This window comes from Rhodoferax sp. (assembly GCF_028688795.1).
Classification (GTDB): Bacteria; Pseudomonadota; Gammaproteobacteria; order Burkholderiales; family Burkholderiaceae_C; genus Rhodoferax.
The window spans coordinates 1-57,362 of record NZ_JAQTXM010000006.1 but is presented as its reverse complement, the minus strand read 5'-3'; the positions used below and the strand labels follow the sequence as shown (position 1 = coordinate 57,362).

Here is a 57,362-nt window from a genome sequence, read left to right as displayed (position 1 = left end):
CGTCAGCCGAGGTCACCTCATTTGCGAACGCGTAGCCGTGCCGCTGCCTCACGCAAGCCTGTCTCAGTGGTTTCCCAACCCAGGCAGGCATCGGTAATGGACACGCCATAGCGCAAATCCTGCGGGTTGCCAAGTTTCTGGTTGCCTTCAAACAGGTTGGACTCCAGCATGACGCCCTTGATGGACTGGCAGCCGTCCACGATCTGACCCACCACGTCTTTCAGCACCAGGCTTTGCAGCGCGTGGTTTTTACGCGAGTTGCCGTGGCTGCAGTCGACCACGATGTTGACCGGTAACTTCGCCTTGGTCAGCTCGACCTCGGCCTGAGCCACCGCCACCGAGTCGTAATTAGGCTGTGCACCGCCACGCAAAATCAGATGGCCAAAAGAGTTGCCGCGGGTTTGCGTCAGGGCCACTTGGCCCTCGCCGTTGATGCCCAAAAAGGTGTGCGGCTGCGCGGCTGAGAGCATGGCGTTGAGGGCCACTTCCAGGTTGCCGTCGGTGCCGTTCTTGAAACCCACCGGGCTCGACAGGCCACTGGCCATTTCACGGTGCGTTTGGCTTTCGGTGGTGCGCGCGCCAATCGCGCTCCAGGCAATCAGGTCGCCCAGGTATTGCGGTGTGATCGGGTCCAGCGCCTCAGTGCCACAGGGCAGGCCCATGTCGTTGAGATCGACCAGCAACTGGCGGGCAATGTGCAGGCCTTCTTCAATGCGGAACGTGTCGTCCATACGCGGGTCGTTGATCAGGCCCTTCCAGCCCACCGTGGTGCGGGGTTTCTCGAAATAAACCCGCATCACCACGAAGAGTTGGTCATGCAATTCATCGGCCATGGTTTTGAGGCGTTGCGCGTATTCCTTGGCCGCCCCGATGTCGTGAATCGAGCAAGGCCCCACCACCACCAGCAAGCGCTTGTCCTGCCCTTGCAGGATGTTGGCCACAGTGGCGCGGGCGCTGCTTACGGTTTGTGTGGCACGTGCGGTGGCGGGCACGTCGTCGTGCAGCGCGCTGGGTGGCAGCAGGGTTTGTTGTGCCACCACGTTCAGGTTTTCAAAGGCGTTTGGGAAGGTCATGGTGTTATATGAAAAATTGGGCTGTAGCCCTTATTTTATAGGCGTAAGCAGCTATTGTTTTTGAAGTTTTTCGTTAGGACGCAGGCCGCGGTAGTTCAAGCCAGGCTTGCAAACCGCCACCCGGGTTGGCTTTCAAGGCCACTTGCCAGCCATTGGCCCGCGCCAACTCCCGCACAATGGCCAGCCCCAGACCCGAGCCACCGGTCAACGGGCTGCGCGAGGCATCCAGCCGATGAAAGGGCTGGAAAACCGCTGCCATTTGGTCTGCCGGAATGCCGGGGCCGTGGTCTATCACGCCAATGCGGCAGTGCGCATCCTGAAAGCTGGCCACCAGTTCCACCGGCAAATTCGGCGCGTAGCGTTGCGCGTTTTGCAGCAGGTTGCCAATGGCGCGCTGCAAGGCGGTGGTGGCGACAGGCCAGCTGCCGAGTGGGCAGGTCACAGTGACCGGGCTTGTGGGTGTTGAAAAGTCGGCGGCGATCTGGTGCAAGAAATCGGATAACTCGGTGGCAACAGGGGGTTCATGCTCCAGCCCGCGCGCCAGTGCCAGCACATTGCCAATCAAGCGGTTCATTTGCTCAATGTCGCGCTCCATGCGCTCAATCAGCGCCGGGTTGGGGTTGTCTTTGAGCATCTCAAGGGCCAGGCGCATGCGTGCCAGCGGGGTGCGTAAATCATGTGACACACCGGCCAGCAAGGTGGTGCGCGCGCTGAGCAGGTCGCGCACCTGCAGTGCCATGGCATTGAAACGGCGGCTCAAGCTCACCAGCTCGCGCGGGCCGGTCTCGGGCAGCAAGGCCGGGCTGCCACCCTGACCAATCAGCGCGCTGGCGGCTTCCAGTTGGGCCAGTGGCTGGGTCAGGCGGCGCGCCAGCCAAATGGCCACGCCTATGGCAAACAGCAAGCCAGCCAGCAAGGCCATAGCCAAGGCGGCCACCGGCTGGCTGTCAATGCGAGTGGCCGACAAACCCACCACCAAATGGCTATTGCCGGTGGGCACCTCGGCCCAGTACCAGGTGCCGGTGTCGAGGTGCTCACTGCTGAGGTGGCGTTTTAAACCCGTGCGTTGCGACAGTGCATCTTCCAGCAGGTAAAAGAAGGGCGGATGCCATTCGTCGCGGCCCGGCCCGGGCAGCTCCGCGCGCAGCGCCAATGCATGGCTGGTTAAAAGCTCTTTTTCAAACGCAGGTCGGGTTTGCGGGGGTAATTCTGCCCAGGTTTGGGCGGACAGCACCATCAGCCCGGCCAGGTCGTCGGCGGATCGTTGCGCCAGAGGCCGCAGCACCCAGAAGGTGAACAGCGCAACGACCAACAACGCCATCAGGACAAAGGCCAGCGCCAGTCGCACCGTGTTTTGGCGCGCCAGGCTGGGGTGTTGGTTCACGGCTGGCCGCCCCGCGGGTTAAACAGATAGCCCTCGCCACGCACGGTGCGAATGAACACTGGCGAGGCAGGTTCGGGCTCGATCTTGCGGCGCAACCGGGTCACGCGGTTGTCAATGCTGCGGTCAAACGGGTCACGCTCGTAGCCGCGCAACATGTCCACCAGCGTGTCGCGCGACAGCACCCGGTTGGGGTGCGCCACCAGTGCGGCCAGCAGGTCATATTCGGCGCTGGTCAGGGTGATTTCCTGACCGTCACGCAGCAGGCGATGTCCCAACGTGTCGAGCGCAAATGGCCCAAACCGGGTCTGCGCTGTGATCGCTGGCGACTCCGACTCGGGTGTCTGGCCACGGCGAAGCAAGGCTCGCAAGCGCGCCAGCAATTCGCGCGGACCAAACGGCTTGGCCAGGTAATCATCGGCGCCCACCTCAAGGCCAATGACGCGGTCAAGTTCCTCGCCACGCGCTGACAACATCAGAATAGGCACCGATGACTTGGTCCGCAGCGCCCGTGTCAGGGCCAGGCCATCCACGCCGGGCAGCATCAAGTCAAGCACGATGGCATCGGGCATGCCTTCTTCCAGGGCCGCCCACATGGCAGTGCCATCGTTGGCACTTGATACAACAAAGCCATTGCTGCCCAGATAAGTGGCCAGCAGCTCACGCAGGTCGGGGTCGTCGTCAACGACAAGAATTTTGGGGGGAAATGAGGTGGTCATGATGTGTTTTGGTGCAGTTTACGGCACGCCATCCATCATTGGGCTGCTCTGATACCTGCGCGATATGCTTGGCGACACACTGATACACAACCGGCTTTTGCCGACATGCTGCCGCGACGTCCGCGCTGCACCATCTACCTGCCCGGTGAATGAATCAGGGCAGCTCAGGCATGGGGGTATCCATAGTCTTGGCATTTCTATTGACGACCAAAAGGAGTGAATCATGACATCACAAAAAACTATCCTGACCCGGCTGGCACTGGTTGCTGCAGTTTCGCTGTCGGCAGCCTGGGTGGCTACGGGTGCGGTGGCGCAGGACAAGACCCAGGATCAAGCCAAGGATCAAACGCAGGCGCGCGTGCAAGACCGCACGCAGGATCAGATTTATGGCAGCCAGTTGATGACGCAAGTCGAGCGCAACGAATATCGCGCCAAGATGCGCAGTATGAAGACTTCACAAGAGCGTGACGCCCTCCGCTTGGAACATCACAAATTGATGCAGGAGCGCGCACAGGTGAAAGGCATTACCTTGCCCGCTGAACCCCTTGCCCGCGGAGCCGGCGCCGGTATCGGCCCAGGGGCAGGTGTGGGCGCTGGTGCAGGCATGGGTGCCGGCCCTGGTGCCAAAAAGTAATTCAGAACCCAAGGCGTATTGGTCAGCCGCGGAACCTTCCGGGTTCGGCGGCTTTTGGCATTTATGGATAGGCCAATGCCTTGCCCAACCCCCTGGATACCCATTGCAAACGCTTGGCGACACACTGTTACAAAACAAGGCTTTGCCGACATCCTGCCGCGACAGGCGCATCGCACCATACACCTACCCGAAAACAAACACCATGAACACACGACCTTTCCTTTTCTCCTTGCTGCTGGTTGCCATGTCTGGCGCGCAGGCGCAGTCTCTCCTGGCCGATGTGGGCAACTCGTCCACCCGTCCGCTGAATCTGTCGCAGCGCCCTGCCAAGGCATTGACTGATGAGGCGCTGATCGTGCAAGAGCAGGCGGCGCAAGCCACCGGTCAGGCACTTGAGCAGATGCCAACGCAGTTGCCTTATGGCGCTGGTTTTGAAAACCGGCAGTTGGGCAGCACGTCAGGCAACACTGCGGGAAGTAATGCAGGAAGCTCTGGGCGGTCAGGCGGATCAGGCGGATCCGGTGGTTCTGGCAATGGTGGTGGTGGCCGGGGCGGCTCAGGTCGTGGGCGTTAGTTGGTTTTTCAATCTATCAGGAGTCTCATCATGAAATCATCAAAATTCACCTTGGCCACATTGGCCCTCATGCTCGCCTTCGGCACGGCGGCTTATGCCAAAGGTCCCATGAATGGGCAAGCTGGTGGCACAGGTGCTGGTGCACAGAGCAGAGCAGGCGACCCCGGCGTGGGCACGCAAACGCGCACACAAGCTCATGCCCAAACCCATGTACAGGCTGAAGACAGCATCCGTACTCGCCTGCAAACCATGAGCGCTGACGGAGTTGCTGGCACAGGTGTTGCCACTGGCACGGGCACACCGCGCGGCATTCATACCCCTGGTACGGGTTTGACCACCTCCACTGACGGCACGGCGGCGGTTGCCCAGTAAACGCCCATGGCGCACATGGATTGCCAGGTGCTGCGTGAGCCCCTGGCAGTTTCCTTCTCCTATTTCAGAAAGCAAAGCATGAATCAATTCAGTAAAACCTGGGCAGTGGCCTGTATGGTGACCTTGGCCTTGGCGGGTTGTGGTGGCGGTGGCGACGCGGGTATGGGTACGGCAGACAACACCGCAGGACTGGCCACCAACAGCGCGGCACTGACCGCCACGCTGGCGGCTTTGCCCGTCGAGACGCTGAGCGAGGCTGAGCAAGAGTCCCTGGCCTTCATGCGCGAAGAAGAAAAGCTCGCGCATGACGTGTACATCCAGCTCGACGGCCTGTGGCGCGGCTACACCAAGGTGTTTGGCAACATTGCCAACAGCGAATCAACCCACACCGAGTCGGTGCTGCAGCTGTTGGTGCGCTACAACCTGCCAGACCCCACGGCCACCCTGACTGCTGGCGTGTTTCAAAACACCACGCTGCAAAATCTTTATACCCAGTTGTTAACGGCGGGTTCGGTGTCGTTGGTGGAAGGGCTTAAAGTGGGCGCGACCATTGAGGAAGTCGACATGATCGACATCAACAAAGCCTTGCTTGCTGTTGACAACCAGGACATCACGCTGGTCTATCAGAATTTGCTCAAGGGCTCACGCAACCACCTGCGCTCCTTTGTCAGCACCCTTGCCAAGCAAGGCGTGACCTACGTGCCGCAGTACATGGTTGAGGCTGATTACCTAGCCATTGTGACCACTCCGATGGAACGCTGAGTTGGACATCACCTACTGCAAAATAGATGGCGGGAACTTCGGCGACGACCTGAACCTTCTGCTTTGGCCTCGCCTGTTTCCTGGTCTGCATGCCGTGTCAAGTGGGGTTTCGTTTTATGGCATTGGCACCTTGCTCGACGGCTTCCACGACCAGTCTCATCGTAAAGTGGTGTTAGGCACGGGTTTGGGTGAGGTAGGTATGGCGCAAGCAGACGCAAGTTGGGATTTTTACTGGGTTCGCGGTCCGCTGACGGCGCGGGAGTTCGGTTTGCCAGCCAGCATGGGCATTGGCGACCCGGCTCTGCTGTGGCCTGGTCTTGAGCCCATTGGCCAGGTGCAAGAAAATGCCCCGGTTGGGCTTATCCCGCATTACCGGACCTGGGACAGCTTTGATTGGCCAGAGGTGGCGCGCCAAGCCGGAATGGTGGCGATCAACCCGCGCCAGCCACCGCAGCTGGTGATTGACCAAATGCGCAGTTGCTCGCGGATCCTCACGGAGTCCTTGCATGGGGGCATTTGTGCAGATGCCATGGGCATCGACTGGGCCCCGTGTGTGCTGGCTCACCGGTTCAATGACTTCAAGTGGCGTGATTGGCTGGCCACCATTGAGCGTGAGTTTGCACCCTTGGTTTTGCATAAGCCACTGCTTCGGTCGCTCAGTGTTGGCAAGGTTGTTGGGAATTATTTGGCCAGGCTGACCCGGTACAAGGCGGGCACCAGACGACCTGCTCTACGTGCAGTGGGTTGTGCCAGCCGACAAGATGTCGGTGAAGTTTCTGCATCATTGCGTACCTACGCCAGTCAACCCGCCAACTTCCGTTGCAGCGCGCCGACCAAAATTGAATCCCAGCGGCAACGCATGCACGTCTTATGCGAAACATTTGCCGTGCGCAATCAGCTGCAATACAACCCCTGAGTGGTCACACATGCCGATTTATAAATATTCGCTCAGTGTGTTGGCCGTGGTGTTGCCCGCGTTGACATGGGGACAGGGCGCAGGGCCAGTGTCTCTGCCGCCCGCAGCACCTGGTGCCGGGTTTTCCGCATCCGGGCAACTCAAACTGACACTGCCGGAGTTGCGGGATCGCCTGGCCATGACGGCGCAGCAGCAGCCGCTTTGGACCGGATTTGAGGCCCGTGTGGCTGCGTATTTGGGTCTCTATTACCGCGAAAAACCGGTGCAACCCGGCTTGGAGCTTGCGGCCACGCGGCAGTTTACCCAGTGGTTGGGCCAGCAGCAGAACCGGCTTGCTGCGCTTGAGGATGTGGACCTGGCGGCCAAAGCCCTGTATGCCAGCCTTGACCCCACTCAGCAGCAATTAGCCAACCAATTTCTACTGGGAACTCTGCCTGGGTTTGCACCGCAGGCCAGTTGCCCGGGCACTGCGCAGGAGCCAAGGTCCAAGTCGGGAACGGACGCAGGGCGCGGCCGTGGCATGAGAGGTGGGTCATGACGTTTTCTGGTAGGTATCTGGCAAAACCGACATTCATTGAAGGTCGCCAGCTTGGGTCTTTGACACGGAGTTCATGATGAAGAAATTGATACTTTTTACCAGCTTGGCCTTGGCTGGCTGGGCAGGTTTTGCCCAAGAATTGGGCAGGGTGCTGTCATCTACACCGATCACTCAGCAGGTGGGTGTGCCGCGGCAGGTCTGCACCACCCAACAGGTGCAGGTCGCCCAGCCCAAATCAGGGGCCGGTGCTGTTTTAGGTGCCATTGCCGGTGGTGCACTGGCCAATGCGGCCGCCCACGGCCCAGGTCAGACAGCGGCGACCATGATCGGCATCATTGGCGGGGCTGTGATTGGGGACCGCATTGAAGTCCCGGCGGCTGCGCAAGTGCAAAACGTGCAGCGATGTGCCACCCAGACTTTCTATGAAAACCGGACGGTGGCCTACGACGTGGTCTATGACTATGCTGGCAAGCAATACGCCGTGCAAATGCCAAACGATCCCGGGCCTACCTTGCAGCTACAAGTCACACCTGTGGGCTCTTTCGCGGCGGCAGTCCCGGGTAACCACCCGGAGCAGGGCCAGGTTACTTATGCTCAACCTGGGCAGGTGATCGTGGCGCAGCCGACCGATGTGCCTGTTTACCTGGACCTGGGTTGGGGCTATTGGGGTGGTCATCGCGGGCACGGCTATTGGCGCTAGCGCCAGCGGGCCTGGTGTGTATGGAGTAGCGTGTTGTTTTATAAGAAAAATATGGCCTCAGCGATTATGGAATAAGCGCTAGTAGCTATATTTTTAATAGTAATTATTGCAACGCCTCGTCCAGCACCTCAATCCAATGCCTCACCGGGGTTTGGGTGCCGCTTTGCAGGTGGGTGATGCAGCCAATGTTGGCCGACACGATCTGGTCTGGTGCCTCGGCGCCAAAGGTGCTGGCCAGGTTGCCCAGTTTGCGGTCACGCAGCTGGTAAGAAATCTCGGGGTTGAGCACGCTGTAGGTCCCTGCCGAGCCGCAGCACAGGTGCGCTTCGCAACCAGTGGTTTTGATGTTAAAGCCCAGCTCGCTCATGTATTTCTCCACGCCACCGCGCAACTGCATGCCATGCTGCAAGGTGCAGGGCGGGTGAAAGGCGATGCGGCTCGCGCTGTCAGACACCTTGCCCTTGAGCTGGCCCACCAGATTGGGCAGCCATTCGCTCACGTCTTTGGTCAGCTCACTCACACGTTGTGCTTTGGCCGCGTAGATGGGGTCATCTCGCAGAATGTGGCCGTAGTCTTTCACCGTGACGCCGCAGCCCGAGGCGTTGATGACGATGCCTTCCACGCCGCGCTCAATGTCGGGCCACCAGGCGTCGATGTTGGCGCGCATCTCCGCCATGCCGCCATCCTGATCGTTCAGGTGAAACTTGACGGCGCCGCAGCAACCGGCTTTTGGCGCCACCACGCACTGGATGCCCGCTGCGTCAAACACCCGCGCTGTGGCGCTGTTGATGTTGGGGCTCATGGCGGGTTGCACGCAGCCGGCCAGCACCAGCACCTTGCGGGCGTGGGTGCGGGTTGGGGTGAGACCGGCGTTTTGTTTGGCCGGCACCTTGTTTTTCAGGGCAGCGGGAAGCAATGGGCGCACCAGTTGGCCCAGGCCAAAAGCGGGTGCAAACAAGGGCGACGGCAGGCCTTCTTTCAATGCCCAACGCAGCGCTCGTTCGCCGGCAGGGCGGGGCACTTGCGCGTCGACCAGCTTGCGGCCAATGTCGAGCAAATGGCCATATTGCACACCGCTGGGGCAAGTGCTTTCGCAGTTGCGGCAGGTCAGGCAGCGGTCCAGATGCTGTTGCGTTTTGCGCGTGGGGGTGGTGCCTTCAAGCACCTGCTTCATCAGGTAGATGCGACCCCGTGGGCCATCAAGCTCGTCGCCTAGCAACTGGTAAGTGGGACAGGTGGCGGTGCAAAAACCGCAGTGCACGCATTTGCGCAAAATGGCTTCAGCGGCCAGGCCGTCGGGCGTGCCTTGGTATTGGGGTGCGAGTTGGGTTTGCATGGTGTTACAGGCCTGGGTACATCCGGCCAGGGTTAAAAATGCCCGTCGGGTCGAATTCGGCCTTGAGGCATTTGTGAATCTGGTCAATTGATGGATTTAATGGATGAAATTGGCCTCTAGCCCTTTCATTACTTGCGTTAGTAGCTATAAAAATAGATGCAGTTCCGCCAACGCTGACGGCCACTTGGCGTAACTCTGCCAGGGCCGATTCGGGCGCCCAGAGCCAGCGCTGGCCGCCGTGCCATTCCACCAATTGCGCCCACTGCAGGGCCAGCACCGGCGCGGTTTGTGGCACGCTTAAGCGCCACAGGGCCAGGGACTCGGCCGCTTGGGCGGGCGCCGTGAAAAAAGGCAATTTCAGGTCGCGGCAGGCGGTCCAGTCACCCGTGGTTTGATCGTTGTCGGTGAGGCGGCCCGGCAGGTCGGCCAACATCTTGGTGCAGGCCGATGCCACCGCAGCCACGGCACCGCGCAGGCGCACAAACAGCAATTCGGGCGTGTTGGGCGCGGTGTTGTCGCGCACCCAGCAACTTGCATTGAGCGGCAACGGTTGTGCGCCCCAGCGCTGCAACTGGGTTAGGGCACGGGCTTGGTCCAGCTCAAACACCAGCGTGGCTTCAGCGGGCGCTACAGGCAGCACTTTCAGCGAGATTTCAGTCAGCAGCCCGAGTGTGCCCATGGCACCGGCCATCAGGCGCGACACGTCATAACCCGCCACGTTTTTGATCACCTGGCCACCAAAAGTGAGGTGTTCGGCGCGGCCGTTGAGCAGCTTCACACCCAGCACGTAGTCGCGCAAGCTGCCCACGCTGGCGCGCGCCGGGCCACTGAGGCCTGCGGCGACCATGCCGCCACAGGTGCCACCGGTTGGTTCATTGGGCGTTGAAAAACGTGGCGGTTCAAACGCCAGGCACTGGCCTTTTTCAGCCAGCGCGGCCTCCAGCTCCACCAGCGGCGTGCCGGCGCGCACCGTGACGACCAGTTCGCTTGGCTCGTAGCTGGTGATGCCGCTGTAGCCGCGGGTGTCAAGCACCTCACCTTGCAAAGATTGGCCGTAAAAGTCTTTGCTGCCGCTGCCCCGAATGCGTAAAGGCGCGTGGTGTGCAGCAGCGTCGCGGATGCGCTCGGTGAGGGCGGTCAGGGTGTTTTCCATAGGTCGGCTCAGGTCTCCATTTGCCTGCCATGTTAGGGCCAAGCGGCACATCACACGTTGAATTTTTTGAACAACTGATGTTCCAAAAATGATGGCAATGGTGAAGCCAACCAGCCAGCTAGCGCGGTTTTTGGCGGATTAAGCCGCCCTACGACAGTCGGATTTGGGACAGGCGCTGCATCAGCGCGTCACGCAGGCGGCGCAGTTGCTGGGCCGATTTCCATAGCCACCAGGCTTTGCCCGACCAGGATAAGAAGCGCCGCGGCTTGAGAATCACCATCAGCACCAAGCCCGCAGCGGGCCATTCCGGGTGCTGCAAGAGCCAGTGCCAGCCCGCCTTGATCTGATCGCCCCACGCAGCAGGTCGCTGCAAGCGTTGCAGGTCACGGCTCAGAGCCTGGCGCAACTCGGTGCTGCGGATCAGCAGCAGTTGCTGGCGCAAACGCACGTCATCGGGCGTCATGGGATGTCGAGGGTGTCAGCGAGGCACGATCTCGCTCAAGCTCAGCCAGACTGACGCTGAACAGGTTGGACTCAGCGCTCAGCCGGTGTCGGGCCACGCGCAACAACATCACGCCACAACTCAAAAACAACACGGCCAGCGTACCCACGGCGGCTAGTCGGTAGCCGTCCCACAGCAGCAAGATGACAAAGCCGCAAAACAGGACCGCGGCGATGGTCATGCTCATGAAGGCAGCCGCCCCCCAAAATAGCCCGAGGCCAATGCGGTGCTTTTCAAGTGCGAGCTCGGTGCCCAACAGGGCCAGGCGAACCCGCACGAGTTCAATCACTGAACCCAGTGACCCCTGCAATTGGTCAAACAAACCACGCGGGGCGTTGTTGTCCGGCATGTGGTCTAGCGGCGGCTGATCAGCAGGCCCACCACCAAACCCAAGCCTGCGGCGATGCCGATGGATTTCCAGGGGTTTTCGTGCACAAATTCATCGGTGGCATGGCCTGCCGCCTTGGCTTTTTCTACCGTGACTTGTTGCAGGTGAATCAATTCGGCCTTGGCCTTGTTCATGCGTTCACGCACACGCTCGCGCAACTGCATCGCACCCGCACTGACTTCGTCGGCAGTGAGTTTGAGCAATTCTTCTGAATCGGCTATGCCTTGGTTCAGGTCGTTGATGAGTTTTTCTTTGCTGAGTTGAAGGGCTTCTGACATGGTGCTTACTCCTTGAAAATCAAAAATTTGACACTTCAGTTTAGTCCTTATGCGTTGCGGAGACCATTTCTTCGTGTTGCAATGGGTCCAAAAACAATGAGGATTGTCAATATCAATCGACAAAAAAGTTCACCGGCAAGCCCGCCACGTCAACCCGCATGGACAGCACTTGGCCGGACAAGGGGAATGCTGCCAGTTCGGCTGGACTGCGGTGATGCCGGGCGCTGGTGATGTAAAGCGTTTTGAGGTCTTCGCCACCAAAACAGGGCATGGTGGGGCACTGAAGGGGCACGGAAAACTCGGCCAGCAGTGTGCCGTCGGGGGCAAACTGGCACACACGCCGCCCCTCAAACATGGCGACCCAGTAGTTGCCCTGCACATCCACCGCTGCGCCGTCCGGGCGGCCCCGGTAGCCGCCGTTGTTGGCGTCTGCGGGCGTTGGTAGCCAGTCAGCAGGTTTTGGCTTGAAGCTGGCAAATTCACGCTGGGCAGTCATGGTGTTGCTGGTCAGGTCATGGTCCCAGGCCCACACCGTGTGGCTGGGGGTGTTGGCCCAGTACAGGGTGCGGTTGTCGGGGCTGAAAGCCAGGCCGTTGGCGGTGGTCATGCCTGAGGTTGGGCTGATCTTGCAGGTCACGGCGGGCGCGCCCGTCTGGCAACCGGCACGGGCATCAACACAATACAAGCCGGCGTTGTGCAGGGTGCGCGTCTCGTCAATGGTGCCAACCCAAAAGCGGCCCAGGGCATCGCACTTGCCATCGTTGGCGCGCATCACGGCTGGGTCGTAGTCAAGCGTGGCAATACGCGTGAGCGGCCCGCCCCAGCCCGGCGCACGAAACACACCATCGCGCAAGGCCAGCACCAAGCCGCCGCTGGCTGCAGGCGCCATGCAACCGGGCTCGCTGGGCATGTCCCAAGTGTCGACGGTGCCCATGTAAATGTTGGCGCGCAGGATCTGCTTGCCGGAAATATCCACCCAGTAAAGCATTTGTTCATGCGGGTGCCAGAACGGCGATTCCCCCAGGGCGCAGACATGGGGGGTGACGGTTTGCCAGACTTCTGGCGAATAGGCGGTGTTCAGGGTCATGGCGGGTTTTTACTACACTTCAGCCCCAACCATGAGATCCTATGTCGCCCGTGCATGCCAAATCGAACACAACGCCCCTGCTTGACATTCAAGATGTCACGCTTGTGCGTGGCACCTGCAAGGTGTTTGACGCCTTGACATTGCAGCTCAATGAGTCACGCATTGGTCTGATTGGCGACAACGGCGCAGGCAAAAGCAGCCTTTTTCGCATGATTTGTGGCCTGGATGCGCCGCAGTCGGGCACGGTGCGGGTGCGCACCCTAGATGCCCACCAAGTCAACACCAAGCGGCCCGGCCTGGTCGGCATGATGTTTCAGAACCCCGATGACCAGATCATCTTCCCCACCGTTGAGGAAGAACTGGCGCTGGGTTTGAGCCCCAGTGGTATCTCGCGACGCGAGGCTATTGGCAGGGCGCGCGTTTTTCTGACGTCACGGGGTTTGGCTCACTGGTCTGAGCGCACCATTGGCAGCCTGAGCCAGGGGCAGCGTCAACATGTGTGCTGGCTCGCCTTGATGATTGCCTCGCCCGAATTGCTGCTGCTCGATGAGCCCTTTGCCAGCCTCGATTTGCCCGGGCAGGCGCTGCTGGGCATTGACATCGCTCAGGCCAGCCAACAAGTCATTGTGTCGACGCATCTGCTTCAGCATGTTCGCAGCTTCGAGCGCGTTATCTGGCTGGACAAAGGACAGGTGCGCGCCGATGGGCCGGGTCCGGGCGTTTGCGCCGCTTATGAGTCAGATGTGGCCGTACGCCTTGCCGCGCAGGCTTTGTCGTTCAATGACGGCCCAGCGGATGGCGCAAATTCAAGCCACTGAGCGCAGGCAGGGAAACACATCTTGGGAAGCCTTTACAGCGAACAAACCACCTGGTTGCATCGGGTGCCAGCGGCGATCAAGCTGATTTTTTTTGCGCTCTTGGGGGTGTTGCAGTTTCTGTTGACCAGCCCCACTGTGCTCATGGGCAGCGCGCTTGCCTGTTGCATGTTGTTCGCTTCACTCGGGCGGGCCGTGTACCCGGCGCGCAAGCTGGTGATCTCTGTGCTGCTGGCCGGGTTGTTGATCATGGTCTTTCATGCCTGGATGAGCCAGCCCATGCTGGGTGTGGTGAGTGCAATGCGGTTATTCAGTGCTGCACTGCTTGGTATTGCGCTGACCCTGACCACGCGGTCGCGGGATTTGTTGAGCGTGTTTGAGCGCGTTCTTTCGCCGCTGCAGCGCGTTGGCATCCGCACCGAGCGGCTGGCCTTGCAGTTGGCCATGATGCTGCGTTTTGCCGAGCATTTTTTTGTGGTCTGGAAGCGGCTTGATGATGCCTATCGCATTCGCACGGGCAAGGCGGGGGGGCTGAAGCTGCTGGCGCCGCTGACCATCAAGATGCTGATCTCTGCGCGCCATGTCGCGGACACGCTCGAATTACGCTTGGGTGAGTGACGCGGCGCATCGCACACTTGTCGATAAAATTAATAATTACCAAGACAAATTCTTCGCATCATGAAATCATCCCGTTCCCTGGCCCTTGTTTCCCTGTTTGCTGCCCTGCTGGCGGTTTTTGGGCTGATCCCAAAAATTGATTTGCCTCTGGGTGTGCCCATCACGCTGCAGACCTTGGGTGTCATGCTGGCAGGTTGCATGCTCGGGCCCAAGAAAGGCCTTCAAGCCATCCTGCTGTTTTTGGCCGCAGTGGCTTTGGGTTTGCCGTTGTTGTCGGGTGGTCGCGGAGGCTTTGGGGTGTTCATGGCACCGTCCGCTGGCTACCTCATCGGCTTTCCGTTTGGCGCATTTGTGACGGGCTGGATGATGAACCTGCTGCCGGGTTCTACACCCCGGAGCGCCGCCATCAGTGCCTTCATTGCCTCTAGCCTGGGAGGTTTGCTGACTGTGCATGCGTTTGGTGTGGCTGGTTTGGTGATGCTGGCCAAATTGACTTGGACGCAGGCATTTTTTGGCACCTTGGTGTTTGTGCCTGGTGACTTGATCAAGTGCGCAATGTGCGCCATGGTGGTCCACACCGTGGCCCGTGGCGTGCCCGACTGGCACTTTGGGGGCCGCGCGGTGAAATGAACCAGGGGCAGCAGCTAGCCGATCTGGTTCATGCGCCCCTGGCAGGGTGGGCGTATTCGCGCGGGGATGCCGTAGCCATTCGTTGTGGGCTACAGGCAATCACATTTGCTCAGCTTCATGAGGCAGTGCAGCAGCGATCTCTTGACCTCGTGACAGCCCAGGCACCAGCCACCCTGATGGTCAACGATGCGTTGCCGATGATCGATCGGTTGGTGGACTTTTTGGGCATCATTGCCAGTGGCCGCTGTGCTGCCGTGGCCGACCCCGAATGGCCAGCGCCCGTTCGCCAGTCGGTATCGGACGCCATGCCAACCGCAGCCGCCGACTTGCCCGCGCCGCGGCCTGAGTCCGCTTTTTATGTGGGCTACACGTCTGGCAGCAGCGGCACCCCCAAGGGCTATAGGCGTGATCACCGGTCGTGGACCAGCAGTTTTCGAGCCTGCCTGGATGAGTTCGGACCTGATGCAGGTCGCTGCATTTTGGCGCCCGGCAAGGAGTCAAATTCACTCTTTCTGTTTGGCATGTTGTTGGCGCTGTGGAGTGGCGCTGGGGTGGTGGTGCAAGCGCAGTTTTCTGCCGCCCGTGCGCTTGACACGCTGGGTAGCGGGCTCACGCCGTGCCTGGTGGCTGTGCCCAGCCAACTGATGCTGATGGTCGAGGTGGCGAAACGCCGCGGTGCGGGGCCTATTGATGCTGTCAGACTCATTCTGATCAGTGGCTCGCGCTGGATTCGTGCCCGTACCGCAGAGCTCCGCGCCTTGTTTCCCTGCGCCCGGATCATCGAGTTTTATGGTGCCTCCGAGACCAGCTTCATTGCCTGGATGGACACCGACGACACAGCCCCGATGCAGGTGGTTGGCAGGCCTTTTAAAAACGTCGAGGTGCAGATTCGAGACGTTGTGGGTGACGAGCTGAGCGACAGCGGTCAACGCGTGGGCTTAATCTACGTGCGCAGCCCTATGGTGTTCATGGGCTACGTGGGCGGTGCCGCGGACGACACGGCGGCACTTCGGGACGGCGACTGGCTGTGCGTGCGCGATCAGGGTTATCTTGATGCGCTGGGTCGCCTTTGCCTGGCCGGCCGGCAAAGCCGCATGATCGTGACCAAGGGCAAAAACCTGTTTGCAGAAGAGCTGGAAACCGTTCTGGCGATGCATCCGGCGTTTGAAAGCGCCTCGGTGCATGGTGTGAATGATGCGCTTCGTGGTCGCCAAATTGTCGCCATCCTCAAGCCTCGACAAGGCGGGTCTGATGCCCCGTTCAGTGCCTTGCAGCTGGTGGCCTGGTGCCGACAAAGTCTGGAGGCTTACAAGGCACCGAGGCAATTTTTTGTTTGCCATAACTGGTGTCTGACCCCCAGCGGCAAGACCGACCACCGCGCGCTTGCAAAGCTGCTGCACCACCATCTTGAGGCCGCTGTGCCCCCAAGCTCGCCATGTCTGACTCCCTTGCGCTGATCGCAGCCTGGGCGCGCAGCGCGGTGGCACCCCACGGCGGCGCGTTTCGGGCGTTGCAGCCGCATGAGATTGGCGCACCGGTGTTGCGTGCCTTGCTACAGCGTGCCGGCGTGCCCGGGCAGGCCGTTGACGCGGTGGTGCTCGGCAATGCACTGGGCGCCGGCGGCAACCCGGCCCGCATGCTGGCGCTGGCATCGGGCCTGCCGCAGCGTTGCGCCGCGTTCTCCGTGGACACACAGTGCTGCTCTGGCATTGACTCGGTCACGATGGCGGTGGGGCTGCTGGCGTCTGGCCAGGCCTCGGTTGTTATTGCCGGTGGGGTAGAGGCCTGGAGCCGTTCCCCAATTCGCCAGGTGCGCCCCCTGCACGCAGGTGAGCCTGCCGTGGCGTATGAAAAGCCAGCGTTTTCACCTGACCCATCACGCGACCCGGACCTGCTGACCGCCGCCGCCGACTACGCGCAGCAGCACGGATTCAGCCGCGCGCAGCAAGACGCTTACGCGGTGCTCAGCCACCAGCGCGCCATGGCTCATGTGGCCACTTTGGCCGCAGAAATCGTCAATGTCCATGGCGTGCAGCAGGACGCTTACCCTCGGGCAATCGACCTTGTGCGCGCAGCCCGCATGCCGGCTGCGGTGAATGCTTTGACTTTCCCAGGCGATGCCAGGGGTCTTGAGAAGAGCCCGGTGGATTGCACGGTAAGTACCTTGGCCATCTCGTCGAAGGCAGACGGCGCTGCGCTGGTGTTGCTGGCCACCCCTCAGGCTTGCAAGTCGCTTGGCATCAGTGCGCGGGCAGCCTGGGTCACGTCTGCCTCGGTGGGGTGTGATTCGGCCATGCCATTGGTCGCGGCGGAGCAAGCGGCGGCTGCAGCACTGTCGCGGGCCGGGCTGGCGTCAATGGACAGCATGCGCCTGATCGAAATGCACGACGCCTTTGCGGTTCAGGGCTTGAGCTTTTGTCAGGCCTTTGGGCTTGAGCCAAGCCGCATCAACCGGCGTGGCGGCGGCTTGGCACGGGGTCACCCGATTGGCGCGTCAGGGGCCATCGCCATGGTGCGCTTGCTGTCTGATTTGCAAGGTGATGAGCACTCTGGCGCTCGTGGGCTGGTTGCCATCGCAGGCGCCGGTGGCATTGGTGCGGCGGCCATTCTTGAGCGGCTCTGAACTCAGGCAATGACCCGAAAGTAGTCGTCCAGCTTGCAGCGTGTGGTCTCAGCCTGGTTCGCCGGTGCCCCCGGGTCGGCGTACCCCAGCGCCAGCCCGCACGCGATGGCGCAATGTGCGTCCAGCTGGAGGCTGCTGCGCACCAGGTCTGGGTAGCTGGCTATCGCCCCAATGGCACAGGTTGCCAGCCCATGGGACTGCGCAGCCAGCATCAGCCCGTAAACGGCCATGCCCAGATCCATGTGGCCAGCACCGCCGAAATCGCGGTGGAGGGTGACGACCAGGGCTACGGGCGCGTCAAAAAACTGGAAGTTGCGCGCAAACTGGGCATCTCGCGCAGACTGGTCTTCGCGGGCAATACCCAGTGCGCCGTACAAGGCTTGCGCTGCCGCCACTTGCCGCCGCCGCATGGCCATTGGCCACGGCTGGGGAAAATACGCGTAGTCCTCGCGCTGGTCATTTCGCCATGCGTCGGTCAGTGCACTCGAAAGTCGTTTTCTTGCCTCGCCTTCAACCGATAGAAACGAGCCGGGTTGCAAATTCGATGAACTGGGTGCGCGTCGCGCATCCGTCAAAACCTGCGCCAGCAGGGCGTCTGGCACCGGCTTTGGCAAATAGGTGCGCACGGATTGCCGCTCTGTGACGAGTCTGGTCAACAATTCAGGGTTTGGATGTGTCACAAGTTGGATGCCGGAGCAAATCAAAATGCCATTATCTTCACAGCCGAACCTGACCGGAGCCATGCCCGCGTCAACACACAAGCGCCAGCCCTACCTGTGGGCGGCATGATGGCGATCAATTACCTAGCGCTAAAAAACCGGCAATTTGACGACGTTCGGCACAGCTATGGCGCCAAGGACAGCATGTTGTACGCCTTGGGCATCGGCCTGGGAGCAGACCCGCAAGACTTGGATCAGCTACGGTTTGTCTATGAAAAAGACCTGCTTGCCGTGCCGACCATGGCTGCGGTGTTGGGCTGCCCGGGCTTTTGGGTGCGCGCGCCTGACACTGGGCTTGACTGGCAAAACATCTTGCATGTTGCTCAGGAACTCACGCTGCACCAGGCCTTACGACCCTGCGGTGAGGTGGTTGGGAAAACCGCCGTTGAAGCCCTGGTAGACAAGCGCTCGGCCGGCGCACTGCTCACAACGCGCCGCGATGTGTGCGATGCCGCCACTGGTGAACTGGTGGCCGTCAGCCGCGCAGTGATGCTGTGTCGAAGCAATGGCAATTTTGGTGGTGGCGACCCGGCGGGCCCGTCTGCACAGCAAGTGTCAGAGCGCATGTTGACAGGCCCAAACGACCGACCAGACATCATCTGCGTGTTGCCAAGCTATGTGCAATCTGCGCTGATCTATCGACTCAGCGGTGATGACAACCCCTTGCATGCCGACATTCGGGTGGCGCAAAGAGCGGGCTTCGAGCGGCCGATTCTGCATGGCCTGTGCACGTTTGGCATGGCGGGGCACGCCGCCTTGCGCACGTTGTGTGCCTATGACCCAGCCCGGTTGAAAAAACTCAAGCTCAGGTTTTCTTCGCCGTTTTATCCAGGTGAAACCTTGAAAACCTCGTTCTGGAAAGTGGCGCAAGGCCGCGCCGCATTCCAATGCCATTCGGTGGAGCGTGAGGTCATGGTTATCAACCACGGTGTGGTTGAATACCTCGAATGACACCAGACGGCGGGACAAGGGGGCAAACCCCCTTGCGACCCCGGATTACAGGCGGCTGAGCAACTCTGCCTTTTTGCTGGCGTACTCCTGATCACTCAAAATGCCCCGGCTTTGCAGGGCGGCGAGCTTCTCCAGGCTGGCAAAAATATCGTGGTGGCCGCCGGTTGATGTTGCCACTTGGTTGGGCGATGCAAAACTGCTCTGGGCGTGGCTGCTGTCGCTGGGGGCGTAACTGGGCATGGGCGGCGGTGCCGGTGCCAGGGGTGGCTGGCCATTGATGCTGATGACCGGCAGTTGCTGCAAATCCACATAGCCATACTGGCTGGAAAACGACGCCGAGTTGCTACCGCTTTGTTGCGACACGCCGCCGATGTTGTGGTCCAGCGTGTCATAGATGATGACCTGCCCGTTGATTTCCATGGCCAGGCGGTGAGCTTGTGAAAACCAGGCGTAACGCATGCCGTTTTGCCCGCCGGAGCTGTTGGGCCACTTCAGGTCTGGGCCCCACCAGTTGGCTTGCGCCGGGGCAGCCACAAACAGGCTGTTGGGGTTGGTGTTGTCGCCAGAAGAGCCGCCAAAGCTGTTGTAAGACGTGTTGCCGTTTTGGGTCTGGCTCTGGAAGCTGCCCGTGCGCATCAAATCTGGCTGGTTGGCGATCAGGCGGGACAGTTCGGCGCATAAGTTGTCGACCCGGCCCTTGAGGTTGTTGTTGAACATGTCGCCAATCATGGTCATGCCGCCTTGCATCCACTGGCCGGACCCGCCAAATTCATAGTGGCTGAATTGCGCCATGCTGCCATTGCCGTTGATCACGGAAATGAGCATGCTTTGTACGGCCTCAAAACTGAAGCCGTGGCGCTGGGCAATGTCTTGTATGGCGTTGATGCCAGCAGGGGAGAGTTGAGTCATAAAGAACCAAAGTTGAGCCAAAAAAGAAATCCGATGACCGTGTGTCACCGGGGAAGCCTGCACCTTAATTCATTCCAAAATGTGGCGCATGAATTGACCTCTGAGGTGGCGCGCATTAGACAAAAAAGCCCACCGCAGCCGGGGCTGGGTGGGCTAAGTCTCAAGGCAAACGTCTTGATTTTAGGCTGCAAGCTCTTGGCGCCAGCAGCCGAACTGTCTCTTAACGACCGTAAGCCGTCTCGCCGTGTGAGGTGACATCCAGACCTTCGCGTTCGGCTTCTTCGCTGACACGCAGACCAATGGTCAGGTCAACAATCTTGTAGGCCACGAAGGACACCACGCCAGACCAGATCACGGTGGTCAGCACCGCCTTGGTCTGAATCCACACTTGGGCTGCGATGGAGTAGTCAGCCTGTGTCACCATGGTGGCTGTCACCCAGTCAGCTACGTAGCCAGGGCCGCCGAGGGCTGGGCTGTTGAACACGCCAGTCAGGATGGCGCCCAAAATGCCGCAGACGCCATGCACACCGAACACGTCCAGCGAGTCGTCAGCACCTAGCAGTTTCTTCAGGCCATTCACGCCCCACAAGCCAGCAAAGCCGGACAGGAAACCGATGATCAGCGCACCACCGATGCCGACGTTGCCAGCCGCTGGTGTGATGGCTACCAAGCCAGCCACGCAACCTGATGCAGCACCCAGCATCGACGCCTTGCCCTTCATCAGCGCTTCTCCGATGCACCATGCCAGCACCGCAGCTGCCGTGGCACCAAAGGTGTTGATGAAGGCCAGGGCGGCAAAGCCGTTGGCTTCCAGCGCAGAACCGGCGTTGAAGCCAAACCAGCCGACCCACAGCAGGGATGCACCGACCATGGTCAAGGTCAGGCTGTGAGGTGCCATGGACTCCTTGCCGTAGCCAATGCGCTTGCCCACCATGTAAGCACCTACCAAGCCAGCCACAGCCGCGTTGATGTGCACCACCGTGCCGCCAGCAAAGTCCAGTGCGCCGGATTGCCAGATGTAACCGGCCTTGGCGTTCATGGCATCGACCACGTCTTTGGCGCCGTAAGCGTCAGGGCCCATCCAGAACCACACCATGTGGGCAATTGGGGCGTAGCTGAATGTGAACCACAGCACCATGAACATCAGCACGGCAGAGAACTTCATGCGCTCGGCAAAGGCGCCGACGATCAGTGCACCGGTGATGCCGGCAAACGTGGCCTGGAACGCGGCAAACACGATTTCAGGAATGACCACACCCTTGCTGAAGGTGGCAGCGTTGGCAAACGTGCCTGCGGCGTTGTCCCAGATGCCCTTCATGAAGAGCCTGTCGAACCCGCCAAAGAACGCATTACCCTCGGTGAACGCCAGGCTGTAGCCGTAAACGAACCACAGCACCACGATCATCGAGAAGGTGACCATGACCTGCATCAGCACTGACAGCATGTTCTTGCTGCGGACCAGGCCGCCATAGAACAGCGCCAGGCCAGGCACCGTCATCAGAATCACCAACAGGGTGGAGACCATCATCCAGGATGTGTCGCCCTTGTTGGGAACGGGTGCCGGGGCAGCGGCTGCTTCGGCGGGTGCCGCTGCAGCGGGTGCTACAGCGGGTGCAGCTGCATCGGCAGGTTTGGCTTCAGCCATGGCGGCAGTCGCTGGTGCAGATGCCGTAGCCACCGCTTCCGATGCGGCGGGTGCTGCAGGGGTTTGGGCGATTGCCGCGCCGCCAATAAGCAGACTCAAACCTAGAGTGAGGGTTGCGAGTAATTTTTTCATGGTGATGTTCTCGTATCTGGGTTGACGGGTTACAGCGCCTCTTTGCCGGTTTCTCCGGTACGGATGCGGATGACCTGCTCGACCGGCGTGACAAAAATCTTGCCGTCGCCAATCTTTCCGGTGCGTGCCGCGCCTTCAATGGCCTCGATCACCTGGTCGACCAGCGCATCATCGATGGCGGCCTCGACCTTGACCTTGGGTAAAAAGTCGACCACGTATTCCGCGCCGCGGTACAGCTCGGTGTGGCCTTTTTGACGCCCGAAGCCCTTGACTTCAGTGACGGTGATTCCTTGCACGCCGATGCTTGAGAGCGCTTCGCGCACCTCATCGAGCTTGAAGGGTTTGATGATGGCAGTAACAAGTTTCATGCGAACTCCTAGAGCGGTAAAGATGGTCTGGTCCAAGCGTTTTGGGTTGACGCAGGCTACTAAGCAGGGTTCGTGCCAAACTTTTTGGCTGATGTATCCCGGGCTAAAACGACCTGCGTGGCTAGCACTGCGCTAAGATGTCTGTATAAATAACCAGTAAGCACCAACATGGTGCGCTTTTATTGTGAGGAAAGCCCATGAGTCTGTCTTTGGTGCAAAGCCGAGCCCTGCTGGGGCTTGATGCTGCTGCGGTCACCGTTGAGGTGCACCTTGCCAATGGGTTGCCCAGCTTTACGCTCGTAGGTTTGGCTGATGTGGAAGTGAAAGAGGCACGTGAGCGGGTGCGCTCGGCCATTCAAAACTCGGGCCTGGAGTTTCCCAACAACAAACGCATCACCGTGAACCTGGCGCCAGCCGATTTGCCGAAAGATTCAGGCCGCTTTGACTTGCCGATTGCCTTGGGCATTCTGGCGGCCAGTGGGCAAATTGATGGCGCACGGCTGGCGGGTTATGAATTTGCAGGTGAGTTGTCGCTGTCTGGTGAGTTGCGCGCCGTTCGCGGAGCGCTGGCCATGAGCCTGGCACTGCACGCTGGCCATGTGGTGACGCAATTGGTGTTGCCTCCTGGCAGCGCAGAAGAAGCGGCCCTGATTCCTGACGCACAGGTGTACCGTGCCCACCATTTGCTCGATGTGGTGCAGCACTTCTTGCCTGTTGGCACAGAGGCCGCTGCCGCCGAGCCGGGCCCTGGCTGGAGCCGGGTGGTTGCCAATCTGCAGGGCAAGCAGGCGTGTTACCCCGACATGGCTGATGTCAAAGGTCAGTTGGGTGCCAAACGGGCGCTTGAGATTGCGGCCGCTGGTGGCCACAGCTTGTTGCTGATGGGCCCGCCGGGGGCCGGCAAGTCCATGCTGGCGCAGCGTTTTGCCGGGCTGCTGCCTGCCATGACGGTTGAAGAGGCGCTGCAAAGCGCGGCGGTGGCCAGCCTGGGTGGGCGCTTTTCGCTTGACCAGTGGGCGCAGCGGCCTACCTGTCACCCGCATCACACGGCCAGCGCAGTGGCGCTGGTGGGTGGTGGCTCACCGCCGCGCCCTGGTGAAATCTCCCTGGCTCATAACGGCGTGCTGTTTTTAGACGAATTGCCCGAGTTCCCCCGCGCCGCGCTGGAGGCCTTGCGCGAGCCACTTGAAACGGGCCACATCACCATTTCGCGCGCCGCGCGGCGCGCTGATTTCCCGGCGCGCTTTCAGTTGATCGCCGCCATGAACCCTTGTCCCTGCGGTTATTTGGGCTCGGTGCAAAAAACCTGCCGCTGCACGCCCGACCAAGTGTCGCGCTACCAGGGCAAGCTCAGCGGCCCACTGATTGACCGCATTGATTTGCATGTGGAAGTGCCAGCGGTGAACACCAACGAGTTGATGAACGCACCGCCTGGTGAGCCCACTGCGGCCATCCAGGCGCGCTGCACAGCCGCCCGCCAGCGAGCGATTGAGCGTCAGGGTGTGGCGAACCAGGCCTTACAGGGCCAGGAGCTTGACCAGCACCTGCTGCTCGATGCCGCCGCCGCCAAGTTCCTCAATGTGGCCGCCGCGCGTCTGGGTTGGTCGGCACGCAGCACCCACCGCGCACTGAAAGTGGCGCGCACCATTGCCGACCTGGCCGGTGCCCATAGCACGCAAGTTACTCACGTGGCAGAAGCCATGCAGTACCGGCGGGCGCTTAAAGCGGCGTTGTAAGCATGGCGCCAAGCACGGTGTACAGCCCGCGCCTGGTGTGGCGCCTGTCATTGGCGCAACTGATCAGCTGGGGCAGCATCTTTTATATGTTCTCGCTGGTCTTGGAGCCGCTGGAGCGCGACCTGGGCTTGAGCCGGGCCGAGGTTTCGTTGGCCTTTAGCCTGGGCTTGCTGGCCGAGGGCCTGATGGCTTACCCGGTCGGGCGCTGGATTGACCAGGGCCATGAGCGGCTAGTCATGACCGGGGGCTCGCTGCTGGCGGGCCTGTGCCTGGCCCTGCACAGTCAGGTGACTGGTTTGGCTGGCTTGTATGTGGTCTGGTTGGGGCTGGGCGCGGCGATGGCCGCGGTTCTTTATTCGCCCGCGTTTGCATTGGTGACACGGCGCTTTCCGCATGACTTTCGCCGCGCCATCATCACCTTGACATTTTTGGGTGGGCTGGCCAGTACGGTTTTTATTCCACTCACCTCCAGCTTGATCAATAGTTTGGGTTGGCGCCAGACCCTGCTCTGTCTGGCGCTGCTGCATTGGCTGGTGTGCGCGCCGCTGCACGCCCTGACACTCAAAGGTGCGCCGGCGTATCCTGTGCCAAAAAACCGCGCCGGGGCCGGGGCGTCAGCAAATGCGCAGGCTGGCCAGGCCAGATCGGCGGCGTTGCGGCAGTTGGTGCGAACTGCCCCTTTTCTGTGGGTTGGCGTGTTCACGGTCACGATGATGTCGGTCACCGTGGCCATTCCCGCCCACATGGTGAGCTTGCTGCGTGAGAACCATCTGCCAGAAACTTGGGTGATTGCTCTGCCCGCCGCCATTGGTCTGGCGCAGGTGCTGGGGCGCCTGCTGTTGTATTTGTTTGAGCACCATGCCGATCTGCATGTGGTGAACCGCCTGATTCCCATGCTGATTCCGCTCGGGGTGCTGGTGTTGCTGCTAGCGCCTTTCACGGGCGCATGGCAGGTGGCGGTGGTGGGTTTGTTTGTGGCGGTTTATGGCCTGGGAAATGGCATGCTCACCATCGTGAAAGGCACCGCCATGGCGCAGTACGTGAGCCGTGATCATGTGGCCAGTTTGAACGGCGCTCTGGGCGTGCCACTGGCGCTGGCCAGGGCAGCGGCACCGCTGTTGCTGGGGGTGATGTGGTCGCCACAGGTCGGCTACCGCCACGGTTTGTGGCTGCTGCTGGCCTTGAGTGTGCTGGGCGTGTTGGCTTTGGCGCTGGCACAACGGCACCCGGTCCGCGACGTCTGAGCCACGAGCTGACGGATGGTGCGATCAACCTCGCCACCGGGTCAGCGTGGCAAGGGTTGCTGTGGTTCAGGGGGTATGAGACGTGCCCAGTGCGGGCGGCTTCAAAACCGCCGGCTCGGGTTGGCGTGGCAAGACGGGCCTAGGCTTCGCGGTGATCTCAATGGCCTGACTTGTTTCAGAATTAATAGCTTCTTGCGCTTTATTTGTAAGGGCTGGAGCCCTATTTTGTTCTATAACTTTTGGACTGGCCGATTCGGCTGAGGTCGCCGTCGCGGGGCCCGCAACGGCAGATGCCGCAGGTGTGGCGGACCTTGCATCGGTGGCGGGTGGGCTGGTGCTGGCCACTGAAGCCGGCTGGGGTAGCACGGCCATGCGGGGCTCAATCGGTTGGCTTTGGATGCGGATCAGCGCGGCACCCATGGCCAGCACCACCACAACCAGCACCAGGGTGGCGGCCCACAGCGTTTTGCTGCCGCCCGATGAGGGGGTCTGGGCTGGGATGTGGGTTGGGTCTCTCATGATACGGCTCACAAGTTAGGTGCCAGCAAGCGCTGCAGATCGCGCTCGTTCATGCCGCGCCGCGCCGCCAAGTCCTTGAGCTGGTCGTCGCCAATCTTGCCGACACTGAAATAGGTGGCTTCAGGGTGGCCCAGGTAGAAGCCGCTGACACTGGCCGCGGGGTTCATGGCCAGGCTCTCGGTCAGCGTCATGCCGATGTCTTCGCACTGCAACAGGGCAAACATGTCTTTTTTCACGCTGTGGTCGGGACAGGCCGGGTAGCCGGGGGCCGGGCGGATGCCCTGGTATTTTTCGGCGATCAGGTCTTTGGTGGGCAGTGCTTCATCAGGCACATAGCCCCACAAATCGGCGCGCAGCTTTTTGTGCAGACATTCGGCAAAAGCCTCAGCCAGCCGGTCCGCCAGGGACTTGAACAGGATGGCACTGTAGTCGTCATGCGCCGCCAGAAACTGCGCTTCCTTCTTCTCGCTGCCAATGCCGGCAGTCACGGCAAAGACACCCACATAGTCCTGGGTTTTCGACTTCGGCGCCACAAAATCAGCCAGGCAGCGACTCGGGCGCATCACGCCATCGATCTCTTCCTTGGCGGCTTGCTGGCGCAGGCCAAACCAGGTCATGGCCGCGGTGCTGCGGGTTTCGTCGGTATACAACTCAATGTCGTCGTCGTTGACGGTGTTGGCCGGGTAAATGCCCAGCACGCCGTTGGCGGTGAGCCAGCGGCCTTCAATGATTTTCTTCAGCAAGGCCTGGCCGTCGGCAAACACCTTTTTGGCCTCGACACCGACCACCTCGTCGTCCAGAATCGCCGGAAACGGCCCAGCCAAATCCCAAGTTTGGAAGAACGGGCCCCAGTCGATGTATTGCGCAATCTCGGCCAGGTCAAAGTTCTTGAAGACGCGTTTGCCAATGAACTTCGGCTGGGTGGGCTGGTAACTGGCCCAGTCGATCGGCGTCTTGTTGGCCCTCGCCTTGGCCAGCGGCCACAGCGGCGTGACCTTTTTGTTGGCATGTTGCTGGCGCACACGTTCGTAGTCGGTGTTGAGCTCGGCCACAAAGCCGTTGACCCCCTCGCCCAGCAGGCTTTGCGCCACGCCTACGCTGCGGGACGCGTCGGGCACGTAAACCACCGGCCCCTCGTAATGCGGCGAAATTTTGACGGCGGTGTGCACCCGGCTGGTGGTGGCGCCACCAATCAGCAGAGGGATTTTTTTGATGCGAAAGTAATCGTCTTTCTGCATTTCGGCGGCCACATATTGCATTTCTTCCAGGCTCGGCGTGATCAGGCCCGACAGGCCAATGATGTCTGCGCCCTCGGCCTTGGCGCGCGCCAGAATCTCGTGGCAGGGCACCATCACACCCATGTTGACCACGTCAAAGTTGTTGCACTGCAAGACCACGGTGACGATGTTTTTGCCAATGTCATGCACGTCGCCCTTCACGGTGGCGATGATGATCTTGCCCTTGGTGGCCACGTCACGCCCGGCCGCTTCGTCGCGCAGCTTTTCTTCTTCAATGTACGGAATCAAATGCGCCACAGCCGACTTCATCACGCGGGCACTCTTGACAACCTGCGGCAAAAACATTTTGCCCTGACCAAACAGGTCACCCACGATGCTCATGCCAGCCATCAGCGGGCCTTCAATCACATGCAGCGGACGGCCACCTTTGGCGATGATGGCTTGGTAGGCTTCTTCGGTGTCTGGCACGATGAAATCGGTGATGCCGTGCACCATGGCGTGGCTCAGGCGCTGCTCAACCGTCACCGGATGCTCGGGTGTGCCGCGCCATACCAGCTTTTTCGATTCATCTTTGGCGCCGCTCTTGGCGCTGTCGGCAATCTCCACCAGCCGCTCACCAGCGTCGGGGCGGCGGTTTAGCACCACGTCTTCCACCCGTTCGCGCAACTCGGGCTCCAGGTCGTCATAGACCCCCACCATGCCGGCGTTGACGATGCCCATGTCCATGCCGGCTTGAATCGCGTGGTACAGGAATACGGTGTGAATCGCCTCACGCACCGGATCGTTGCCGCGGAAAGAAAAACTCACGTTGCTCACACCGCCGCTGACCTTGGCCCCTGGCAGATTGGCCTTGATCCAACGCGTGGCGTTGATGAAATCGACCGCGTAGTTGTTGTGCTCTTCGATGCCGGTGGCAATGGCGAAGATGTTGGGGTCAAAAATGATGTCTTCCGGCGGAAAGCCCACCTCGTCAACCAGGATGCGATATGCGCGCTCGCAGATTTGAACCTTGCGCTCATAGGTGTCGGCCTGGCCTTGCTCGTCAAATGCCATCACCACGGCGGCAGCGCCGTAGCGGCGCAGCAGCTTGGCCTGGTGTTTGAAAGCGTCCACGCCTTCTTTCATGCTGATCGAGTTCACCACGGGCTTGCCTTGCACGCAGCGCAGACCGGCCTCAATGACACTCCATTTGCTGGAGTCAATCATGATTGGAACCCTTGATATATCTGGCTCTGATGCTATCAAATTCAGAAACTTCACCATGGCCGCCTGGCTGTCGAGCATGGCCTCGTCCATGTTGATGTCGATGATTTGTGCGCCGTTTTCCACCTGCTGGCGCGCCACGCTCAGGGCTTGGTCAAACTCACCGTTCAAGATCATCCGGGCAAATGCCTTGGAGCCGGTCACATTGGTGCGCTCGCCAATGTTGACAAACGATGCGCTGGGCGCAGCGCCGTCTTGCGTGGGCGACAGTGTGCCGATAGTGACTGGCTCCAGGCCAGACAACTTCATGGGGGGAACAATCATTTCAGACATGCAACTCACCTGTAAACATCAAAAATCAGGTGAGCGTCGTTGCGAATATCCAAGCCTGACAGGCTGTTTGGCCCGCTGCAACGCTCCTTGGAGAGCCCTGATTTTAGGTGCTTTGGTGGGCACGTCTTGGCAAGTCGGTTGATTTTGTGGATCAAGGTAATGTCACATTATGAAAAGTCAATCTACGATAAGGTTCGCGCAAGCGATTCCTTTTATAGTAATGGGCGAATTCAACCCACCAAGAAACAAGAGGACACACATGGCCAATTCAAAAATCATCTACACGCTCACCGACGAAGCCCCGCTGCTGGCCACGTGCTCATTTCTGCCCGTGGTGCGCACCTTCACCGCGCCAGCTGGCATTGACATCGAAAAAACCGACATTTCTGTATCGGCCCGCATCCTGGCCGAGTTTCCCGAGTTTCTGACCGCCGAACAAAAGGTGCCTAACACCTTGGCAGAGCTGGGTCGCCTGACCCTGCTGCCAGACACCAACATCATCAAGCTGCCTAACATCAGTGCCTCATTGCCGCAACTCACCGCAGCCATCAAGGAATTGCAGGCGCGCGGCTTCAAAATCCCAGATTTCCCTGAAGCGCCCAAGACTGACGAAGAAAAAGCCCTCAAGACGCGTTATTCCAAGTGCTTGGGCAGTTCCGTGAACCCAGTGTTGCGCGAAGGCAACTCAGACCGGCGCGCCCCCAATGCCGTGAAAAACTATGCCCGCAAAAACCCGCACAGCATGGGCAAGTGGAGCATGGCGTCGCGCACCCACGTGGCGCACATGACCAAGGGTGACTTCTACCACGGTGAAAAATCGCTGACGCTGGACAAGGCGCGTGATGTGCGCATGGAACTGGTCGGCAAAAGCGGCAAGACCACCGTGCTCAAACCCCTGACCAAACTGCTCGCCGGCGAAATCATCGACAGCATGTTCATGAGCAAAAAGGCGCTGTGCGAATTCTATGAAGAGCAACTCGAAGATGCCCGCCAAACTGGCGTGATGTTCTCGTTACACGTCAAGGCAACCATGATGAAGGTGTCGCACCCCATCGTCTTTGGGCACTGCGTCCGTATTTTTTACAAGGAAGCGTTTGAGAAACACGCCAAGCTGTTTGAAGACCTGGGCGTCAATGTCAACAACGGCATGGCCAACCTGTACGACAAGATTGCCACGCTGCCAGAGTCCTTGCGCGAAGAAATCGAGCGCGACTTGCACGCCTGCCACGAGCACCGCCCAGAGTTGGCCATGGTCGACTCGGCCAAGGGCATTACCAACTTTCACTCGCCCAGCGATGTGATCGTGGACGCCTCCATGCCCGCCATGATCCGCATCGGCGGCAAGATGTGGGGCGCCGATGGCCGTCCGAAAGACACCAAGGCCGTGATGCCTGAGAGCACCTTTGCCCGCATCTACCAGGAGATGATCAACTTCTGCAAGACCAATGGCAACTTTGACCCGGTCACCATGGGTACTGTGCCCAACGTCGGCTTGATGGCGCAGCAGGCCGAAGAATACGGCTCGCATGACAAAACCTTTGAGGTCGCTGAAGACGGTGCCGCCAACATTGTTGACATCGCCACAGGTGAGGTGCTTTTGAGTCAAAACGTTGAAGAAGGTGACATCTGGCGCATGTGCCAGGTCAAGGACGCACCGATTCGCGATTGGGTCAAATTGGCCGTCACTCGTGCCCGCAACTCCGGTATGCCCGCCATTTTTTGGTTGGACCCATACCGTGCGCATGAAAACGAGCTGATCAAAAAGGTCGAGTTGTACCTGAAAGATCACGACACCACGGGTCTGGAAATTCAGCACATGTCGCAAGTGCGCGCCATGCGCTACACGCTGGAGCGCGTCATCCGCGGCATGGACACCATTTCGGTCACCGGCAACATCCTGCGCGACTACCTGACCGACCTGTTCCCGATCATGGAACTCGGCACCAGCGCCAAGATGCTGTCGATCGTGCCCTTGATGGCCGGTGGCGGCATGTACGAAACCGGTGCCGGTGGCTCAGCACCCAAACACGTCAAGCAATTGGTGGAAGAAAACCACTTGCGCTGGGACTCATTGGGCGAATTTTTGGCGCTGGCCGTGTCGCTGGAAGATTTGGGCCTGAAAACCGGCAACAAAAAAGCCACGATTCTGGCCAAAACGCTGGATGCGGCCACCGGCAAGCTGCTGGACAACCGCAAGTCACCATCCACCCGCACTGGCGAACTTGACAACCGTGGCAGCCAGTACTACCTGTCGATGTATTGGGCGCAAGAGTTGGCCGCACAGACGGATGACAAAGAGCTGCAAGCGCATTTCGCGCCACTGGCCAAAGCATTGACCGACAACGAGGCGCAAATCACGTCTGAGTTCAAGGCGGTGCAGGGCAAGCCGGCGGACATTGGCGGCTACTACCTGGCGGATGCCGCCAAGGTCAAGGCCGTGATGCGCCCCAGCCCCACGTTCAATGCGGCACTGAAAGCCGCACGACTCTGACCAAGGCGGGCCCCCACGCGGCCCGCTTGACCACCATGTGCCTCGTCACTGCAAGTGCAGTGGCGGGGCATTTTCACGTTGCGTCAGGGGCTGGTGGCCACCGGCTTGCGAAGCCCCACGGCCACCAGCGTGATCACGGTCAGCGGCAACACAAAACTCAGCATGGCGCCTGAAAACGCCGCCAGTGCGTCATGCTTTTGCGCGGCCAGCACCAGATACGCCACATAGGCTACGTAATAGCCCAAAAATACGGCGCCTTCCCAGCGGGCAATTTCCCGCCCAGTCATGAACACCGGCACGCAGGCCAGCGCCACCACACTCATCACCCACAAGTCGAAGTTGATGGCAGAGGCAGGTACATCCAGGCCAGGGCTGCCGGTGGCCGCGCCCACCACGCTGGCAATGCCCAAACTGCCCAAGATGTTGAAGGTGTTGCTGCCCACCACATTGCCCACGGCAATGTCGCGTTCACCCTTGATGGCAGCCATGACCGAGGTGGCGACTTCGGGCATGGAAGTGCCTGCGGCCACTATGGTCAGCCCAATCACCAGGTCACTCACACCCAGGGATTTGGCAAACACCACCGAAGCCTGCACCAGCCAATCCGAGCCCAGCACCAGCAGCGCCAGGCCCACGGCAATCAACAGCAGCTGTGCTGGCATGCGGTTCAACCAGCCGCCTTTTGCAGCGGGGACAAATTCACCCGCATATTCGTCTTGTGCGGCCTGCCCCTGGCGCCGCGACTGCCACACCAGAAAGCTGGTGTAAACCACCATCAGACTTAGCAAAACTACGCCATCTGACAGCCCCAAGCGCCCGTCAAACGAAAACAACAACAGCAGCAAACTGGCACCCAGCATGATCGGCACCTCTTGCCGGATGAGCTGAATGTTGACGATCAGCGGGGTGATCAGCGCGGAAATTCCCAGAATGAACAGCACGTTGAAGATGTTGCTGCCAATCGCATTACCCAGCGCCAGATCGGTCTTGCCCTCAAGTACCGCACCAATGCCCACTGCCACCTCGGGTGCGCTGGTGCCAAACGACACCACGGTAAGGCCCACCACCAGTGGTGAAATGCCCAGTGACAGCGCCAGTTTTGAGGCGCCTCGCACCAGCAGTTCCGCACCCAGAATTAGGGCCAACAGGCCAGCGACAAACATCAGCAGCGTCATGCGGAGTCACCTGTTGCGGCTTAACTGAAGCTTGGCTTCAGGCGGCTTCCTTGTAAAACACATTCTTTTGCAACACACGCCCCGGCAGCGGCGCCACTTTGTCGTGAATCGCGCCAATGTGCTCAGGCGTTGTGCCGCAACAGCCGCCCACGATGTTGACCAGGCCCTCGGCGGCAAATTCACCCACCAGGCGGCTGGTGACATCAGGCGTTTCGTCAAAACCGGTGTCGCTCATCGGGTTGGGCAGGCCAGCATTGGGGTAGCAGCTGATGAAGGTGTCAGGGGCCGCCTTGGCCAGTTCCTGGATGTACGGGCGCATCAGTGCGGCGCCCAAAGCACAGTTCAGGCCCACTGCCAGGGGCTGCGCATGGCGCACGCTGTGCCAGAACGCGGTGACGGTCTGGCCGCTCAGAATGCGCCCGGACGCATCGGTGACGGTGCCGCTGATGATGATGGGAAGTCGTTCACCTGACGCCTCAAAAAATTCGTCAATGGCAAAAAGTGCCGCCTTAGCGTTGAGCGTGTCAAAAATGGTTTCCACCAGTAGCGCGTCCACACCGCCTTGCACCAGCGCGTCCACCTGTTCGTAGTAGGCGGCGCGAAGCTGCTCGAAAGTGATGTTGCGCGCACCAGGGTCATTCACATCGGGGCTAATGCTGGCGGTCTTGGGCGTGGGGCCTAACGCGCCCAGTGCAAAACGCGGTTTGTCAGGGGTGGAATACTTGTCGCAGGCCGCTCGGGCCAACTTGGCGGAAGCCAGGTTCATCTCAAACGCCAGGTCCGCCATGTCGTAATCGGCCTGTGCCACGGTGGTGGCGCCAAAGGTATTGGTCTCGATCATGTCGGCCCCGGCCGCCAAATAGCGCTCATGAATGTCGCTGATGACGTCCGGGCGGGTCAGGCTCAGCAGCTCGTTGTTGCCCTTGATGTCTTTGTGGAAGTCTTTGAAACGCTCACCCCGGTATTGCGACTCGTCCAGCTTGAAACGCTGGATCATGGTGCCCATGGCACCGTCAAGCACCATGATGCGTTTTTGCAAAATCTCGGGCAGCGCTTGGCCGCGGGTGTAGGTCAGGGTTTTCATAGCAGGGTATTGTAGAAAGCCAGGGATGTGCCCGGTGCTGGTGGGACAATACAAGACGCCTTGCCGTGCCCGTCTGGCCGTGCTCTCAATTTATAAGCATTTTAAGCCTCTAGCCCTTGTAGAATAAGCGCAAGCAGCTATAAATACAGTAGTAAAACACCTTGTCGATCGAATCCATTCTTCAAACCGTTTTTGGCTATGCAAGTTTTCGCGGGCCGCAGCACGACATCATTGAGCACGTCACGGGCGGTGGTGATGCGTTGGTGCTGATGCCCACCGGCGGCGGCAAAAGCCTGTGCTACCAGATTCCGGCCATTGCCAGGCAGCAAGCCGGGCAGGGCATCACGGTGGTGATTTCGCCGCTGATTGCGCTGATGCATGACCAAGTGGGCGCTTTGCATGAGGCCGGTGTGAGCGCTGCGTTTTTGAATTCCACCCTAAGCATGCAGGAAGCGTCAGACACCGAGCGACGCCTGGTGCAAGGCAACATCACCTTGCTCTACGCCGCGCCCGAACGCATCAACACGTCGCGCTTTTTGGCGCAGCTTGATTCGCTTTACGAGCGCGGGGCCTTGAGCTTGTTTGCCATCGACGAGGCGCATTGCGTGAGCCAGTGGGGCCATGATTTCCGGCCGGAGTACCGTGCCTTGACGGTGCTGCACGAGCGCTACGCCAAAGTGCCGCGCATTGCGCTCACCGCCACGGCCGATGCCTTGACGCGTGCCGACATCATTGAACGCCTGCAACTGGAAGACGCACGGCTGTTTGTCAGCAGCTTTGACCGCCCCAATATTCGGTACACCATTGTCGAAAAACGCGACGCCACCCAGCAACTGCTGCGCTTTATACGCAGCGAACACATGGGCGACGCCGGCATTGTGTATTGCCAGTCGCGCAAGCGGGTCGAAGACATTGCCAACCTGCTGTGTGACGAAGGCATTGCCGCCTTGCCGTACCACGCCGGGCTCGACTCAAAAGTGCGCCAAGCCAACCAGGATCAGTTTTTGCGGACCGAAGGTGTGGTGATGGTGGCAACAATCGCCTTTGGCATGGGCATAGACAAGCCCGACGTGCGTTTTGTGGCGCACCTGGACATGCCCAAAAACATCGAGGGCTACTACCAGGAAACCGGCCGTGCCGGGCGCGACGGCCAAGCTGCTGATGCCTGGATGTGTTACGGCCTGCAAGACGTGGTGAACCAGCGCCGCATGATTGACGAGAGCCCGGCGGCTGAGGAATTCAAGCAAGGCTTGCGTGGCAAGCTTGAAGCCTTGCTGGGTCTGGCCGAAGCCACCGACTGCCGCCGAGTGCGCTTGCTGGCGTATTTTGATGAGGCCAGCACACCCTGCGGCAATTGCGACAATTGCCTGCAGCCGCCCGATGTGTGGGACGCCACTGATGCCGCACGCAAGCTGCTGTCCACCATCTACCGCGTGCAGCAAATGAGCGGCTTCAGTTTTGGCTCCGGTCATGTGATGGACATCTTGCGTGGCAAAACCACCGACAAAATCACGCAATATGGCCATGCCAGCGTCAGCACCTTTGGCATTGGTGCCGATTTGTCTGAGACGCAGTGGCGCGCTGTGCTGCGCCAGCTGATTGCCATCAGCGCGGTGGCGGTTGATGCTCAGGCGTTCAACACCCTGAAACTCACCGATGCGTCGCGCGCCGTGCTCAAGGGTGACGTGCCGGTGCGCTTGCGGGTGTCACTGGCGCAGCCGGCTGAGCGCAAGTCGCGCCGTGGCAGCGCCACCACCAGTGCCGCACCCAAAGCCCCGGTGGACTTGGACACGGCGGGTCAAACCCGTTTTGCAGCGCTGAAAGCCTGGCGCTTTGACGTGGCCAAAGCCCACAACTTGCCCGCCTACGTGATTTTTCATGACGCCACGCTGGCCGCCATTGCGCAGAATGCGCCGCAGTCGCTGGACGATTTGCAAGGCATCAGCGGCATCGGCGCACGCAAACTTGAAGCCTATGGCGCCGCCGTGCTGGCCGTGGTTACCGGTGGCATGGGTGTCGCGTATGGCAACCCCGACGCATGAACTGCGCGCACGCTACAGCCTGAAAATCACCAAGCCGATTGCACAGCATCGTTCTTTGGCGTGACATGGCCGATTTGGTTGTGCGCTGATTTTATATGCTTTTTATGGCTCTAGTCCTTGTTGTGAAAGCGTTAGCAGCTATTGATTAAGTAGCGTTTTGGGTATTTAAAACGCATGCTGGTCGCCCGCGCCGAGCTTGAACAACGCCACGGTTTGCACCAGGTCATCTGCCTGGGTTTTCAGGCTGGCTGCGGCAGCCGCCATTTCTTCCACCATGGCTGCATTTTGCTGGGTGGTCTGGTCCATTTGTGCCAAGGCCTCGCCCACCTGAGACACGCCCAGGCTTTGCTCGGTGCTGGCGGCGCTGATTTCGCCCATGATGTCGGTCACCCGCTTGATGGCACTTACCACCTCGTCCATGGTGCTGCCCGCCCGGTCCACCAGTGCACTGCCTTGCTCGACCCGTTCGACGCTGGTGTTGATGAGGGCCTTGATTTCTTTGGCGGCCTCTGCGCTGCGTCCGGCTAGAGAGCGCACCTCACTGGCCACCACCGCAAAACCACGGCCTTGCTCACCCGCACGAGCGGCTTCCACGGCGGCATTCAGGGCCAAAATGTTGGTCTGGAACGCAATGCCATCAATGACGCTGATGATGTCGGAAATCTTGCGCGAGGCTTCGTTGATGCCTTTCATGGTGTCGACCACCTGGGCCACCACGGCACCCCCTTGCTCTGCCACCAGGCTGGCGCTCATTGCCAACTGGTTCGCCTGGCGGGCGTGGTCGGCGTTTTGCTTTACCGTGTCGTTCAGCTGTTCCATGCTGGCCGTGGTCTGCTCCAGCGCTGCGGCCTGGCTCTCGGTGCGTGAGGACAGGTCGGCGTCGCCCTTGGCAATTTCTGCGCTGGCCGTGGCAATGCCGCTTGCGGAATCGCGCACCTCAGTGACCAGTTTCTTCAGCGCAACGTCCATCTCTGTCATCACGCCCATCAAGCTGTCTTCGCCGCCCTGGTTGTGCAGGTTGATGCTGAGGTTGCCCTTGGCAATGGCGTGCAGGGCGATGCGGGCGTCGGCCGGGTCACCGCCAAGCTCTCGGCGCAAGGTGGTCCGCATGTGCAGGCTCAGCACCACGGAGGCCAGCACCGCCACCAGCGCCAGGCCCACGGCCAGCGCAATCGTGGTGCTGATGGTGTGCGTCACGCGCTGGTAGGTGGTTTGGGATGCCTGGCTGGCCACCTTGCCCTGGCTCAGCAACTCGGCCTTGAGCGCACGCCAGGCCGGTGTTTCTTCCTTGTTGATGACGTCTTTGGCATCTGCGTTGGCCGCCACCAGCGCCAGCACTTTGTCTTGCGCCTGGGCCTGCTTGGCCCGCAAGGGCGCCAATTTGGCCAAGGGTGCGTCAAGCGCGCCGCCCTTGGCGCTTTGCTGGGCGCGGGCATAGGCCTTGTCGTAGTCGACTTGCGCCGCCTTCAGGTTGTCGAACGCTTTGGGGTTTTGTGGGTCCAGCAAGATGTTGCGCATAGCCTGGCCCATTTGCAGGCCTTGGGCATACATGTCGGTCAGTGACCGCTCGACCGCTTGTTCGGTGTTGATATAGCGGTCAAATTCCCGTTGGGCACTCATCAGGGCGCCAATGCTGGTGACCAGCCCGATGATAAAAAGCACCGATGGGATGACCCCAAATGCAGCGATGCGGGAACTGAACTTCATGCGATTCTCCAATCAGGCGTCTTAAAATTCTACGCCTGTAGCCCGCTTTGATTCAGATCAATACAGGCGGCGTGGCACGGCAGATGTGCTGGGCAGCGCCTGGCTGTGTTGGGCATCAGCCGCCCCGAGCTTGAATACGGCCACCACCTGCACCAGTTCATGCGCCTGAGTCTTCAGGCTGCTGGCAGCCGCAGCCATTTGCTCGACCAGCGCGGCGTTTTGCTGTGTCACATGGTCCATTTGCGTCACGGCTTCACCCACCTGGCTGACGCCCAGGCTTTGCTCGGTACTTGCGGCGCTGATTTCGCCCATGATGTCAGTCACCCGGCGGATGCTGCTGACCACGTCAGCCATGGTTGCGCCGGCTTGGTCAACCAGTGCGCTGCCCTGCTCAACCCGCGTCACACTGTCGCCAATCAGCGCCTTGATTTCCTTGGCCGCATCGGCACTACGCCCGGCCAGTGACCGCACCTCGCTGGCGACCACAGCAAAACCGCGGCCCTGCTCGCCAGCACGTGCCGCTTCTACCGCAGCGTTCAGCGCCAGGATGTTGGTCTGAAAGGCAATGCCGTCAATCACGCCAATGATGTCGGCAATCTTGCGCGAACTCGCATTGATGCCTTTCATGGTGTCCACCACTTGCGCTACCACCTCGCCGCCACGCACGGCCACCGTGCTGGCGTTCATGGCCAGTTGATTGGCCTGCAGCGCGCTGTCAGCGTTTTGCTTGACGGTGGCGCTGAGTTGCTCCATGGAGGCCGCGGTCTCTTCTAGGGCGCTGGCCTGGTTTTCGGTGCGAGCCGACAGGTCGTTGTTGCCCTGCGCGATCTCGGCGCTGGCCGTGGCCACACCTTCGGAGCCCTGGCGAACCTCGTGAACGATCAGCGCAAACTTGTCGCGCATTTGCGCAATGGCGTTGAGCAAGCTGGGCTCTGCAGGGTGCTTGAGCGCAATCTCTACCGACAAATCACCTTCAGCCATCCGTTGTGTGATGGCGGCTGCATCAGCGGGCTCGCCGCCGAGTTGTTTAAGAATGCTGCGTGAAATCAGTACCCCAATGGCCAGCAGGGCGCCAATTAACAGCAGCGCACCGACGGCAAAACTGATGGCCCGGCTGACCACCGCAGCATCTACGGTGTCCACATACACACCCGAACCAATAATCCAGCCCCAAGGCGTAAACCCTTTAACGTAAGAGATTTTGGCAACAGGTGTGGTGCTGCCCGGTTTGGGCCACAAGTAAGGCACAAAGCCTTCGCCCCGGGCTTTAACCACCGCGACAAAGTCGTTGTAGAGCAGCTTGCCCGATGCGTCCTTGAATCCCGATAAATCCTGCCCGTTCAACTCTGGTTTGATGGGGTGCATCACCATGGCGGGTTGCATGTCATTGACCCAGAAATACTCGCTACCGCTGTAGCGCAGTGTCTTTATGGCAGCCAGTGCATCCAGTTTGGCCTGTGCTTCAGGCATTTTTCCCTGCGCGACCTGCGTTTGATAGTGCGTCAGCAGACCGTGGGCCAGCTCCACGGTTTGGCGCACACCGCTCTGGCGCTCAGCCAAGATCAGGGCACGCTCTGACCACAGAAATACCGTTGCCAGAATGACGATGCCCAGCACGGCACTTGACACCAGAAACCCTAAACGACGTGCCACGGGCATGGTGGAGAAATTAAACATGTTGATCACCTTCGCTCAATTTATTTGAGCTGCAAATCAGTATGCCTCAAACCAATTCGGGATTTTTGAGCGCCCGCGGCTTGCTTAAAACGTTTCCCAATCCCCATCGTTGCTGCCACTGGCCTGGGCTGCGGGCTTGGGCGAGGGGGCTGCCAATGGTGCCGGGGCGGCTGGTTTGGCTGGTGTCGGTCTGCTGGGTGCGGCTTGGCCACGTGCTGCTGCACCTTTTGGCGTGCCAACAGCACGTCGGTCAGCCCCCTTGAAGTTGCTGACCTTGGGCGGGTGCGAGCGTACGGCTGCGGTGGGCACGGCCATGTGGGTGGCATCACCGGCGCCGAGTTTGAACACCGCCACGGTTTGCACCAGGTCTTGCGCTTGTGACCTGAGGCTTCCTGCTGCTGCGGCCATTTCTTCCACCAAGGCAGCGTTTTGCTGCGTCACCTGGTCCATTTGTGTCACCGCTTCACCGACCTGGCTGACACCCTGGCTTTGCTCGTTGCTGGCCGCGCTGATCTCGCCCATGATGTCGGTCACGCGGCGAATGCTGCTGACCACTTCCTGCATGGTGCTGCCAGCCTGATCGACCAGCGTGGTGCCCTGCTCCACGCGCTCGACACTGGCGTTGATCAGGGTCTTGATTTCCTTGGCGGCTTCGGCGCTGCGCCCGGCCAAGCTGCGCACCTCGCTGGCCACCACCGCAAAGCCACGGCCCTGTTCGCCGGCGCGGGCGGCTTCTACGGCAGCGTTCAGCGCCAGAATGTTGGTCTGGAACGCAATGCCGTCAATCACACTGATGATGTCGCTGATCTTGCGGCTAGCCTCATTGATGCCTTTCATGGTGTCAACCACCTGGGCTACCACTTCGCCGCCCTGGATGGCCACGCTGCTGGCGCTCATGGCAAGTTGGTTGGCCTGGCGGGCGTTGTCGGCGTTTTGTTTCACGGTCGAGCTAAGTTCTTCCATGCTGGCGGCGGTTTGCTCCAGCGCGCTGGCTTGGCTTTCGGTGCGGTCGCTCAGGTCTTGGTTGCCCTGCGCGATCTCGGCGCTGGCAGTCGCTACTGATTCTGAGCCTTGGCGCACATGGCTGACCACGGAGATCAAACTGGCCTGCATGGTTGCCAATGCCCGCATCAAATCACCTACTTCGTCAGCACGGGCGGTGCTGGTGTCAACGGTCAAATTGCCCGCGGCCACGTCGCTCGCCACCTGGGACGCCCGCTGTAACTCATTGACAATTTTCTTCTGCATCACCCATGACAACCAAACGGCTACGGCGGCCGCCAACAAGCCCAACAGGGTCAGCACCACATTGGTATTGCGCGATCGAACCTGTGCGGCGGTGGCGGTTGCTTCGGCGTCTGATTCAAAGCTGGCCTCTAGCACGTTGACGGTTTTGTTCAGCGCGATGAAGGTGCTGTCGGCTGTCTGCATGGCAGCGATGCCGGTGTTGGGGTCGACGGACGACAGGTCAATGGCCGAATCGGCTTGGCCTGCGTACTTGGTAATTTGAGCGACCACACCGGCCATGTCCGTCTGGAATTTGGCGTTGTTTGTCTGGGACTGTGCCAAGGCGCTGGCCACCCGTGAGACACCACTCAGTTGCTTGGCCACATCGGCGCGAAATGCAGCAACTTTGGCGTCATCCATGGAGCCAATCAAGCCCAGGGTTCGGTAAATGCCCGAATGAATCAGCCCAAGCTGATGCTGGACATCTGCCATGGTTTTGAAGTTTTCCAGACCCGCCTTGAAGCCGACCTCATTGGCATCGGCCGCACGGGTCATCAAGAAGGCATTGATTTGTCCAAATGCCAACAGCACGATGGCCGTCAACAAGGGTGCGAGCAGCAGCTTGATGCTTAACTTCATGGCATTTCTCAAAAAAAAGAAAATATAGGCAGGGTGTCAAAATCCACCCCGCCAGTCTCTTGAACGCGTTGCGGAACTATTTGTAAATGCCGCCACACACAACCGCGTCATCAAGCTTTTCGCAGTACATGCTCTTGGGTTCGATTTTTTTGCTGACCGGGTTGGTGAACTTGTAGTCTTGCCAGAACGTGCCTTTGGACTTGGCAAGTTCAACACGTTCCTTTACAAATTCTTTGCCATCAATGTCTTTCAGGTCAATCAGGTTTTTGCCAACCATTTTGCCGTTGGCGCCGTGCGCCAGTACCGTGCCGTCAATTCCGTAAACCGTCAAATACAAATCTCGGTCATTGAATTGGCCGCCTTTGTTGCTGATTTCGGCGAAACCTTTGTCTTTGCCATTGGTCTTAATGAACGCCACACCCTTTTTGACCATGGCAGTGGCCTCCGCCGCAGTGGCTTTGGTTTGGGCCTGAACGGCAAACGGAACAGTAAGTGCGCACACCAGGGCTGAGAGAATAAAGGACTGTTTCATGGAGTCTCCTGTCTAAGAATTAACTGATCTGCCTCCCCTGATTTCGGTTCATTTTTGCCAAACTGAAGTTGGCTCAGTGCGATGATACGGATGTTTTTGTCCGCTGTTCAGCAAAAAAGGCAAGGGTTTTCACGGGGCTGCTCAGCCGTGCCACTTGCCTTTGGCGTCTGCCGTTAAAACGTTTCCCAATCCCCATCACTGTTGCCACTGGCCTGGGCTGCCGGCTTGGGCGCAGGGGCGGCCAGCGGTGCCGGGGCGGCTGATTTGGTCGGTGCTGGTCTGCTGGGTGCGGCTTGGCCACGCGCTGCTGCACCTTTGGGCGTGCCAACGGCTCGTCGGTCAGCACCCTTGAAGTTGCTGACTTTGGGCGGGTGGGAGCGCACGGCGGCGGTGGGCACGACCATGTGGGTGGCATCACCTGCGCCGAGTTTGAACACTGCCACGGTTTGCACCAGGTCTTGCGCTTGTGACCTGAGGCTTCCTGCTGCTGCGGCCATTTCTTCCACCAAGGCAGCGTTTTGCTGCGTCACCTGGTCCATTTGTGTCACCGCTTCACCGACCTGGCTGACACCCTGGCTTTGCTCGTTGCTGGCCGCGCTGATCTCGCCCATGATGTCGGTCACGCGGCGAATGCTGCTGACCACTTCCTGCATGGTGCTGCCAGCCTGATCGACCAGCGTGGTGCCCTGCTCCACGCGCTCGACACTGGCGTTGATCAGGGTCTTGATTTCCTTGGCGGCTTCGGCGCTGCGCCCGGCCAAGCTGCGCACCTCGCTGGCCACCACCGCAAAGCCACGGCCCTGTTCGCCGGCGCGGGCGGCTTCTACGGCAGCGTTCAGCGCCAGAATGTTGGTCTGGAACGCAATGCCGTCAATCACACTGATGATGTCGCTGATCTTGCGGCTAGCCTCATTGATGCCTTTCATGGTGTCAACCACCTGGGCTACCACTTCGCCGCCCTGGATGGCCACGCTGCTGGCGCTCATGGCAAGTTGGTTGGCCTGGCGGGCGTTGTCGGCGTTTTGTTTCACGGTCGAGCTAAGTTCTTCCATGCTGGCGGCAGTTTGCTCCAAGGCGCTGGCTTGGCTTTCGGTGCGGTCGCTCAGGTCTTGGTTGCCTTGGGCGATTTCGGCGCTGGCAGTCGCTACTGATTCTGAGCCTTGGCGCACATGGCTGACCACCCCCAACAAGTTGTCTTGCATGCGGGCCATGGCAGCCACCACGCTGGTGTTGTCGCCACTAGCCACCTTAATGGCGTTGCTCAAATCTGAGTTGGCAATGGCGTTGGCCAGCTTGGACACCTCGGCAGGTTCGCCGCCAAGCTGCTGGACGATGCTGCGCGTCACCAGAACAGCCAACCCGAACCCGACCAGCAAACTCAGCAAGGCAAAGCCGATCAAGACGTTTCGTCCGTTGACGTAGCTGCTGGTTGACGCATCGTATTGCTGGGTGTTGAGCGTTTCCTGCCGCATGATGTTGTCGTCAATGGTGGCCAGCCAGGCCGTGGTGGCGGGCGCTGCTTGTGCCATCAGCAAGGTGGTAGCCTCTTGCGTTTTACCCGCTAGCCCCAGTTCAATCACCTGCGTGTTCAGCGGGCGGGCTTTGGCGGCCGCAGCATCAATGGCGTCACGTTTGCTTTTGCCCTGCTCACCGGCGGGGAATTTGTCCATCGCTGCACGGGCCTTGTCGTAGCGAAGGCGCTCGTCGTCGATTTTCTTTTTCTCCGTCGCTTTTTCAGCGTTGTCGGTCAGCAGTACCACGCTGCGCATGACACGCGACACGATGTGGACCGACTCCGCCATGTTGGTGTTGATGGCAACTTTCGCGTTGTTGCTGTTGACAACTTCGTCCAGGTTGTTTTGGATGCTCTTGAGTTCAAATAATGCCAAGGCGCTGGACAGCAGGGTGATCAGCACGATGACGCTGAACGCGATCGCCAGTCGGGTTGAAACTTTCAGTTGATTCATGGCGGGCTCGCAGCTTCGTTTTGTGATGGGGTTGTCATCATTAAGACCGATTTCACGCTGCTTTTGGCCCGTAACCACAACGCTTTGAGCCTTTGATCTGCTGTTTGGGATCTCGGTCAGGTGCCCATCAAAGTGGCAGGAATTCGGGTGCCACGAAGGGCTCGTCCGGCATCGCTGCAGATTCAGGAAGCGGGGTGGCGAAACGGGTTGGTGGTTGCGGTGCGTCTTGGGGCAAAATGAATTCTTTGTGTGTGGGCCGCCTGAATGCCCCACCGAGTTCCCCCAACGAAAGACAGTTGTGATCTCTGAAGCCGAATTCAACGTCCTGACCCAACAGGGTTTTAACCGCATTCCCGTGGTGGCACAGGCCTTTGCCGACCTGGAAACGCCGCTCTCCCTCTATCTGAAGCTGGCCAACAGTGCCCCCTTTAGTTTCTTGCTTGAATCGGTGGTGGGCGGTGAACGCTTTGGGCGCTACAGCTTCATTGGGCTGCCGGCCCGCACCTTGTTGCGCGCCAGTGGTTTTGGCGACCAGGCCCGCACCGAGGTGGTCACCGATGGTGTGGTGGTGGAAACCTCTAGCGCCAACCCGCTGGACTTTATTGCCGACTACCAACAACGCTTCAAGGTGGCCTTGCAGCCCGGTATGCCGCGTTTTTGTGGCGGCCTGGCGGGCTATTTTGGCTACGACGCGGTGCGTTATATCGAGAAAAAACTGCAAGCCACCTGTCCGCCCGATGAGTTGGGCTGCCCCGACATCTTGCTGCTGCAATGTGAGGAGCTGGCGGTCATCGACAACCTGTCGGGCAAGCTTTATTTGATGGTCTATGCCGACCCGGCCCAACCACAGGCTTACCAGTGCGCCACCGAGCGGCTGGCACAACTCAAGGCCCAGCTGAACCAGCCGGTGCACGCACCGCAGGTGTCGCCCAGTGCAGGGTTTGAGGTTGTGCGCGACTTTGCCAAGGCCGACTACATTGCCGCCGTGGAGCGTGCCAAAGAACTGATTGCCGGTGGCGACTTCATGCAGGTGCAGGTGGGTCAGCGCATCAAAAAGCGCTATACCCAGTCACCCCTGAGCCTGTACCGGGCACTGCGTTCGCTCAACCCCAGCCCTTACATGTATTACTACAACTTCAGCGGCGCCACGGCCGACGGCGCTGACTTTCATGTGGTGGGGGCGTCGCCTGAAATTCTGGTGCGTCAGGAGCAAGTCACGCAAGACGGGCAGTTGGTGCAAAAAATCACCATTCGCCCGCTGGCCGGCACGCGCCCTCGTGGCGCCACGCCTGAACTGGACAAGGCCGCTGAAGTCGAGCTGATCAACGACCCCAAAGAACGCGCCGAACACGTGATGCTGATTGACCTGGCACGCAACGACATTGGCCGCATTGCAGAAACTGGCAGCGTCAAGGTTACCGACGCCTTTTGCGTGGAGCGTTACAGCCATGTGATGCACATCGTGAGCAATGTCGAAGGCGTCTTGCTGGACGGCATGACCAGCATGGATGTGCTCAAGGCCACGTTCCCGGCTGGTACGCTCACTGGTGCGCCGAAGGTACACGCCATGGAGTTGATCGACCAGCTGGAGCCCACCAAACGCGGTCTGTACGGCGGCGCTTGTGGCTACCTGAGTTACGCCGGCGACATGGATGTGGCCATTGCCATTCGCACCGGCATCATCAAGGAACAGATGCTTTACGTGCAGGCGGCCGCTGGTGTGGTGGCCGACAGCGTGCCCGAGCTGGAGTGGCGCGAGACTGAGCACAAGGCGCGTGCGCTGCTGCGGGCGGCCGAGCTGGTTGAAGAAGGCTTGGAGTGAAAAGTCTTGTGCTGCGCCGGCGCTTGTGGCTGCTGCTGGCGGCAGTGCTGTTGGTCTTGGGTGCGCTTTTGGGCTTGGGTCTGTCGCGCGATCGTGACCGCCTGGAGGCTCAAGAGCTTGACCGGCTGATCACCCAGACCCGCGTGATCGAAGACAACCTGACGCGCCAACTTAACGCCATCAACCAAAGCCTGTTGGCCGTGCAGCGGGTTTTGCCTTATTGGCAGAGTAACCCGGTGGGGCACATTGAGGGGCGGCAAACCCTGGAAAACATGGCTGCAGCGGTGTCATCGGTGCGCACATTTTTGGTCACGGATGCGCAAGGTGTCGTGGTTTTTTCAAGTCGCGAAGAGTTGCTGGGGCGGAATTTTTTCCATCGAGATTATGTCCAGGCACCACTGAAGACACTTGACCCGAAGCGCCTGTACGTGAGCCAGCCCTTTCTGTCTGTGCTGAACAATTACGTCATCAATTTTTCGAAGGTGCTGCTCGATGACAAGGGCCAGTTTGCCGGCGTGGTGTCGGCCGCCATTGACCCTGTCGACTTTGAGATTTTGCTCAATTCGGTGCGCTACAGTGACGACATGCGGGCCATGCTGGTTCATGGTGACGGCCAGATTTTCATTAGCCAGCCCTACACGGGCCAGGCACCGGGGCAAGATCTGGCCGCCACGCCACCTTCGCTGAGCCAGCATTTGCGCAGCCAGCAGGCTTTGAGTCATTTCAACGGCGTGTTGGATGGCAGCAAAATTTCTCGGCTGGCGGTTATCCGCACACTGGCCCCAGTCGCGCTGGCCATGAGCAAGCCGCTGGTGGTGGTGTTGGACCGTGACCTCAGCGTGTTGTATCGGTCCTGGCAGCAGGCGGTGCTGGCGCAGGTCGTGGGTTATCTGCTGTTTGTGCTCTTGAGTGTGTTTGGTCTGTCGGTATTTCAGCGCCATCGGGCGCAAAAAATCGTCACCGCAAAGCGGCTCAAATTGGCAACCGAAGCCAGTGGTGTGGGCATTTGGGAGTTTGACCTGGTGACCAAGCACTACCAGTGGGATGACGCGATGTTCACCCTGTTTGGCTTGAATCCGAAAAATGCTGGCGCGCGCAATGACGAGTGGATTGGGCTGCTGAGCCCGCAAGACCTGCAGCGCATGCGCGAGGCCACACGGGTTGCCATCAAGCAAGATCAACCCTTCAAAATGACGTTTCAGATTCGTCGCCCAGACGGGCAGGTGAGGTTCATGCGCAATCGTGCGGCCTTGTACACGGATGACCACGGTGTGCCACGCCGCTTGATTGGCGCCACAGAGGATGTGACCGCGCGCAAGCTGGAAGAGGCCGAACTGCGCGTGGCGGCAGCCGCGTTTGAGTCGCATGAAAGCATGTTTGTGACCAATGCTCAGGTAGAGATATTGCGCGTCAACCAGGCGTTTACCGCGTTGTTTGGTTATGCCGCCAGTGAGGTTGTTGGAAACAACCCACGGCTGTTCAAATCAGGGCGTCATGAGGGCGATTTTTACGCCACCATGTGGGCTGAACTGCAAGAGCATCACAGTTGGCAGGGCGAGATATGGAACACCCGCAAAGGTGGCGAGGAGTTCCCGTGCTGGCAGTGCATCACGGCGGTGTGCGACGAGGCCGGGCTCATCACGCATTACGTGGCGACACATACCGACATCACCTTGCGAAAAGCGGCCGAGGACGAAGTCAAGCGCCTGGCCTTTTTTGACCCGCTCACCAACCTGCCCAATCGCCGCCTGCTAACCGACCGCCTGGTGCATGCGGTGACCCACGCCAAGCGCGACAAGGGCCATTTGGCGCTGATCTTTGTTGATCTGGACAAGTTCAAGCCAGTGAATGACCGTTATGGTCATGCTGCGGGCGACCTGCTGCTGCAATCGGTGGCGCACCGCTTGCGCACCTGCGTGCGCGAGTCCGACACCGTGGCACGCGTCGGTGGGGATGAGTTTGTGGTGCTGCTCGATGGCATTCGCCAGTCGCTGGATGCGATGCAGGTGGCTGAAAAAATCCATGCCGTGCTGCTGGAGCCTTTTCGCTTGATGAGTGGTCAAAGCGTGCACATTTCAAGCAGCGCCGGCATCGCCATGTACCCCGAGCACGGGCAGGACGAGGCCACGCTGTCGCACCACGCCGACGTGGCCATGTACGCCGCCAAGTCTGCTGGGCGCGACCAATATGTGGTGTATGACCCGGCGCTGGATCAGCCCGTGGCCGTGCGGATGGAGCCTTGACCATGGACGAAAAGCGCCCCCGCAAGATTGTCAAAGCGGGTCTTTCGCCTGGGGAGTTTGATCTGAATTTCAGCTCGCTGGTGGGTCGTATTCAGCAAGTGCATGAGGAGTTGACAGTTCAGGCGAGCCGGGCGGTCAATGCCAGCTTGACCTTGCGTAATTGGATGATTGGCCTTTACGTTGAGGCGTATGAGCGTCGTGGTGTTGACCGGGCTGAGTATGGCGACAAGTTGATGGATCGGCTGTCCGATAGCCTGACCCGGTTGGGTATTTCGCGTTGTGACCGTCGCGAGATTTATCGGTATCGCCAGTTCTACCTGACCTATCCCCAAATTGTGGAGGCGGCGGCTCCACAATGGCTATCCTTTGGGCTGCAGGGTGTGGGTTTAGAAGGGCAAGCCGTTGGCGATGCAGCTCCGTTGTCAACTGTGGAGCCGACTCCATCCTTCAGGATAGACGGCAAAACATTGGTTTCGCGACTGTCCTTCACTCATATAGTGGAGCTCATCAATTTGCAGGACGTCGACAAACGGACTTTTTTTGAGGTGGAGTGCATTCAAGGCAACTGGTCAGTGCGGGAGCTTAAACGGCAAATCCATAGCCTTTACTACGAGCGTTGCGGTCTTTCGATAGACAAGAAGAAGCTGTCCGGCCTCGTCCAGTTGAGCGCACAAAAGGCATCGCTTGCGATGACTGTGCGTGATCCGTACGTGTTTGAATTTTTGGGTCTGACCCCTCAGGAGGTGATGAATGAATCACATCTGGAGGGGCAACTGATTGGCAAAATTGAAGATTTCTTGCTTGAGTTGGGCCATGGGTTTTGCTTTGAGGCCCGTCAAAAGCGGATTTTGATTGGCGATGAGTATTACTTTGTTGACTTGGTTTTTTACCACCGCATCCTGAAATGCCACGTCCTGGTGGAGTTGAAACTGGCCGAGTTCAGCCATGAGAACATCGGCCAACTCAATACTTATGTGAGTTGGTACAAACAAGAGATGATGTCAGAGGGGGACAACCCACCCATTGGCATCCTGTTGTGTACGCATAAAAAGCATTCCCTGGCCAAGTTTGCGCTGGCGGGCATGGACAACCAACTGTTCGTGTCAAAGTACCAGTTGGAATTACCCAAGAGCGAGGACATTGTGCGGTTTTTGGAGCAGAAGCTTCAAGAAGCGTGTGTCGACCAAGCAGATTCACCGAAAGGGGCAGGGGGAAGTGAATGCAAATAAAAGTTGAACACCTGGCAGCGGCGCTACAAGTCAAATTTCAAGGCCATGCGGGCCATGAAAGTTAACCTGAGGGAACGCGATGTTTGAGTTACTCAAGTGCCCACAGCGTCCAGCCATTCGGTATTTGCTTGGCTTGGCTGTCGTGTGCCTTTTGGGCTTGGCAGGCTGTAGCCGTGAAGAGACCACCCCCGCACCGCAGTACACCAACAAGCCCGCGGTGACCGACCCGACCACACGCTATATTTTTGCCGTGCATCCGTTGCAAAACCCGCAGCTGTTGCATCAAAAATTTGAGCCTTTGATGGCTTACCTGGAAACCCAGTTGCCCGGCACCTCGTTTGACCTTGAGACCTCTAGCGACTACGCCGACTATGAGCGCAAACTTCGCGTGGGCAAATCGCACTTTTCATTGCCCAACCCCTACCACGCGGCCCTGTCACGCGATTGGGGTTATCACGTGATTGCAAAAATGGGCAACGACGAGCTGTTTCGCGGGGTCTTCATTGTGCGCAAAGACAGCCCCATCCAAACCCCTGCCGACTTGCGTGGCAAAGTGGTGGCATACCCCGCGCCCACGGCCTTGGCGGCGGCCATGATGCCGCAGCTCTACTTGCAAAAAAATGGCATCAACGTGGCCACCGACATTACCAACAAGTACGTCGGCACGCACAACTCGTCCATCATGAACGCCTATTTGCATCAGAGCGACATCAGCGCCACCTGGCCGACGGCGTGGCAGGCATTTGAGAAGTCCAACCCGGTTGAAGCGGCTGACCTGAAAGTGATCTGGCAAACGCCCACCCTGATTCAAAACGCCATCGTTGCACGCAACGATGTGCCGCCTGAGGTGGTGGCGCAAGTCAAGCGGGTGCTCATTACTCTGCAAGACTCTGCCCCAGGGCAACAGCTCTTGAAAGGCATTGACACCACGCGTTTTGTCAGCGCCAGTGACTCGGACTTTGAGGTCGTCATGACGTTCATGGCCGAATTCAATCGGCTGGTGAAAAACCAAAAATGAGGGATCACCCCGTGCGCCTACCTGGCTGGTTGTCGGGCACGGTACGCCGCCAGTTAATCTGGGGCGTGGCGCTGGTGCATGCCGTCATGATGAGTTTGTTTGTGTACGACTTGTCGCTGCGCCAGCGCGATTTTTTGATCGAGAGCCAAACCAGCCAGGCCATCAGTCTGGCGCAAAACTTGAGCCTGATTTCTGCCACGCCCCTGCTGTCGTCAGACTTGTCCGGCTTGCAGGAGTTAACGATGGCCATCAGCGCCTATCCCGGTGTCACACATGTGATGGTGGTGTTGCCCAGCGGCAAAATTGTGGCGCATGGTCAGCCTGGCTTGCGTGGCCAGTTTTTGGCGGATGCCGACCGCTTTGCCGTTGCGGTTGACCCCAGCCCCCAGTTGCTGGTGCGCAGCAGCACCCTGGCTGATGTGGTGGTGCCGGTGCTGGTGCAGCGCGACCGAATTGGCTGGGTTCGAGTGGGTGTGTCACAAAGTGCCACTGCCACCCGGCTTGCGGCGATCACCCAAAGCGGCCTGCTTTACACCTTGCTGGCAATTGCTGTCGGTGTCGTGCTGGCGTGGTTGTTGGCCAGCCGCCTGACGCGCCGCCTGACAGCCCTGGCCAAAGTGGCTGACGAGGTGAGCACCGGCAAATCACAGGTGCGGGCCATGGCGGGCGGCAGCGACGAGGTGAGCCATCTGGCGCGGGCCTTCAACATCATGCTGGACGCGTTGGGCGTGCAGCGGCAGACCGAGCGCGACCTGAAAGACGCGCTGCAGGCAGAAAAGGAGCTGGCGCAGGTCACGCTGGCCTCGATTGGCGACGCCGTCATCACCACCGACGCCCGGGGTTTGGTGAGCTTCATGAATGAAGTGGCTCAACATCTGACCGGCTGGCCCCTGACTCAGGTGCTGGGCAAGCCCGTGGCTGGTTTCTTGGTGTTCAAAGACAGTGCCACGCAGGTGCGGCTGACCAATCCGGTGATGCAGGTGCTGGCCTCAGGCGTGGCTGCCCAGTCGAGCACGCACACCGTGCTGGTCAAGCCGCAGGGCAGCCTGGTGTCGGTAGAAAGCCTGGCCACGCCAATTTTTTCAGAACGTGGCCCGGTATTGGGGCACGTGCTGGGCTGTGTGCTGGTGCTGCGTGATGTGTCTGAGCGTGACCAGGTGCAAGAACGTCTGCAATGGCAGGCCAGTCATGACGCACTCACCGGCCTACCCAACCGCGTGCTGCTGGCCGACCGTTTTGAGCGGGCACTTGAAAAATCCAGGCGCGACAGCACCCAACTGGCCGTGTGCCTGCTTGACTTGGACAAGTTCAAGCCCGTCAATGACACCTATGGTCATTCCGTGGGTGACGCCCTGCTGGTGGCACTCACGGCGCGCTTGAACCAAGAGTTGCGCGCCGTCGACACGCTGACGCGACTGGGCGGTGACGAATTTGTGATCTTGCTTGAAGACCTGGCCGATGACGTGGATTTGACCAAGCTGCTGGCGCGCATTTTGCAAACCCTGTCTGAGCCCTTTGAGCTCCAAGGTCACCACATTGCCATCACCGGCAGCTTGGGATTTACGGTATTTCCGGCCGATGGCTCTGACCCCGACACGCTGCTGCGCCATGCTGACCAAGCCATGTACGTTGCCAAACAAACTGGGCGCAACCGCTACCACCGCTTTGATGTGCTGCAAGACATTCAGCAAGAATCCGTTCAGCAAACGCTGGCCCGGGTCAGCCAGGCGATTGTTGACAACGAGTTGCTGTTGTATTACCAGCCCAAGGTGAATTTGCGCACCGGCGACGTTGTGGGTTTTGAGGCTTTGCTGCGCTGGCAGCACCCGCAAGACGGCATGATTCCGCCGCTCTCGTTCTTGCCCCTGGTGGAGCAGTCTGATGTGATTGTGGCGATTGGCGAATGGGTCATTGAGCAAGCCCTGAAACAGCTGGCGCTGTGGCAGCAACAGGGTCAGACCTGGCCAGTGAGTGTCAACATTGCGGCGCGGCACTTTCAGCAGGAAGACTTCTTGCCGCGCCTTCAGATCTTGTTGGCTTGTTATCCGCAGGTGTCAGCGAGCTTGCTGGAGTTTGAGATTTTGGAGTCGGTGGCGTTGGGTGACGTTGGGGCCATGAAGACCTTGATTGCCAATTGCCGCGCTTTGGGCATTGATTTTTCGCTGGATGACTTCGGCACCGGTTATTCGTCGCTGAGTTACCTCAAGCGCATTCCGGTGCAAACCCTCAAAATTGACCAAAGCTTTGTGCGTGACATGTTGGAAGATGCCGACGACCGCGCCTTGGTTGAGTCCATCATCCACATTGCCTCGTTGTTCAAGCTGCATGTGATTGCCGAAGGTGTTGAAACGCAAGACCAGGGCGGGCTGCTGCTGCGCCTGGGCTGCGACGTGGTGCAGGGCTATGGCATTGCCCGGCCTATGCCTGCAGAGCAGGTGTTTGCCTGGGCCAGCGCGTTTGTGACTGACCCGCAGTGGCGCCAATGGGCTGGCGTCCAAAGCCCCCTTTACTAACCGGCTTGCTGCCTTCAGCAAGCCGCCTTGATGAAAATCGAACCACTTTAAATGACTGCCATGAAACTATTAATGATCGACAACTACGACAGCTTTACCTATAACATCGTCCAATATCTGGGTGAGCTGGGGGCTGACGTGACCGTGGCGCGCAACGATGAAATCAGCCTAGCTGACATCGATGCGATGCTGGCTGCCGGGCAGCTGGACCGGCTGGTGATCTCACCCGGCCCTTGTTCACCCAAAGAGGCGGGCATTTCGGTGCCCGCCATCCAGCACTTTGCGGGCAAGCTGCCTATTTTGGGGGTGTGCCTGGGCCATCAGGCGATTGGCGCGGCCTTTGGCGGCAATATCATCCGGGCGCAGCAGCTCATGCACGGTAAAACCAGTGTCATGACGACCACGCAAGAGGGCGTGTTTGCGGGCCTGCCTGCGCAGTTCACGGTGAACCGCTACCACTCGCTCTCCATCGAGCGCGCCACTTGCCCGGCCTGTCTGAAAGTCACCGCCTGGACCGACGACGGCGAAATCATGGGCATCAAACACACTAGCCTCGACATCGAAGGTGTGCAGTTTCACCCTGAGAGCATCCTGACCGAGCACGGCCACGCCATGTTGGCCAATTTTCTGAAACCAAGAGGCTCCTGAAGTAATAGCTGCTTGCGCTTATTTAATATGGCCTAGAGGCAATAATCATGCATAAAACACACCCCCTCATTGCTGACTTGCGCAGCGACACCGTGACGCAACCGACCTCCGCCATGCGTGCCGTGATGGCCGCCGCTCCGGTGGGTGACGACGTATTTGGCGACGACCCGAGCATCAACGCGCTGCAGGACAAATTGGCCGCGATGCTGGGGTTCGATGCTGCGCTGTTTGTGCCCACCGGCACGCAAAGCAACCTGTGCGCCATCCTGGCGCACTGCCAGCGTGGCGACGAGTACATCGTGGGCCAATACGCCCACACCTACCGCTGGGAAGGCGGTGGCGCAGCGGTGTTGGGCAGCGTGCAGCCGCAGCCCTTGAATCATCAGCCAGATGGCACGCTGGCCCTTGATGACATCGAAGCCGCCATCAAGCCCGACGATGTGCACTTTGCCAAAACCCGTTTGCTGACACTTGAGAACACTTTTGGCGGCAAATGGCTGCCGTTTGACTATGTGCAGGCGGCGACGGAACTGGCCGCGCACCACGGCTTGGCGCGGCATCTGGACGGCGCGCGCCTGTTCAATGCAGCCGTGGCGCAGGCGATATCTGCGGCTGGTGTTGCCGTGCCACCCAGCCAAGCGGCCATCGTGGCTGAAGCCCGGCGCATTGCCCAGTGTTTTGACAGTGTCTCGGTGTGCCTGAGTAAGGGCTTGGGTGCCCCGGTGGGTTCGGTGTTGTGCGGCAGCGCCGACCTGATCAAAAAAGCCCATCGCATCCGCAAGATGGCGGGCGGCGGCATGCGTCAGGCGGGCCTGTTGGCGGCGGCGGGTAGTCATGTGCTGGACCATCATCTGACCCGGCTGGCCGATGACCATGCCTTGGCGGCGCGGCTGGCGAGTGGCTTGCAGGGTTTGCCGGGCGTACAGGTAGAGCCACCCCAAACCAACATGGTGTTTGTCGATTTGATCGGCAACGCTAAGGCGCGCGCCCCTGAGTTGCTCGCTTATTTACAGCAGTATGGTGTCCTGGCCACCGGTTTGTACCGTCTGCGTTTTGTCACGCATTTGGATGTGGACCAGGCAGGCATTGACCACGCCGTGGCTGCCATCAGGGCATTTTTCAAGTGACGACGACTCGCCATGCGCCGACTTGGGCGTTGCTGCCAGGGCCAACAGCAAGGGCCTGGTGACGATGTTGCAAGCGCTGGGCGCCCAGCTGGCGGGCCTGTCACCGGGGGCCTTGGGCATTGATCACCTGGGCTTGTTTGTGCTGGCGGGTTGGTTGCTGAACCTGACCCCGGGGCCTGATGTGTTGTTTATTGTGACGAACGCGCTGCGCGGTGGGTTTCGCGCCGGCGTGGTGGCCACGCTGGGAATCAGTGCCGGTTGCTTTGTGCATGTGTTGGCAGCGGCTTTGGGGGTCAGCGCGCTGATGGCCGCGTCCAGTGCGGCGTTCACGGTGTTGAAGTGGGTGGGGGCGCTTTATTTGCTTTATGTCGGACTACAACTGATGTTGAGCAAATCTCGAAATACTATAAATTCAGTAGCTTCTAGCGTAATAGATACAAGAGCTAGAAGCCTAAAATCTATATTTTTTAAGGGCTTTGGGACGAATGCGCTCAACCCCAAGGTTGCGTTGTTTTTTCTGGCCTTTGTGCCGCAGTTCATTGCCCCGGGCGCCGCCAACAAGCCCTTGGCGTTTGGCTTGCTGGGCGTTCTGTTCACGGTCAATGCCTTGCCGATCAACCTGGCCTATGCCGGGCTGGGGGCATGGGCCTCCCGCCGCCTCACGTTGGTGCAGCGCGGCATGCATGGTCTGGAGCGTGTGGCGGGGGTGATGTTTGTGGGCTTTGGCCTCAAATTGGCCTTGACGGACAATCCAGCCCCGTGAAGCGCGGCCACTGGGTTGGCCGCCGTGACCAGACCCTATCCATCAGACCAAGGAGCGCCATGACTCACCTCATCACCATCACCCCGCAAGAAGCGCTGTTGCGCACCATTGAGCACCGTGAGATTTTTCACGACGAAATGCTCTACATCATGCGGCAAATCATGGCGGGCGAATGGAGTCCGGTGATGCTGGCGGCGTTCATCACTGGTCTGCGCGTCAAAAAGGAAACCATTGGCGAAATCACCGCCGCGGCGCAAGTGATGCGCGAGTTTTCCACCAAGGTCAATGTGGCCGACAAGACCCACATGGTTGACATCGTGGGCACCGGTGGCGATGGCGCGTTCACCTTCAACATCTCCACCTGCGCCATGTTTGTGGCGGCCGCGGCCGGGGCCAAGGTCAGTAAACACGGCGGGCGCAGTGTCTCAAGCAAAAGCGGCAGCGCTGATGTGATGGAGTCGCTGGGTGTCAATATCAACCTCACGCCGGACGCGATTGCCAAGTGCATCGAGCAAGTGGGTGTGGGCTTCATGTTTGCCCCGAACCACCATCCGGCAATGAAGAACGTGGCCCCGGTGCGCCGTGAAATGGGCGTCAAGACCATTTTCAACCTGCTCGGGCCGCTGACCAACCCAGCTGGTGCGCCGAACATTTTGATGGGCGTGTTTCACGCTGATCTGGTGGGTATTCAGGTGCGCGCGCTGGAGCGCCTGGGCACCGACCATGCCGTGGTGGTCTACGGCAAGGACGGCATGGACGAGGTGTCACTGGGCGCCGCCACGCTGGTGGGTGAGCTGAAAAACGGCCAGGTGACCGAATATGAGATTCACCCCGAAGACTTTGGTCTGACGATGGCCAGCAGCCGCGCCTTCAAGGTGGAAACGCCTGAGCAGTCGCGCGCCATGTTGCTGGGCGTGCTGGACAACGTGGATGGGCCGCCGAAAGAAATTGTGGTGCTGAACGCAGGCGTGGCGCTGTACGCGGCCAATGTGGCCAACTCGATGAAAGAGGGCGTTGACTTGGCGCGTGCTGCGCTGGAATCGGGTGCCGCCAAAGCCAAGCTGGCCGCCTTGGTGACGGCCGCACATGCCCTGAGCGGGGTTTGACATGGCACTTTTGAACACGGACGGCGCCTGGATCGCCATTGGCATCTCGGTGCTTTTTATTGTCGCGGGGCTGGTGTTGCACCGCGTGTTTATCAACATTCTCAAAAAAGGCTCGCAGGAGCCAACCCAACATGACTGATATTCTGGAAAAAATCGTGGCGGTCAAGCGCGAAGAAGTCGCCGCTGCCTTGTCGCGCAAATCGTTGGCCGATGTGCGTTATGACGCCGAGAGCCGCGTGCTGACGCGGGATTTTGTCGGCGCCATGCGCGCAAAAATTGCCTCGGGGCACGCGGCGGTGATCGCCGAAATCAAAAGAGCGAGCCCGTCCAAAGGCGTGTTGCGGGAGGACTTTATTCCCGCCGACATTGCTCAAAGCTATGCAGAATACGGTGCAGCCTGCTTGTCAGTGCTCACTGATGTGCAATTTTTCCAAGGCTGTGTGGACTTTCTCAAGCAGGCCCGGGCGTCGTGCCAATTGCCGGTGCTGCGCAAAGATTTCATGGTTGATTCCTACCAAATTTATGAGTCGCGTGCCATGGGCGCCGATGCCATTTTGCTGATCGCCGCTTGCCTAGACGATGCGCAAATGAAAGACTTTGAGCAGATCGCCCACGGTCTGGACATGGCCGTGTTGGTCGAAGTCCATGACGCCAGTGAGTTGGCGCGTGCGCTCAAGCTCAAAACGCCGCTGATCGGCGTCAATAACCGCAACCTCAAGACGTTTGAGGTGTCGCTTGACACCACGCTGAGCCTGATGCGCAACATTCCCGCTGAGCGCTTGTTGGTGTGTGAAAGCGGCATTCACAGCCGGGACGACGTGCTGCGCATGGGTGCGGCCGGGGTCAATGCGTTTCTGGTCGGTGAGGCCTTCATGCGTGCCCCAGAGCCAGGGGCGGCGCTGGCCGCGTTGTTTGATCCGACCTGATGGCAGCCCTGCGCGCGTGGGCGCCCAATGCTTGGCCGGTTGCGCCTGATTGGTCAGCTCTGGTCGATGATTATTTGCGCAGCCCCGCGGGCCAGCGACTGGCCACCCTGCTTCAGCAGCGCCTGGATGCGGGTGCCACCATCTTTCCTGTGTACCCGTTCCGCGCCCTGGAGCTCACCGCATTGGCTAGCGTCAAAGTGGTGATTCTTGGGCAAGACCCCTACCACGGCGCCGGCCAGGCGCAAGGGTTGGCCTTTTCAGTCGCGCCGGGTGTGGCCTTGCCGCCTTCGCTGCGGAATATTCTCAAGGAGTTGGCACGTGACCCGGAGTTGCAGGCCTCGGGTGCTGGGTTCCAGGGCTCACTCGTTGGATGGGCTAGGCAAGGCGTTTTGTTGCTGAATACCTGCCTAACGGTGGAGGAGGGGCGGCCTGCCAGCCACGCGCGCATCGGCTGGGATGGCTTGACCCGTGCAGTCATTCAGGCGGTGGTGCAGCGGCATCAGCCGGTGGTTTTTATGCTGTGGGGCGCCCATGCGCAAGCATACCAATCCTTGATCTTGGCAGAAGATGATTCGCAATCACCAACAGTGCTGGTCTTGACGGCTAACCATCCTTCACCCTTGTCGGCGTTGCGCCCACCCAAGCCGTTCATCGGGTGCGGCCACTTTTCGCAGGCAAACCATTTTTTGCAGTCGCATGGTCGGCCGCCCATCTATTGGACAGATTTCGGTGAAAAGTAAATTACTTGGCAATAGCGCAGATTTGGTGGCATAATCAGCGGCTCACAGTGGAGAGGTGGCCGAGTGGTTAATGGCAGCAGACTGTAAATCTGCCCTCTTACGAGTACGCTGGTTCGAATCCAGCCCTCTCCACCAATGAATTTGAGTGTGACGCTGCTGCGAAGCGTGGTGCGCTGACAGGTTGACGGGTTCAGCTTCGAGGCGGGAGTAGTTCAATGGTAGAACCCTAGCCTTCCAAGCTAATGACGCGGGTTCGATTCCCGTCTCCCGCTCCAGTGTTTGCGCAGTTGGCTAGTGCACAGGTATATCGCCCATTTGGCTCAGTGGCAGAGCACTCCCTTGGTAAGGGAGAGGTCCCGGGTCCGATTCCCGGAATGGGCACCATTTGGGTGTTTTGCATTCAACTGGTTGTTGTAGGTTGATCGCCTTTTTTATTGACCGTCTTTTAATCTTCGGAGTCTGAAAATGGGAAAAGAAAAATTCACGCGCACCAAGCCCCACGTCAACGTGGGCACCATCGGTCACGTTGACCATGGCAAAACCACCCTGACAGCGGCCATCACCTCGGTGTTGGCAGCCAAATTTGGTGG

52 protein-coding genes, 3 tRNA genes and 1 riboswitch are annotated in these 57,362 nt (G+C 59.6%); of the genes, 33 read left to right on the top strand and 22 right to left on the bottom strand.

Features of this window, described 5'->3' with window-relative positions; genetic code table 11:
- Window positions 1–17 precede the first annotated feature (17 nt).
- From PHQ58_RS06405 to PHQ58_RS06395, 3 genes are all read right to left on the bottom strand, one after another.
- Window positions 18–1,073 (bottom strand): 3-deoxy-7-phosphoheptulonate synthase, encoded by a 1,056-nt coding sequence (locus PHQ58_RS06405; RefSeq protein WP_300108606.1) that lies wholly within the window; start codon window positions 1,071–1,073, stop codon window positions 18–20.
- Between the two features lie 73 nt (window positions 1,074–1,146).
- On the bottom strand, window positions 1,147–2,457 hold the full coding sequence (locus PHQ58_RS06400; RefSeq protein WP_300108603.1) for an ATP-binding protein: 1,311 nt from the start codon (window positions 2,455–2,457) through the stop codon (window positions 1,147–1,149).
- Entirely contained in the window at window positions 2,454–3,173 is a 720-nt protein-coding gene (locus PHQ58_RS06395; RefSeq protein ID WP_300108600.1) for a response regulator, read from the bottom strand. The genes PHQ58_RS06400 and PHQ58_RS06395 overlap by 4 nt, the downstream gene beginning before the upstream one ends.
- Window positions 3,174–3,396: 223 nt before the next feature.
- Between PHQ58_RS06395 and PHQ58_RS06390 the strand changes: the two genes are divergently transcribed.
- From PHQ58_RS06390 to PHQ58_RS06360, 7 genes are all read left to right on the top strand, one after another.
- On the top strand, window positions 3,397–3,807 hold the full coding sequence (locus PHQ58_RS06390; protein ID WP_300108598.1) for a hypothetical protein: 411 nt from the start codon (window positions 3,397–3,399) through the stop codon (window positions 3,805–3,807).
- A gap of 202 nt (window positions 3,808–4,009) precedes the next feature.
- Entirely contained in the window at window positions 4,010–4,381 is a 372-nt protein-coding gene (locus PHQ58_RS06385) for a hypothetical protein (protein ID WP_300108595.1), read from the top strand.
- A gap of 30 nt (window positions 4,382–4,411) precedes the next feature.
- Entirely contained in the window at window positions 4,412–4,753 is a 342-nt protein-coding gene (locus tag PHQ58_RS06380) for a hypothetical protein (RefSeq protein WP_300108592.1), read from the top strand.
- Between the two features lie 78 nt (window positions 4,754–4,831).
- A complete protein-coding gene (locus tag PHQ58_RS06375) occupies window positions 4,832–5,515 on the top strand; it encodes a DUF2202 domain-containing protein (protein ID WP_300108589.1) in 684 nt (227 codons plus the stop codon).
- A 1-nt stretch (window position 5,516) separates the two neighbouring features.
- Entirely contained in the window at window positions 5,517–6,431 is a 915-nt protein-coding gene (locus PHQ58_RS06370; RefSeq protein ID WP_300108586.1) for a polysaccharide pyruvyl transferase family protein, read from the top strand.
- 10 nt (window positions 6,432–6,441) lie between these two features.
- Window positions 6,442–6,969: a hypothetical protein gene (locus PHQ58_RS06365; RefSeq protein ID WP_300108583.1), complete on the top strand. Its 528-nt coding sequence runs from the start codon at window positions 6,442–6,444 to the stop codon at window positions 6,967–6,969.
- Window positions 6,970–7,045: 76 nt separating this feature from the next.
- The gene (locus PHQ58_RS06360; protein WP_300108580.1) at window positions 7,046–7,669 is read left to right on the top strand and encodes a hypothetical protein; all 624 of its coding nucleotides are present in this window, start codon (window positions 7,046–7,048) and stop codon (window positions 7,667–7,669) included.
- Between the two features lie 103 nt (window positions 7,670–7,772).
- On the opposite strand, the gene glcF is transcribed toward PHQ58_RS06360, so the two are convergent.
- The 6 genes from glcF to PHQ58_RS06330 all read right to left on the bottom strand — a co-directional run bounded on the left by glcF (window position 7,773) and on the right by PHQ58_RS06330 (window position 12,413).
- Window positions 7,773–9,005, bottom strand: coding sequence for a glycolate oxidase subunit GlcF (gene glcF, locus PHQ58_RS06355; RefSeq protein ID WP_300108578.1), 1,233 nt, complete (start codon window positions 9,003–9,005; stop codon window positions 7,773–7,775).
- Between the two features lie 4 nt (window positions 9,006–9,009).
- Entirely contained in the window at window positions 9,010–10,158 is a 1,149-nt protein-coding gene (gene glcE, locus PHQ58_RS06350) for a glycolate oxidase subunit GlcE (protein WP_300108576.1), read from the bottom strand.
- A 148-nt stretch (window positions 10,159–10,306) separates the two neighbouring features.
- On the bottom strand, window positions 10,307–10,621 hold the full coding sequence (locus PHQ58_RS06345) for a YqjK family protein (protein WP_300108573.1): 315 nt from the start codon (window positions 10,619–10,621) through the stop codon (window positions 10,307–10,309).
- Window positions 10,608–11,009 (bottom strand): phage holin family protein, encoded by a 402-nt coding sequence (locus PHQ58_RS06340; protein ID WP_300108570.1) that lies wholly within the window; start codon window positions 11,007–11,009, stop codon window positions 10,608–10,610. The genes PHQ58_RS06345 and PHQ58_RS06340 overlap by 14 nt, the downstream gene beginning before the upstream one ends.
- Before the next feature lie 5 nt (window positions 11,010–11,014).
- Window positions 11,015–11,326: a YqjD family protein gene (locus PHQ58_RS06335; RefSeq protein ID WP_300108567.1), complete on the bottom strand. Its 312-nt coding sequence runs from the start codon at window positions 11,324–11,326 to the stop codon at window positions 11,015–11,017.
- A 112-nt stretch (window positions 11,327–11,438) separates the two neighbouring features.
- Window positions 11,439–12,413: an SMP-30/gluconolactonase/LRE family protein gene (locus tag PHQ58_RS06330; RefSeq protein ID WP_300108566.1), complete on the bottom strand. Its 975-nt coding sequence runs from the start codon at window positions 12,411–12,413 to the stop codon at window positions 11,439–11,441.
- 41 nt (window positions 12,414–12,454) lie between these two features.
- Here PHQ58_RS06330 and PHQ58_RS06325 point away from each other — a divergent pair, with 41 nt between their 5' ends.
- From PHQ58_RS06325 to PHQ58_RS06305, 5 genes are all read left to right on the top strand, one after another.
- On the top strand, window positions 12,455–13,231 hold the full coding sequence (locus PHQ58_RS06325) for an energy-coupling factor ABC transporter ATP-binding protein (RefSeq protein WP_300108563.1): 777 nt from the start codon (window positions 12,455–12,457) through the stop codon (window positions 13,229–13,231).
- A 21-nt stretch (window positions 13,232–13,252) separates the two neighbouring features.
- On the top strand, window positions 13,253–13,846 hold the full coding sequence (locus PHQ58_RS06320) for an energy-coupling factor transporter transmembrane protein EcfT (RefSeq protein WP_300108560.1): 594 nt from the start codon (window positions 13,253–13,255) through the stop codon (window positions 13,844–13,846).
- Between the two features lie 60 nt (window positions 13,847–13,906).
- Window positions 13,907–14,476 (top strand): biotin transporter BioY, encoded by a 570-nt coding sequence (locus tag PHQ58_RS06315; protein WP_300108557.1) that lies wholly within the window; start codon window positions 13,907–13,909, stop codon window positions 14,474–14,476.
- Between the two features lie 149 nt (window positions 14,477–14,625).
- Window positions 14,626–15,933 carry an AMP-binding protein gene (locus tag PHQ58_RS06310; protein ID WP_367187284.1) on the top strand — a complete coding sequence of 436 codons (1,308 nt, stop codon included), beginning with the start codon at window positions 14,626–14,628 and terminating at the stop codon, window positions 15,931–15,933.
- Window positions 15,912–17,099 (top strand): thiolase family protein, encoded by a 1,188-nt coding sequence (locus PHQ58_RS06305; protein WP_300108554.1) that lies wholly within the window; start codon window positions 15,912–15,914, stop codon window positions 17,097–17,099. Before PHQ58_RS06310 ends, PHQ58_RS06305 begins: the two co-directional genes overlap by 22 nt.
- Before the next feature lie 2 nt (window positions 17,100–17,101).
- Here PHQ58_RS06305 and PHQ58_RS06300 read toward each other — a convergent pair whose 3' ends face one another.
- Window positions 17,102–17,758, bottom strand: a complete 657-nt coding sequence (locus tag PHQ58_RS06300; RefSeq protein WP_300108551.1) for a nitroreductase — start codon at window positions 17,756–17,758, stop codon at window positions 17,102–17,104.
- A 12-nt stretch (window positions 17,759–17,770) separates the two neighbouring features.
- On the opposite strand from PHQ58_RS06300, the gene PHQ58_RS06295 reads away from it, so the two are divergent.
- The gene (locus tag PHQ58_RS06295; RefSeq protein WP_300108549.1) at window positions 17,771–18,769 is read left to right on the top strand and encodes a MaoC family dehydratase; all 999 of its coding nucleotides are present in this window, start codon (window positions 17,771–17,773) and stop codon (window positions 18,767–18,769) included.
- Window positions 18,770–18,814: 45 nt separating this feature from the next.
- Here the strand turns inward: PHQ58_RS06295 and PHQ58_RS06290 are convergent, their stop codons facing one another.
- The 3 genes from PHQ58_RS06290 to glnK all read right to left on the bottom strand — a co-directional run bounded on the left by PHQ58_RS06290 (window position 18,815) and on the right by glnK (window position 21,823).
- Complete coding sequence (locus PHQ58_RS06290) at window positions 18,815–19,678, bottom strand: SHOCT domain-containing protein (RefSeq protein WP_300108546.1); 864 nt, start codon at window positions 19,676–19,678, stop codon at window positions 18,815–18,817.
- 220 nt (window positions 19,679–19,898) lie between these two features.
- Window positions 19,899–21,455 (bottom strand): ammonium transporter, encoded by a 1,557-nt coding sequence (gene amt, locus PHQ58_RS06285; protein ID WP_300108543.1) that lies wholly within the window; start codon window positions 21,453–21,455, stop codon window positions 19,899–19,901.
- A gap of 29 nt (window positions 21,456–21,484) precedes the next feature.
- Window positions 21,485–21,823, bottom strand: coding sequence for a P-II family nitrogen regulator (gene glnK / locus PHQ58_RS06280; RefSeq protein ID WP_300108540.1), 339 nt, complete (start codon window positions 21,821–21,823; stop codon window positions 21,485–21,487).
- Window positions 21,824–22,020: 197 nt separating this feature from the next.
- Here glnK and PHQ58_RS06275 point away from each other — a divergent pair, with 197 nt between their 5' ends.
- Entirely contained in the window at window positions 22,021–23,559 is a 1,539-nt protein-coding gene (locus tag PHQ58_RS06275; protein WP_300108537.1) for a YifB family Mg chelatase-like AAA ATPase, read from the top strand.
- A 2-nt stretch (window positions 23,560–23,561) separates the two neighbouring features.
- Window positions 23,562–24,803 (top strand): MFS transporter, encoded by a 1,242-nt coding sequence (locus tag PHQ58_RS06270; RefSeq protein WP_300108535.1) that lies wholly within the window; start codon window positions 23,562–23,564, stop codon window positions 24,801–24,803.
- A 66-nt stretch (window positions 24,804–24,869) separates the two neighbouring features.
- On the opposite strand, the gene PHQ58_RS06265 is transcribed toward PHQ58_RS06270, so the two are convergent.
- Window positions 24,870–25,322, bottom strand: coding sequence for a hypothetical protein (locus tag PHQ58_RS06265; RefSeq protein WP_300108533.1), 453 nt, complete (start codon window positions 25,320–25,322; stop codon window positions 24,870–24,872).
- A gap of 8 nt (window positions 25,323–25,330) precedes the next feature.
- Entirely contained in the window at window positions 25,331–28,096 is a 2,766-nt protein-coding gene (metH, locus tag PHQ58_RS06260; protein ID WP_300108530.1) for a methionine synthase, read from the bottom strand.
- A gap of 24 nt (window positions 28,097–28,120) precedes the next feature.
- Window positions 28,121–28,191: riboswitch (S-adenosyl-L-homocysteine riboswitch) on the bottom strand.
- Window positions 28,192–28,355: 164 nt separating this feature from the next.
- Here metH and PHQ58_RS06255 point away from each other — a divergent pair.
- Window positions 28,356–30,587 (top strand): NADP-dependent isocitrate dehydrogenase, encoded by a 2,232-nt coding sequence (locus PHQ58_RS06255; RefSeq protein ID WP_300108527.1) that lies wholly within the window; start codon window positions 28,356–28,358, stop codon window positions 30,585–30,587.
- 83 nt (window positions 30,588–30,670) lie between these two features.
- Here PHQ58_RS06255 and PHQ58_RS06250 read toward each other — a convergent pair whose 3' ends face one another.
- Window positions 30,671–31,762 carry a calcium/sodium antiporter gene (locus tag PHQ58_RS06250; RefSeq protein WP_300108524.1) on the bottom strand — a complete coding sequence of 364 codons (1,092 nt, stop codon included), beginning with the start codon at window positions 31,760–31,762 and terminating at the stop codon, window positions 30,671–30,673.
- A gap of 37 nt (window positions 31,763–31,799) precedes the next feature.
- Window positions 31,800–32,846, bottom strand: a complete 1,047-nt coding sequence (locus tag PHQ58_RS06245) for a homocysteine S-methyltransferase family protein (RefSeq protein WP_300108521.1) — start codon at window positions 32,844–32,846, stop codon at window positions 31,800–31,802.
- Between the two features lie 161 nt (window positions 32,847–33,007).
- Here PHQ58_RS06245 and recQ point away from each other — a divergent pair, with 161 nt between their 5' ends.
- Window positions 33,008–34,888, top strand: a complete 1,881-nt coding sequence (gene recQ / locus PHQ58_RS06240; RefSeq protein WP_300108519.1) for a DNA helicase RecQ — start codon at window positions 33,008–33,010, stop codon at window positions 34,886–34,888.
- 165 nt (window positions 34,889–35,053) lie between these two features.
- On the opposite strand, the gene PHQ58_RS06235 is transcribed toward recQ, so the two are convergent.
- From PHQ58_RS06235 to PHQ58_RS06215, 5 genes are all read right to left on the bottom strand, one after another.
- Complete coding sequence (locus PHQ58_RS06235; protein ID WP_300108517.1) at window positions 35,054–36,595, bottom strand: methyl-accepting chemotaxis protein; 1,542 nt, start codon at window positions 36,593–36,595, stop codon at window positions 35,054–35,056.
- Between the two features lie 57 nt (window positions 36,596–36,652).
- Window positions 36,653–38,272, bottom strand: a complete 1,620-nt coding sequence (locus PHQ58_RS06230) for a methyl-accepting chemotaxis protein (RefSeq protein WP_300108514.1) — start codon at window positions 38,270–38,272, stop codon at window positions 36,653–36,655.
- An 84-nt stretch (window positions 38,273–38,356) separates the two neighbouring features.
- Window positions 38,357–40,138 (bottom strand): methyl-accepting chemotaxis protein, encoded by a 1,782-nt coding sequence (locus PHQ58_RS06225; protein ID WP_300108511.1) that lies wholly within the window; start codon window positions 40,136–40,138, stop codon window positions 38,357–38,359.
- A gap of 76 nt (window positions 40,139–40,214) precedes the next feature.
- Window positions 40,215–40,670: a cache domain-containing protein gene (locus PHQ58_RS06220; protein ID WP_300108508.1), complete on the bottom strand. Its 456-nt coding sequence runs from the start codon at window positions 40,668–40,670 to the stop codon at window positions 40,215–40,217.
- Between the two features lie 173 nt (window positions 40,671–40,843).
- Window positions 40,844–42,637 carry a methyl-accepting chemotaxis protein gene (locus tag PHQ58_RS06215; protein ID WP_300108505.1) on the bottom strand — a complete coding sequence of 598 codons (1,794 nt, stop codon included), beginning with the start codon at window positions 42,635–42,637 and terminating at the stop codon, window positions 40,844–40,846.
- 298 nt (window positions 42,638–42,935) lie between these two features.
- Between PHQ58_RS06215 and PHQ58_RS06210 the strand changes: the two genes are divergently transcribed.
- The 16 genes from PHQ58_RS06210 to PHQ58_RS06135 all read left to right on the top strand — a co-directional run.
- Entirely contained in the window at window positions 42,936–44,459 is a 1,524-nt protein-coding gene (locus tag PHQ58_RS06210; RefSeq protein ID WP_300108502.1) for an anthranilate synthase component I family protein, read from the top strand.
- Window positions 44,456–46,702: a diguanylate cyclase gene (locus PHQ58_RS06205; RefSeq protein WP_300108499.1), complete on the top strand. Its 2,247-nt coding sequence runs from the start codon at window positions 44,456–44,458 to the stop codon at window positions 46,700–46,702. The genes PHQ58_RS06210 and PHQ58_RS06205 overlap by 4 nt, the downstream gene beginning before the upstream one ends.
- Window positions 46,703–46,704: 2 nt before the next feature.
- Complete coding sequence (locus PHQ58_RS06200) at window positions 46,705–47,931, top strand: PDDEXK nuclease domain-containing protein (RefSeq protein ID WP_300108496.1); 1,227 nt, start codon at window positions 46,705–46,707, stop codon at window positions 47,929–47,931.
- A 79-nt stretch (window positions 47,932–48,010) separates the two neighbouring features.
- Window positions 48,011–48,949, top strand: coding sequence for a phosphate/phosphite/phosphonate ABC transporter substrate-binding protein (locus PHQ58_RS06195; protein ID WP_300108493.1), 939 nt, complete (start codon window positions 48,011–48,013; stop codon window positions 48,947–48,949).
- A complete protein-coding gene (locus PHQ58_RS06190) occupies window positions 48,946–51,462 on the top strand; it encodes an EAL domain-containing protein (RefSeq protein ID WP_300108491.1) in 2,517 nt (838 codons plus the stop codon). Before PHQ58_RS06195 ends, PHQ58_RS06190 begins: the two co-directional genes overlap by 4 nt.
- 60 nt (window positions 51,463–51,522) lie before the next feature.
- Window positions 51,523–52,110, top strand: a complete 588-nt coding sequence (locus tag PHQ58_RS06185) for an aminodeoxychorismate/anthranilate synthase component II (protein WP_300108488.1) — start codon at window positions 51,523–51,525, stop codon at window positions 52,108–52,110.
- A 47-nt stretch (window positions 52,111–52,157) separates the two neighbouring features.
- Complete coding sequence (gene ltaE, locus PHQ58_RS06180; protein WP_300108485.1) at window positions 52,158–53,237, top strand: low-specificity L-threonine aldolase; 1,080 nt, start codon at window positions 52,158–52,160, stop codon at window positions 53,235–53,237.
- Entirely contained in the window at window positions 53,197–54,000 is an 804-nt protein-coding gene (locus PHQ58_RS06175) for a LysE family translocator (protein WP_300108482.1), read from the top strand. The genes ltaE and PHQ58_RS06175 overlap by 41 nt, the downstream gene beginning before the upstream one ends.
- 59 nt (window positions 54,001–54,059) lie before the next feature.
- Window positions 54,060–55,106 (top strand): anthranilate phosphoribosyltransferase, encoded by a 1,047-nt coding sequence (gene trpD, locus PHQ58_RS06170; protein ID WP_300108479.1) that lies wholly within the window; start codon window positions 54,060–54,062, stop codon window positions 55,104–55,106.
- A gap of 1 nt (window position 55,107) precedes the next feature.
- On the top strand, window positions 55,108–55,245 hold the full coding sequence (locus PHQ58_RS06165) for a hypothetical protein (protein WP_300108477.1): 138 nt from the start codon (window positions 55,108–55,110) through the stop codon (window positions 55,243–55,245).
- Entirely contained in the window at window positions 55,238–56,032 is a 795-nt protein-coding gene (trpC, locus tag PHQ58_RS06160; RefSeq protein WP_300108474.1) for an indole-3-glycerol phosphate synthase TrpC, read from the top strand. The genes PHQ58_RS06165 and trpC overlap by 8 nt, the downstream gene beginning before the upstream one ends.
- A complete protein-coding gene (locus PHQ58_RS06155; RefSeq protein WP_300108471.1) occupies window positions 56,032–56,772 on the top strand; it encodes a uracil-DNA glycosylase in 741 nt (246 codons plus the stop codon). The genes trpC and PHQ58_RS06155 overlap by 1 nt, the downstream gene beginning before the upstream one ends.
- 49 nt (window positions 56,773–56,821) lie before the next feature.
- Window positions 56,822–56,907: transfer RNA gene (locus PHQ58_RS06150), tRNA-Tyr, on the top strand.
- 66 nt (window positions 56,908–56,973) lie between these two features.
- Window positions 56,974–57,047 (top strand) — tRNA-Gly (locus PHQ58_RS06145).
- Between the two features lie 34 nt (window positions 57,048–57,081).
- Window positions 57,082–57,156 (top strand) — tRNA-Thr (locus PHQ58_RS06140).
- 81 nt (window positions 57,157–57,237) lie between these two features.
- On the top strand, window positions 57,238–57,362 hold a 125-nt coding region (locus tag PHQ58_RS06135; protein ID WP_300108865.1), incomplete at its 3' end, for a GTP-binding protein.

Bases quoted from the DNA above. Each gene is read 5' to 3' on its own strand.
- PHQ58_RS06405 (WP_300108606.1), bottom strand. From the start codon at position 1,073: ATGACCTTCCCAAACGCCTTTGAAAACCTGAACGTGGTGGCACAACAA.
- PHQ58_RS06395 (WP_300108600.1), bottom strand. From the start codon at position 3,173: ATGACCACCTCATTTCCCCCCAAAATTCTTGTCGTTGACGACGACCCC.
- PHQ58_RS06390 (WP_300108598.1), top strand. From the start codon at position 3,397: ATGACATCACAAAAAACTATCCTGACCCGGCTGGCACTGGTTGCTGCA.
- PHQ58_RS06385 (WP_300108595.1), top strand. From the start codon at position 4,010: ATGAACACACGACCTTTCCTTTTCTCCTTGCTGCTGGTTGCCATGTCT.
- PHQ58_RS06380 (WP_300108592.1), top strand. From the start codon at position 4,412: ATGAAATCATCAAAATTCACCTTGGCCACATTGGCCCTCATGCTCGCC.
- PHQ58_RS06375 (WP_300108589.1), top strand. From the start codon at position 4,832: ATGAATCAATTCAGTAAAACCTGGGCAGTGGCCTGTATGGTGACCTTG.
- PHQ58_RS06365 (WP_300108583.1), top strand. From the start codon at position 6,442: ATGCCGATTTATAAATATTCGCTCAGTGTGTTGGCCGTGGTGTTGCCC.
- PHQ58_RS06360 (WP_300108580.1), top strand. From the start codon at position 7,046: ATGAAGAAATTGATACTTTTTACCAGCTTGGCCTTGGCTGGCTGGGCA.
- glcF (WP_300108578.1), bottom strand. From the start codon at position 9,005: ATGCAAACCCAACTCGCACCCCAATACCAAGGCACGCCCGACGGCCTG.
- glcE (WP_300108576.1), bottom strand. From the start codon at position 10,158: ATGGAAAACACCCTGACCGCCCTCACCGAGCGCATCCGCGACGCTGCT.
- PHQ58_RS06345 (WP_300108573.1), bottom strand. From the start codon at position 10,621: ATGACGCCCGATGACGTGCGTTTGCGCCAGCAACTGCTGCTGATCCGC.
- PHQ58_RS06340 (WP_300108570.1), bottom strand. From the start codon at position 11,009: ATGCCGGACAACAACGCCCCGCGTGGTTTGTTTGACCAATTGCAGGGG.
- PHQ58_RS06335 (WP_300108567.1), bottom strand. From the start codon at position 11,326: ATGTCAGAAGCCCTTCAACTCAGCAAAGAAAAACTCATCAACGACCTG.
- PHQ58_RS06330 (WP_300108566.1), bottom strand. From the start codon at position 12,413: ATGACCCTGAACACCGCCTATTCGCCAGAAGTCTGGCAAACCGTCACC.
- PHQ58_RS06325 (WP_300108563.1), top strand. From the start codon at position 12,455: ATGTCGCCCGTGCATGCCAAATCGAACACAACGCCCCTGCTTGACATT.
- PHQ58_RS06315 (WP_300108557.1), top strand. From the start codon at position 13,907: ATGAAATCATCCCGTTCCCTGGCCCTTGTTTCCCTGTTTGCTGCCCTG.
- PHQ58_RS06305 (WP_300108554.1), top strand. From the start codon at position 15,912: ATGTCTGACTCCCTTGCGCTGATCGCAGCCTGGGCGCGCAGCGCGGTG.
- PHQ58_RS06295 (WP_300108549.1), top strand. From the start codon at position 17,771: ATGTGTCACAAGTTGGATGCCGGAGCAAATCAAAATGCCATTATCTTC.
- PHQ58_RS06290 (WP_300108546.1), bottom strand. From the start codon at position 19,678: ATGACTCAACTCTCCCCTGCTGGCATCAACGCCATACAAGACATTGCC.
- amt (WP_300108543.1), bottom strand. From the start codon at position 21,455: ATGAAAAAATTACTCGCAACCCTCACTCTAGGTTTGAGTCTGCTTATT.
- glnK (WP_300108540.1), bottom strand. From the start codon at position 21,823: ATGAAACTTGTTACTGCCATCATCAAACCCTTCAAGCTCGATGAGGTG.
- PHQ58_RS06275 (WP_300108537.1), top strand. From the start codon at position 22,021: ATGAGTCTGTCTTTGGTGCAAAGCCGAGCCCTGCTGGGGCTTGATGCT.
- PHQ58_RS06270 (WP_300108535.1), top strand. From the start codon at position 23,562: ATGGCGCCAAGCACGGTGTACAGCCCGCGCCTGGTGTGGCGCCTGTCA.
- PHQ58_RS06265 (WP_300108533.1), bottom strand. From the start codon at position 25,322: ATGAGAGACCCAACCCACATCCCAGCCCAGACCCCCTCATCGGGCGGC.
- metH (WP_300108530.1), bottom strand. From the start codon at position 28,096: ATGTCTGAAATGATTGTTCCCCCCATGAAGTTGTCTGGCCTGGAGCCA.
- PHQ58_RS06255 (WP_300108527.1), top strand. From the start codon at position 28,356: ATGGCCAATTCAAAAATCATCTACACGCTCACCGACGAAGCCCCGCTG.
- PHQ58_RS06250 (WP_300108524.1), bottom strand. From the start codon at position 31,762: ATGACGCTGCTGATGTTTGTCGCTGGCCTGTTGGCCCTAATTCTGGGT.
- PHQ58_RS06245 (WP_300108521.1), bottom strand. From the start codon at position 32,846: ATGAAAACCCTGACCTACACCCGCGGCCAAGCGCTGCCCGAGATTTTG.
- PHQ58_RS06235 (WP_300108517.1), bottom strand. From the start codon at position 36,595: ATGAAGTTCAGTTCCCGCATCGCTGCATTTGGGGTCATCCCATCGGTG.
- PHQ58_RS06230 (WP_300108514.1), bottom strand. From the start codon at position 38,272: ATGTTTAATTTCTCCACCATGCCCGTGGCACGTCGTTTAGGGTTTCTG.
- PHQ58_RS06225 (WP_300108511.1), bottom strand. From the start codon at position 40,138: ATGAAGTTAAGCATCAAGCTGCTGCTCGCACCCTTGTTGACGGCCATC.
- PHQ58_RS06220 (WP_300108508.1), bottom strand. From the start codon at position 40,670: ATGAAACAGTCCTTTATTCTCTCAGCCCTGGTGTGCGCACTTACTGTT.
- PHQ58_RS06215 (WP_300108505.1), bottom strand. From the start codon at position 42,637: ATGAATCAACTGAAAGTTTCAACCCGACTGGCGATCGCGTTCAGCGTC.
- PHQ58_RS06200 (WP_300108496.1), top strand. From the start codon at position 46,705: ATGGACGAAAAGCGCCCCCGCAAGATTGTCAAAGCGGGTCTTTCGCCT.
- PHQ58_RS06195 (WP_300108493.1), top strand. From the start codon at position 48,011: ATGTTTGAGTTACTCAAGTGCCCACAGCGTCCAGCCATTCGGTATTTG.
- PHQ58_RS06190 (WP_300108491.1), top strand. From the start codon at position 48,946: ATGAGGGATCACCCCGTGCGCCTACCTGGCTGGTTGTCGGGCACGGTA.
- PHQ58_RS06185 (WP_300108488.1), top strand. From the start codon at position 51,523: ATGAAACTATTAATGATCGACAACTACGACAGCTTTACCTATAACATC.
- ltaE (WP_300108485.1), top strand. From the start codon at position 52,158: ATGCATAAAACACACCCCCTCATTGCTGACTTGCGCAGCGACACCGTG.
- trpD (WP_300108479.1), top strand. From the start codon at position 54,060: ATGACTCACCTCATCACCATCACCCCGCAAGAAGCGCTGTTGCGCACC.
- PHQ58_RS06165 (WP_300108477.1), top strand. From the start codon at position 55,108: ATGGCACTTTTGAACACGGACGGCGCCTGGATCGCCATTGGCATCTCG.
- trpC (WP_300108474.1), top strand. From the start codon at position 55,238: ATGACTGATATTCTGGAAAAAATCGTGGCGGTCAAGCGCGAAGAAGTC.
- PHQ58_RS06155 (WP_300108471.1), top strand. From the start codon at position 56,032: ATGGCAGCCCTGCGCGCGTGGGCGCCCAATGCTTGGCCGGTTGCGCCT.